The sequence below is a fragment of the Ruegeria sp. HKCCA4812 genome (genome assembly GCF_013034245.1).
Lineage (GTDB): Bacteria > Pseudomonadota > Alphaproteobacteria > Rhodobacterales > Rhodobacteraceae > Ruegeria.
This window is the reverse complement of sequence record NZ_WQFQ01000002.1, coordinates 57,672-115,342: the sequence shown is the minus strand read 5'-3', so window position 1 is coordinate 115,342 and position 57,671 is coordinate 57,672. Positions and strand designations below refer to the sequence as shown.

Genomic DNA, 57,671 nt, shown 5'->3' with positions numbered 1-57,671 from the left:
TATTTCGCGCTTATGGTCGTGGGCCTGTCGGCAATCGCAGCCTTCGCAGGCACTGGTCAAGTGGCCAAAGCCGTCATCATGACGCTACTTGGGTTGATCATGGCAACGGTCGGTGAAGGTGCATTGTTCAACCTGCCGCGTTTCACAATGGGTATCATGGATCTGCAATCGGGCTTTGGCTTCATCACGCTTGCCATGGCCATGTTCGCCCTGCCCGAAGCGCTGTTTCTGGTGCTCAAACCCAAAAACCTTCAGGGGGATGACGGCAAGATCAAGGACCTGCGCATCACAGGCAGTGAAGCCAAGGCCATCGCACCGGTGATCGGCCGCCAATCTGTACAGGGCTTCTTTATCGGGGTTCTGCCCGGTGCGGGGGCAACGATTGCCAGCTTCCTCGGCTACGCGGTCGAGCGCAACATTGCCCCGAAAGAGGAACAGGACGAATTCGGCAAAGGGTCAATAAAAGGTCTGGCTGCGCCCGAAACGGCGAACAACGCGGCATGCACCGGTTCTTTCGTGCCGCTGCTGACACTGGGCATTCCCGGGTCCGGCACCACCGCGATCCTGCTTGGCGCACTGATTGCCCTGAACGTGACACCCGGCCCACGGCTGATGCTGGACGAGCCGCAGATATTCTGGGCCGTCATCATGTCAATGTTCATTGGCAACCTTGTTCTGCTGATCCTGAACCTGCCGCTGATCCCATATATCGCAAAGGTTCTCTCGGTACCGCGCAATTACCTGATCCCCTTCATTTTGTTCTTCACTCTGATGGGGGCCTATATCGGGCAGAACAATGCGACCGAGCTTTTGATACTTGTTGGCTTCGGTGTTTGCGCCACGGCGTTGAAATTTGCCGACTACCCGCTTGCGCCGCTGCTGATTGGTTTCATCCTCGGGGGGATGATGGAGGATAACTTTGCCCGTTCGATGCAGCTCTATGACGGTATTGCTTTCATCTGGGAACGTCCGATGACGCTGGGTCTGCTTGTTGTCGCGGTGCTGCTGGTGCTGTTGCCCAGCTATCGCGCGCGCCGGGCGCGTGCTCGGGCCGCAGGGGTTGCCGACGGTGACTGAGCCATTGGCAGGAATACGGGTTCTCGATCTGACGAATGTCCTCGCGGGTCCGTATTGCTGCTATCAACTGGCGCTCATGGGCGCCGAAGTGATCAAGGTCGAACGCCCTGACGGTGGCGACCTTGCCCGCGTCTTGGGTGCTGATCCTGCCAGAAACAAGGCCGGTATGGGCGTCAGCTTTCTGGCGCAGAATGCTGAAAAAAAGTCCATTACGCTCAACATGAAATCAGAACGGGGCAAGGCGCTTCTGAAACGCCTTGTCCAGACAGCCGACGTGTTGGTAGAGAACTTTCGCCCCGGTGTGATGGATCGGCTTGGACTTGGGTATGGCGTCTTGCGCGATGTGAACCCCAGCCTGATTTACTGTGCCATAAGCGGGTTCGGTCAGGACGGTCCGCGCCGAGGCGATCCGGCCTATGACCAGATCGTGCAGGGTATCAGTGGCGTGATGTCTGTCACCGGCGGCCCTGACACCGCACCCTATCGCGTTGGCTATCCTTTGGCGGACACGATCGGTGGGATGACGGCCGCTTTTGCAGTGTCCGCCGCCCTGAACGCGGATCCTCGCGGGGCCTATCTGGATGTGGCAATGTCCGAAGCCGTGATCTCGACAATGGGTTGGGTCGTGTCGAACTATCTGATCGCCGGCGCCATTCCCGGGGCCCATGGCAACGAAAACACGACGTCAGCGCCGTCAGGAACATTTGCAACTGCTGACGCGCCCATCAACATTGCCGCAAACCGCGACGAACAATGGCAGGCACTGGCCCGGCATCTGGGCCGGCAAGACCTGCTGGCCCACCCGGACTATGAAACGCGCGAAGACCGCAAGCGCAATCGCCACGCCCTGCGCGCGGCGCTGGAGGAGACCTTGCGGACCAGAGCGGCATCAGACTGGGTCAGCGAACTCAACGCAATCGGAGTGCCGGCCGGGCAGGTGTTGACCGTACCCGAGGCGCTTGATGACGAACAGCTTGCCGGTCGCGGCCTGATCGGGTCTTTGCGGGTGCAGGGCGAAGACATGAAACTTGCAGGCAGCCCCATTGTCATGGACGGTGAACGGCAAATGCCCCAAGCCGCGCCGCCTGAACTTGGGGCAGACAATAACGCGATCTGGTCTGAAATTGGGTTGTCCGGCGCGGAAATTGACGCTTTGAGCAAGGAAGGCATCATATGAGCGATGTGTCCGATTGGTGGACGACTTCCATCATCGATATGGAACCGGGCCGGATCGACCTGCGCGGAGAGCCGATTCAGAATCTGATCGGGCATCTCGGTTTCAGCGAGATGATCTGGTTCATGGTTCGTGGCGACCGACCCTCTGGGGCGCAGGCCCGGTTGTTCGAGGCCGCGCTGGTTGCCGCCGTGGACCACGGACCTCAGGCGCCTTCGATCGCAACGGCGCGGATGGCCGTAACCTGCGGACTGCCGCTGAACAACGCGATGGCGAGCGCTGTGAACATGTTGGGGGATATTCACGGCGGGGCTGGCGAGCAAGCGGTTAGGCTGTACCATTTCGTGGCGCAACATCCTGGCCGGTTGGATCAAAGGCTGGACGAGTGGATCGAGCGTGAAGGAAAGATATTGCCGGGTTTTGGCCATCGTTTCCACACGCCGACGGATCCGCGCGCTCCACGTCTGATGGCGTTGGTCCGTGATGCTGTGACGGACGGGGCTTGTGATGGTCAGTTCCTACAGATCGGACAGGCGATCGAGGCAGAATTGGCCCGGCGCAAGGGAAAGCCCGTTCCAATGAACATAGATGGTGCCACCGCAGTGATCTATGCCGAGTTGGGCTTTGCGCCCCCACTGGCACGCGGTCTGTTTTGCCTGTCCAGATCTGTTGGCATTCTGGCCCATGCGTGGGAACAGATGCAGCAAGGCGGCCGGAACAAGGGACCGACCCCGCCTGCCTATCGCTGGACCTATGTCGAGACGTAGATCGCTAGGCAGTTCTGAGCCGTGGGCGTTTGGCCAGCAGGTCAGCCGCCGCACGGGCAATGACCAGTTCTTCATTGGTCGGGATTGCCATGACCACGACACGGGACAGATCGGTTGAAATGATCCGGTCATTGTCCGCATTTGCATCAGGATTGAGCTCGATGCCCAGCCATCCCATCCCAGAGCACACCCGGTCACGCACCAGACGTGAGTTTTCTCCGATCCCACCGGTAAACACCAAGGCGTCGATACCGCCGAGAATGGCCGCCATCGCGCCAAGTTCGCGCCGGATACGGAAGGTGAAATAGCTGATCGCCTGTCGGCTTTCGCGCGTGTCCGCCTTTTCCAGGGTACGCATATCGTTGGACAGCCCGGACAGGCCCAAAAGCCCCGACTTTCGGAACAACAGGTCCGAGATTTCGTCAGCGCTCAGCCCTTCCTGGTCCATCAGATACAGGACCACGCCGGGATCAAGTTGACCACAGCGTGACCCCATCGGCAGCCCGTCAAGGGCCGAAAACCCCATGGTCGATCCGACGGAGCGCCCTCCGATCATCGCACACATCGATGCACCATTGCCCAGATGGGCCACGACCACGCGCCCTTCGTGCAAAAGCGGCGCTGTCTTTGCCATGTGATCCGAAATGAATTCATAGCTGAGCCCGTGAAAGCCATAACGCCGAACACCTTTGTCGTAATACTCGCGCGGCAAGGCAAAAACGTCATTCTCCCACGGATGATTGCGGTGAAAGGCGGTGTCGAAACAGGCGATCTGAACCGCATTCGGAAAACGTTCCATCGCGGCCCTTGCTCCGGCCAGATTGTGCGGCTGATGCAAAGGCGCGAACGGGGACAGCTTGTCCAGCTCTTGAATAGACGCCTTGGTCAATGGCACCGGAGCGTCGATGTCAGGTCCACCATGGACAACACGATGCCCGACCGCAGTCACGTCGCTGTTTGGAAATGAGCGCGCAAGCAGGTTCAAAACCCAGTCCAGCGCTGTGGCGTGATCGCGTATTTCTCCGGCGGTGCCGCTGGCAAGGACACTTCCGTCGGAAGACTTTGCCTTGACAAGCGGCTCTGGCTCTCCAATCCGCTCCACAGCGCCGGTGCACACCATGATCGGATCGTCATCGGTCAGCTCGAACAGACCAAATTTCATGGAAGACGATCCAGCGTTCAGTGTCACGACATGTGTCATGCGGGTGCTCCGGTGCGCGGTAAGGAAAAGACTTCGTGCAGTGCCGCCACCGCACAGGATGCCAACCGGGCTTTGTCGTCATCGGCGCGGCTTGTCAAAATGATCGGAGCTTTGGCCCCCATGACCAGACCGGCCCCTTCTGCATTGGCGATATAGGTCAGTTGCTTGGCCATCATGTTCCCGGCATCCAGATTTGGCACCACCAGAATATCGGTTTTGCCCGCGACATCCGACACAATCCCTTTGGAACGCGCAGCCGCAAGGCTGACGGCATTGTCCATGGCAAGGGGGCCGTCAACAAGCCCGCCCGTGATCTGACCGCGTTCCGCCATTTTCGACAGCAAAGCCGCGTCAACCGAGGATCGGATCGCCGGATTGACGGTTTCGATGGCAGACAGAACACCCGCCCTGGGGTTTTCGATCCCCAGAGACAGGGCCAGGTCGATTGCGTTCTGGACAATATCAATCTTGGTTTCAAGGTCCGGCTCGATATTGATCGCCGCGTCCGTCACCAACAAAGGTCTGGGTTGTCCGGGCACGTCCATGACAAAGACATGGGTAAAGCGGCGGCCGGTGCGCAGGCCGTTTTCACGCCTGAGCGCAGCCTTCAGCAATTCATCCGTATGCAGATGCCCTTTCATCAGCGCTTTCGCTCGACCTTCTGCAACCAGATCGACCGCCGCATTGGCCGCACCGACGTGATCGCTCTGCGGAATGATTTCAATCCCATCCAACGACGCTCCGATTTCGGCGGCCGCGTGCGCGATTTTGTCCGAGTCACCGATCAGAATGGGTGTGATGATCGTCTCATGCGCGGCCAGCAGCGCCCCACCCAAGGCGTTGGGCTCTTCCGGGGCCACGACAGCGGTCGGCATGGGCGGCAGCGGGCGCACCTTTTCCAGCATGGCATCAAAGTGACGATGACGTTTCACCACCAGCCCGGGCAAATCCAACTCGGCGAACACCATCTCTTTCTCCGGCGCGATCACGACGGCCTGCCCGCTGACGATCACGGCACCGTCCGATGGGCGCGTAACGACCGTGTCAAAGACAACCTCCCGGTTTGGTCGCTTTTCCAGAACGGTGACTTTGGATACCAGCTCATCACCGGCATGCGCCCTTTCCACAAAATCAAATCGCTGCGATTTGTAGAGCGTCCCTGCCCCCGGCAGAACGTTCCCCAAAACGGCCGAGATCAGGGCCCCCACGAACATGGCAGGGGCAACCGCTTCGTTGATGTGGTCGCCGTCGCCGTCTTCGCTGGCCAGATGAAGCGGATTGTGGTTGCCGGAATTGTTGGCGAACACATAGAAATCATCGACCGAGCACGTGCGGGCCAGCTCGGCAGTATCACCGACCTGAAGCTTGTCGTAAGGCGTGTTGTGGTACTGCATGAACTGTCGTATCCATTTCGATCCGATTGGCGACGCTGAGAACTCTCTTGCTGATACCCAGTTCAGCGCGCAATGAAAACAACGCATGCCGGCTGCCCGTATCGGTCTGCACGCTATTTCCGGCGGGTAACGCCTTCATGTCGTTACGCCCGGATAATGTGCAGATTGCACATCAGGCGCGCCGCTTTCCGCCGCCGCCCTGTTTGCGCATCGAAAGCCCGATCCGTTTTCTGGGTACATCCACCTCGACAACGCGCACTTTCACGACTTGCCCGGCCTTGACGACCTCGTGCGGGTCCTTGACGAAGCGGTCGGCCAACTGGCTGACGTGAACCAGACCGTCCTGATGAACGCCCACATCCACAAAGGCCCCAAAGGCAGCCACGTTTGTCACGGTGCCTTCAAGAACCATTCCGGGCTTCAGATCGGTTATCTCTTCGATGCCATCCGCGAAAGTGGCCGTGACAAAGCTGGGCCGGGGGTCTCGTCCGGGTTTCTCAAGCTCGGCAAAGATATCCAGAACCGTGGGCAGGCCGAAATCTTCGGTTACGAATTGTTGTGCCCGCAACCCTTTCAAGGCCCCCTCATGGCCCATGATGTGCCTGATATCCCGCCCGCAGGCCGACACGACGCGGCGGGCGACTTCATAGGCTTCGGGGTGCACCGACGACGCATCAAGCGGTTCGGCGCCGTCCCTTACGCGAAGAAACCCGGCGCATTGTTCAAAGGCACGCGGCCCCAGCCCGGCAACGGACAACAGGTCCTTGCGTGATTGGAACGGCCCGTTCAGATCGCGATGGGCGACGATGGCTTCGGCTTGCGCGGGGCCCAGCCCCGACACGCGCGCAAGCAAAGGTGCAGAGGCCGTGTTCAGGTCAACCCCGACCGCGTTCACGACATCCTCGATCGCGGAATCCAGGGATTGCGACAGGCGGTGCTGGTCAACGTCATGCTGATATTGCCCGACGCCGATGGATTTCGGTTCGATTTTGACCAGTTCTGCCAAAGGGTCCTGCAATCGCCGGGCGATGGACACCGCCCCACGCAGCGAAACGTCCAGATCGGGAAACTCTCGTGCTGCCAGCTCCGACGCGGAATAGACCGAAGCCCCCGCTTCGGACACTACCACCTTGGTCGGTGCTTTTACCGCCTTGGGGAGCAGAGCCAGCGTATCCGCAACCAACCGTTCGGTTTCGCGGCTCGCTGTTCCGTTTCCGATTGCGATCAGTTCGATCTGATGGGCCGAGATCAGATTCAGGATGGCAGCCTGCGCGCCGCGCAAATCGTTTTTGGGTTGAAAGGGATACAGCGTGTCAGTGGCCACGACCTTGCCCGTTGCGTCAACCACCGCCGCTTTCACGCCGGTGCGGATGCCGGGATCAAGACCCAAAGTGGCCTTGGCACCCGCCGGAGCAGCAAACAGCAAGTCCTTGAGGTTGCGTGAAAAGACCTGAATTGCCTCATCCTGTGCCCGACTGCGCAGTTCGGCCATCAGTTCGACCATCATCGACAGCGAAAGCTTGACCCGCCATGTCCACCCGGCAACCTTGCGCAACCAAGCATCACCCGGTCCTTGGCCACGGGTCTGCAAATGCGCGGCCACGATGGATTCGGCCCGGGCTGCCCCGAACTCCGGTTCCGGCGCGATATCAAGTGAAACAATGTCCTCTTTTGACGCCCGCAGCATTGCCAATGCCCTATGCGACGGAACATCCGCCCATCGTTCGGAATGGTCAAAATAATCACTGAACTTGGCGCCTTCCTGTTCTTTCCCGTCGACAACCCGTGCACTGAGCAGCGCCTCGCGCTGCATGAAGGCCCGCAACTCACCCAGCAGAGTCGCGTTTTCCGTCAATCGTTCGGTCAGAATGTCCCGCGCGCCGTTCAGCGCGTCACGAGGGGTGGCAACGGCCTCGCTCAGGTATGCCCCGGCCAGTGTTTCCGGGTCCGCATCGCGATCGGCCAGAATGGCTTCGACCAGGGGTTCCAGCCCGTTTTCACGCGCGATCATCGCCTTGGTGCGCCGCTTGGGCTTGTAAGGCAGATAGATGTCTTCCAGCTGTGCCTTGGTTTCTGCCCGAGCTATCGATTTACTCAGATCTTCGGTCAGCTTCCCCTGTTCTTTTATTGACTTCAGGATGGTTTCCCGCCGTGCCTCAAGCTCACGCAGATAGGTCAAACGCTCGGACAGAAGGCGCAATTGAGTGTCGTCCAACCCACCGGTTGCTTCTTTCCGATAGCGGGCGACAAAGGGAACCGTCGCTCCGTCGTCCAATAGATTGATCGCAGCACCGACCTGATCGGGACGTGCATTGATCTCGGTGGCTATGGTGCGGGCGATACGGTCCAAAGGGGCCTCCTGAAACGGCAGTGAAAGGGCTTCTTAACCAGCCGTTTCAGCAAGGGAAAGTCCCTTGTATCGGTCCTTCGAAAGGCATCGGCAAACAGCGACTGTTTTCGCGGCTATTCGACATGTCTGAGCCATTGAATGAAAACACTAGCCTGCAAGGCCTCAGCCCCACGGCATCAGCCCGCAATACCCGGTGCGCGCGCTTACATTGTGCACCATTTGCGCCAGCGTCGTCAGGTCAAAGACCGGCAGTTTCAGGTCTTCTTGAATGCGCTTTGCATAAGGCGGAAGATCTGTGCATTCCAACACCACAGAGCGTATTTCGGGCGTTTCGCGCTTCAGCCTGCGTGCAGTGTCCAGCACTTCGGCCTCGATCAGATCTGTGTCCATTCGGTTGCGCGCGTTGCGCAGGATGACTTCGGCAAACTCACTGGTGTGTTCCAGACCCTGTACGGCCACCGGAACGCCCCCCGCTCCAACGCCTTCAAAATGGCGTTGCGTCAGCGCTGACGAATCCGCTGTAATCACCCCGACCGGTGCGCTGGCCCCGGTCATGTGAAAGGCCAACGGCACCTGTATCAGGCTCGAAGCGAAGACAGGCACCGATACGGCCGCGGTCAGCTCTTTTTGGAACAGGGCGAGAAACCCGCAACTTCCGGTGATGGCGCGCACGCCTTCAGCCTCAAGCCGTTGCGCGCCTTTTATGAATGGGTTCAGCAGATCAGGCGTCGGATTGTGCAGCAGCGTTGGCACCGTGACGCCATCTATCATCTCGTACAGCACCGGGAACGGCAGGCTGGAAGGGTTCTTGATATGACCGGGAGGTTTCGGAAAATAGCTTTCCAGACACAAAACCCCGATAGCGGCTCCGCAAATATTCTGTCCACCCTGGTAGATCGGCATGATGGGGTAATCCTTCTTCGAAACGGTGGTTGTTGCGCGTCAAAATCGCGACAAGGCGAATGAATCCAATGGGATGTTGAGGCGTTGCCCTGACACCAGGTCAGCCACCAGCTCACCTGTTTTGGGGGCCATCATCAAACCGTAATGGGAATGACCAAAGGCGGTGAACAGGCCCTTGTGTCCTTCAACCGGACCGATCGCAGGCAAACTGTCGGGAAAAGACGGGCGTCGGCCCATCCAGAACTGTGTATCCGAGGTGTTCAGATCCGGCATCATTGCGCGGGCCTGTGCGGTCAGAAGCGACTGTTTGCGTGGATCCGGCGGCGCGTCGATGCTGCCGAATTCGGCCGTGCCGGCCACACGCAGACCGTCCTGCATTGAACTGGCCACCACCTTGGCGTCCACGTCCATCACCGAGTTTTGCAGGCTGGCAGAGGGGGTCGGGAATTGGACATGGTATCCACGCTCGGCCACCAGTGGCACGGGCAAACCCAAAGGTTTCAGCAACCCGGCAGACCAAACCCCGGCGGCCAGCACGACAGTATCGGCGTGAAGCGCGCCGGCCGGTGACGTTAAGTGCCATTGTCCGTCTTCCATGCGCTTTAGTTCTTTGACTTCTGTCCGCACGAACTCGGCGCCTTGTTGACGGGCCTTGTCGGCCAAAACCGCACCGACCCGGCCAGGAGACGTGACCCGCGCCTGTCCCTTGATCAGGATCGCAGCCTTGAAATCTCGGGACAACGCAGGTTCGATCCGGCGCAATTCTGGTCCGTCGATCCGTTCTAGATGTCCGCCTTTTTCCAGCCGGATCAGATATCCCAGTTCTTTCAGGTCAGCCTGATCGGGGTTGCGAAACGCGTGGATATAGTTGGAATCAACAATAAGGTCTTCGTGCCCGGTATTTTGCAGATGTCTTCGGTACAGATCTATCGAAGGGCGGCACAGCACCTCCATTGCGTCCGAGATATTGCGTACGGATTTCACACTTGAATTCTTCAGGAACCTCAGGCCCCAGGGTATCATCCTGGGCCAGAACGCAAGTCTGACGGTCAACGCGCTTTTCGGGTCCAACAGCATCCCGGGGATCGTTTTCCAGATACCCGGCGTGGCCTGTGGAATGACCGACCAAGGCGAGACGACACCGGCATTGCCGAACGATGTCTCCTGCCCCGGTTCTCCACGGTCGATCAGACGCACGGCAATACCGCGCTCCTGCAACGAGAGCGCACAGCACAAACCGACGATCCCGGCGCCGATGATGGTCACTTGTTCAGGCATGTCAGGCCGTTGCTTGAATTCGGCTGCGGGCGATCACCTGTGTGACAATGACAGGAGACGCCACCGCCAATGCGATCAGGTCAGCCGTCAGCGTGGGCGCCACGAAGATAATCCCGGCAATGGCCATCAGGATGCGCGACACGAGGTTGAGTGGCTGCAACCAATACCCCACGACCGCTGCCGAAAGGGCGATGACGCCGGCAATACAGCTGGCGGCGGTATAGGTGAATTCCCAAAGATCGAACCCGGTGGAAGACACGAACAGCAAAACCGGCGCATAGACGAACGCCATTGGCGCGATGACCTTGCCCAGTCCCAGCGTAAAGGCGGACAGCCCGGTGCGGAACGGGTTGGAATTCGCAATCGCCGCCGCCGCATAGGCCGACGTACAGACCGGAGGTGTGATCTCGGAGACCACGCCGTAATACAACACGAACAGATGGCTGGCGATGGGTGGAACCCCCAACTGCGCCAGCGCCGGCTGCGCCACCGAGACGAGCATGATGTACAGCGCCGTGGTCGGGATGCCGGCACCCATCAGGATGCAAACGATGGCAATGAAGACCAGCGAGATAAACAATTGCAGGTCTTCCATCGCAAACAATTGCCAGCTGCCGAACGAAATCATGTTGTAAAGGTCCGCGGCGAGGTTTCCTGCGCCCTGAGTAACCATGAACCCGATGCGGAAACCGATACCGGTTGTGTTGATCACACCAACGACGATACCTACCGCAGCGGCTGCAGCGCCCACGGCCAGAGAGTATTTCACACCCAACTCAACCGCTTGCAGCATCTCGGGCACTTCGATCCGTTTCTGCGGGTTCAGCGTGGCGATTACCGACAATCCGCACAGAATCGCCGTCATGGACAGGTCGAACCCACCGTCGGAGAACTTCCAAAGCACGAACGCAAGAAACGCCGCTGCGTAGATCAGTGTTGGCGGTTGCTTGATCCGCGACATGCCCGCGATCACCGCCAGAGATATGCCGCAGAAGGCCGACATGAAGGGCGTGTATCCAGTGAACAGAACCACCAGCAGACCGATCAGCGGCACGATATTGGCCCAACCCTCGGCCCAGACGGCCTTGAGCTGCGGCAATTGCTCTTTCGCCAGACCTTGCAGGTTCAGCTTGCGTGCCATCAGATGCACCACGGCAAAGACGCCGACATAGTGCAGGATCGCCGGAAAGATCGCTGCGATCACGATTGTGGTATAGGGCACCTCGAGGAACTCGGCCATGATGAAGGCCGCAGCACCCATGATGGGCGGAGTGATCTGACCACCGGCCGAAGACGCGGCCTCGACCCCGCCTGCAAAGTGACCGGGGTATCCAAGGCGCTTCATGTTGGGAATTGTCAGCGCGCCGGTCGAAACGGTGTTAGCCACCGAAGAGCCCGAGATCGTGCCGAAGAAGGCCGAGGATACCACCGACACTTTGGCCGGACCGCCCGTATAGCGACCCGCCAAAATGGTTGCGTTATCAATGAACAATTGTCCAAGCCCCGTTCGCTGAGCGATCACACCGAACAGGACAAAGTGGAACACGATGGTCGAAACGACCCAAAGCGTCACGCCGTAGATTCCTTCCTGCGGAAAGTACATTGACGATACGAAGGTTTTGAAGTTCACGCCCGGATGTTGCAGCAATCCGGGAAAATAGGGGCCCATCAGCGCGTATGAGATGAATACGCAGATGATCAGCGGCAATACCCAACCAAGCGTGCGGCGCGCAATGTCCAATACCAGAAGGATGATGATGACGCCGAGGATCACATCATAGATGTTTGGGTTGCCCATGCGGAAGGTTTGTTCCTCGATCCCCAGGAACGGGATGCCGCGCCAGGCGAAACCCACGTAAAGTGCGGCGATGATACCAAGCGCCATGAACACCAGATCATAAAGAGGGACGTTGCCGATGCGGAAGCGACTGACTTTGAGAGCATAGAGGCTTTTGGCCCCGACAATCGGGATCGTGGCGTAGACCAGAATGAACAGCAGAGCCAGATAGATGCCCATATGCCAGTGGTCGGCAGGCAGACCGAACCCAGCCGTGAAGAATTCGTAGAATGCAAAGATCAGGGCGACGACACGCAACACCTTGCCTGCCGTGGGCGTGACCTGCCGGACAGCGGCGCCTTCGTCGAACTGTTCTTCGATGGCCGCCAGTTCCTCGGCCGTCAGTTCGTGGTCATCAAGTTTCTGGGTCTCGGACATGATGGCCCCCCGATTTCGCATAATTCCAGAGTGCGGTGCCCCAAGAAGGGGCACCGACGACAGGTTTCAGTCAGGTGTGGTTATTGAAGAAGACCGGCTTCTTTATAGAATTTCTCGGCACCCGGATGCAGCGGAACACCCAGCGCCTCGACGCCGTCGAGCGCAGTGTCAGGCGTGATCTGCTTGCCCTTTGCGTGGCCGTTGTCCAGCAGCTTGCGCGTGTTGTCGTTCCACAGGGCCTTGGTCAGCTGATAGACCAGATCTTCGGACAGATCCGATGAAACAACCAGCATCGCGCTTACCGCGGGGGTCTTGGTTTCGGAATCGATGCCCTCATATACACCGCCCGGGATAGCGGACGGGATATAGGCAGGAATGATCTCGTTGATCTTTGCCAAATCTTCATCGCTGAAGGAATGCAGGTTCATGCCCTTGGTCGAAGACAGCTGCACCATTGCGGCAACCGGCCATCCTGCTGCGTAGAAATAGGCGTCCAGTTGGCCATCGGCCAGACGTTCGGCACTCTGGCTGTTGTTCAACTCGGCCTCATCCATGTTGTCACGGTTGACGCCCCAGGCTTCCAGCATTTGCAACACGGCCACCTGCGTGCCGGAACCAGCCTGAGCAATACCAACGCGCTTGCCTTTGAGATCACTCAGATCGTTGATCGTCTGGCCTGCGGGAAGAACCAGGTGCAGGTCTTCCGGGAACAGGTTTGCGACGATGCGCAGTTTCGGGTGGGGCTTGCCTTCAAACTTGCCCTCACCCAGATACATCGAACGGGTTACATCTGCCGCGGCCAGGCCGGCCTCAAGCTCGCCGTTTTGCACGGCGGCATTGTTGAAGACTGACGCCGTTGTCGACTGTGCGATCGCGATCAACCCGGGCACGCCGCATTGGCCGCCCTCTTCGCAGGGGCGTGAGCCCGGAGGGGCCGAAATTCCGTTGGCGATGGTCCCGCCGATCGGAAAATAAGTGCCGCCTGCACCGCCGGTGCCGATGCGGAAAAAGGTTGGGTCCTGTGCAAGCGCCGGTGCAGCCAATGCACCCGCCAAAGCCAAACCCGTCAGGCATTTCATCAATCTCATCGTAAGCTCCCAGTTGTGGATCATTGGATTCGGTTTGTCCGAATTCTGATCCGTTCAGCCTATGGAGTTTTAGCATAAATACAAATTTGTTATATTTAACAAAACGAAAGTTTCGCTTATATATTAAACATGAACCTTGCTCAATTGACTGTTTTTCGTGAGGTGATGGAAACCGGGTCCATCTCTCAAACCGCAAAGAAGCTGAACAGGACACAACCTGCTATCAGCCTGGCAATCAAGAACCTGGAAAGAAGTCTTGGACTGACCCTTTTCGAACGAAAAGGCCGGCGTCTGATCCCAGTGCCAGAGGCGCACTACCTGCTGGCCGAGACCACCGGAATACTGGACAGATTATCTACGGTTTCCAGCACGATGCACGGGCTTCTTAAAGGAAGTTCGGGCAACCTGAATATTGCAGCAATGCCGGGACCGTCCATTTTTGCCTTCCCGAATTTCATCAGCCGTTCCGTTGGCGGGAATCCGGACATCCGGGTTACGCTGTCAACCCGCAGTTCGCCACAGATAATGGAACTTGCAGGCACTCAGAACATTGATTTCGGGTTTGCTGATTTCGAACACGCGGTCGGAAAGAAGCCGCAATTCACGGCAGAGATCATCAGCGGAGACTGCTTTTGCGCAATGGATCGGGACAACCCGTTGGCGAAAGAAAAGGCTGTGACCATTTCGGATCTCGATGATGTGCCAATGGGTGGACTGTACGACACCCACCCTTTTCAGAAGAAAGTGCAACGCGCTTTTCAGATGGTTGCCGCCACTTACAAACCAAGTGTGACGTGCCAGTATTTTCTTCCGCTCATTCCGTTTGTTGGATCGGGGCAGTGCTGCTCGATTGTCGATCCGTTAACCGTCGCGACGGAACGGAAACTGAACATCTCGCATGGCCGTGTGGTATTCCTGCCTTTCAAGGACCCCCTCAGATACGAATACGCCATCCTGTCGCCGGATCACCGCCCCCCGTCGCAATTGGCGCTGAAAATAAAAGCGGGGTGGAAGGCGGAAGTTGTATCGATGCTGGATCAGACCAACGCGAACCCGCGGACGGATGATTTCTGAAAGACACGCGACCGCACTGTGACGCAGGCGACAACCGGAAGAACTCAGATGCCGCGCGCAACAGAGGCCTCCAGCGTCGATTTGAGCTGTTGCGCATCTATCGGTTTGTAGAACAGCGGCAGCTTTGCTTGTTTGCACTGCTGGACAAGCTCTTGTGATCGATTGGCTGAAATAATGCAGCCGGGCAAATGCCCGAATTCATCCGTCAGGGCACGCATGGCGTCCGTACCTGTTTTCCCGTTGTTCAATTGATAGTCTGCGACAACAAAATCTGGCAGGATACCTATTTCGCGCAGAAGGCCAATCGCTTCGCTTTCGCTTTCGCATTCAAGAACTTCGACGCCCCAGGATTCGATGGTCATGGTCAAGGCGCCGCGCAGGTTTTCATCGTTTTCGATCAACAGGGCGACGGTGTTGCCCAGCACATTCGAGTTCGGTTTTTGTACCACTGAAGAGCAGAGAGAAACCTCTGGATTTGCCCGGGCCAAAGGTATTTCGACCGAAAACCCCGTTCCCTTTCCAACTTCGGAAAACAGGTGGATGGGGTGTTGAAGCAATCCGCAGGCCCGCTCGACAATCGCAAGACCCAACCCCATGCCTTCGGCGGCGCTGGCATCTGAATGCAAACGCTGAAATTCCTGAAACACGATATCTCTTTGATCTGATGCTATGCCGATGCCCGTGTCCCAGACTTCCAAAGCAATTGCGTTCTTGCGATGCCTGACACCAACAAGAACTTTCCCGGTCTCGGTATACCGGATCGCGTTTGACAGCAGATTCTGCAATATACGCCGAAGGTAACTGGCATCGCTTGTGACCAGAGCCTTTGTGTCAACAAAACGCAATTTCAGACCTTTGGCCTGGGCGACGGGATTGAATGCGTCTTCCATCTGCAAGAAAAGCTCGCCCACCGACACTGTGGACAGATGCGCCTTGGCCCGCCCGGAATCCAGCTTTGAGATGTCCAGCAGGGCTTCGAGAATGTGTTCGACACTGTTCAGGGCGCTTTCTGCTTTTGCTGCGACAGTTCGGGCGGTGTCAGTGTCCAAACCGCTGCCCAGTGACGCAACATAGAGCTTTGCAGCAGACAGAGGTTGCAACAGGTCATGGCTGGCGGCGGCCACAAAACGCGATTTTGACGCGTTCGCCCGTTCAGCCTCGTTCAGCGCGTCCGCAAGTTCCATTGTGCGTGACGCCACACGTTGTTCCAAAAGTTCCTTGGCTTCATACAAGGCCTGCGCAGACCTCCGTTCCGCAGTTACATCGGTAAAGGAAATCACAAAGCCCCGATCGGGCATTTCCTGGGCAAAGACCGACAGGATTTTCGATCGCCCCCGATGCATCTGGAACTGAAGAGGGCGGCGATAGGTTGGTCGGCTGACCCAATCCAGCAGATCCGCCTCGGTTATGCCTTTCTGAAAGCTGATGTTGTCGCCCAGGCGATTGGACAGGGTTTCAAACCGCGTGCCCATCTGAAACTGAGTGATCGGTATGGCCAAAAGCTCGCTTGCGCGGGTGTTCCACCCGATCATGCGGTGCTTGTTGTCAAAGATGCAGACGCCCTGATCGATATGTTCAAGCGTGGCGCGGATCAACCGCGCCTTATCGTCAAGAATGCGATCCCTTTCTTGCCGTTCGATCCGCATGATATCTGTCACGTCGGTTTGCAGGATCACGGTGCCCCCGTCTGGGGTGCGGTGTTCTGACACCTGCGTCCACCGATTGCCCGAAAGACGAACATTGAACACCACGTGGTCATCTGCGTGACGATCCAGACGGCTTTTGGCCCAGTCTTCTGGGGTCATTGTCTCTGGCAAGGACAGGAACCCGGATTGGCTGACCAGTTCCACGTAGTCGGCAAAGCGCAAGCCGGGGTTCAGCTGTTCCTGAATGTCGGGCATATGCATCCCGAACCGGCTGTTGCACAGCACCAGTTCTTCGTCACGATTGAACAGGGCAAAGCCTTCCTGCACCGTTTCGATCGCATTTGCCAAATCTGCGCGCGCCGCTTCGGTTTCCTTGTTGGCCTGCGCCAACCTGGCGTTGGAGTCATTCAGAAGCTCAAGCGCACGCTCAAGGTCATCCGTACGGGCGCGGACCTCTTGTTCAAGCACCGCCGCCCGTTGGAACTGAGCATAAGCCGCGCCAGAGGCATTGGTGGATTCTTCGACCCGCCGCATCAGGGCTTCGGCGATTTTCCTAAGCTTCTCGTTCTGACGATCAAGGGAGTCCGAGGGGTCTGTGAGATGCTCGATCATACCTTACTCTTTCTCGGGCGGGTATATCGCCACGCCGGTCAGGGTCTGGTTCACATGGATCGAATTGAATTGCTCTCCATAGGTCGAGAAACCGACCACGTGATGGCGGGACAGGATGTCCGAGATCGCGTGCGTCTTCTGCTTTTGCTGGGCCTCCAGCCGACGAAGGATGCAGTCACAACCCAAAATGGTGTCGGGTTGCTGCTTCTCGGTCAACAGGCTGATTTCTTCCTGTAGATGTTCAACCATGTCCCGAGGTTCTGCCAGCGTCAGGACCAAGCCTTCGTCAATCGCCGAAAAAAAGACGAGATCGCCATTTCCCGCCACCTGCTGGATCGCGCGGACATGGTGTTGCCCGCCTATTTGCACAACGACCGGATGGGCCGCGAATGTGAATGTGGTGAGCTGTTCGGGGTCTTTGCCGAGAATACGGGCGTATTCGCGGGCAGCGGGTTCGGCATTGATTTCCTGAACGATGCGTTTTGCCGGGTCTGCCTTGGTCACGACCATGCGATGGGCGGTGGGCAGAAGGTGATCGGTCTTGAACACCTTGATCGGACACCGCGTGCGAACCTGCGTGAGTACGGCTGCGTTGCTTCTTGCCTGTCCCTGATACAGAACATATGTGCGCCCGAATTTGGTTCCATCCCCCGCCGAACCGCCGAACAATGGTACCGGCCCCAACCCCACAGCCAATTCCGACGTCAGTTCATCTTCTTTTGTCGACAGCCCGTCGATCATCAGAAAAGTGAATTCATGGCTCCAGTCGGGTGCGTTCGCCATCATCGCATTTCTGTTGTGGATCATCTCTTTGATGATGCTGTCGGAATCGAATTCGTTGAGATCCGGAACAAGAACCGTGCGTATGTCGAAATGGGATTGCGGCAGGCCGATCGCGACGATCTGATCTTCGCAATACCCACTATCCGCCAGCTCTCCGGCGGTGGTGCAACCAACAATCGGGGTCGGCGCAAAGGCTCGTTCGGCATCCGCGATCACCACGGATGCATCGGCGTTCGGGCTGACAAAAAGAATGACAAGCGCAAGTGGGTCATCACCCAACTGGCGTTTGAGTGTCTCGATCGACTGCCCGGTGTCGTGGCGTGCAAAAGCCGTTTTGACGATGCCTGGCGTACGGGCCCGGGCTGTTGCCCACCCGACTGCTTGGTCCATCGTGCCTCCTCCCTAAAAGCGCGACGATGACGTGAGAGTATGACGCTTAGCCTTGGTCTTGCAAGACACTGGCAAAGGACGCTTTCTTGACGATCAGAACCGCCTGCGTGCGGCTTTGAACACCCAGTTTTCGCATTATTGCTGTCACGTGCGCTTTGACCGTCGTTTCCGCAATCGACAAGTCATAGGCGATTTGCTTGTTCAGTTTGCCTTCGCAGATCAGTTGCAGGATGCGCGCCTGCTGATTTGTCAGTGTCGCCAGTCGTTTTACGGCTTCGCCGTGTTCGTCCTCTTCCTCTGCGTCAATCAAAACACAGCCCTCCGGCACGAAAACGTCACCGGCATGCACTGTCTCGAATGCAGTGCGGAACACGTCGCGCTGACTGTGCTTGGGGACATAGCCTGATGCGCCGGCCTGTATCACCTGGCTGACAACGCGGTTATCCGTCAGAGACGACACCACGATCACCGGTGCGTCCGTGGAAGCCTTCAAGCGGATCAGACCTTCCAGACCGTCCACATCCGGCAAATTGAGATCCAGCATGACCGCATCGGGTTTCAGCCCACTTGCCAGCAGATCCAAGGCGTCCTCCAGTCGGTCTGCCGTATGTATTTCCCGGATCTGAGCCACACTTTGCAGGGTCATCGACAAGGCGTCGCAAAACAACGGATGGTCATCAACGATCAGAACGTTATCGAAATCATTGCGCGCGGCGGATTCAGCAAACATCTGGTATAGCCTTTTGCATTCAAATGGTCTCCAGCCTAACCAATCCTAGCAACGAATGAAAACCACGCATACTGGCGGAAGGTCGTATAACAACGCGCACCCCGGATCAGGGGTACGCGTCAGGGTTTTGTCGGATCCCGGATCAGTTCACCGAAGCCAGTTCCTTTGGCAGGCGGAAGATCCACAAGGTACCACCCTGGTTCAGATAGTTGACCTTCTTGACCACATCACGCCCCAGAACGAGATCACCAAGTTGCCGGCCTTCGGAGATCTGTTGGGCCAAAAGGCCGCCCGGGCCATTCGCACCTATATCGAAACACGCCCCGACGATGGTGCGCTGGACGATTATACGGATCGGCTGAAAGAAATCCGTGACCTGCTGGCATCCATGGCCGACGGTGGAGAAGGTGATGCCGCAGCGCTTCAGTCGGATCTCAGCCAGATTGCCAGCACCGTGGAAACAGGATCGGGCGCCCTGTCGATGACAGCGTGGCCTTCCGCGCAGCTGTTTTGATCTCAGCCGGCAGCCCTGATTTCTCATAGGCGGCGAAACAACTCACAATTGGATTGTCTGCCGCGTAACAGGAAGGCAGACTGAGGCACATGATCGGACGCACGTTTTCTTTCTCCCTGTTGGCTGCCGCTCTTTCATCCGGAATGGCGATGGCCCGATGCGAGGATCGTGTGTCTCAACCCAAACCACAAAACGCCAGCCGGGATATCCTTGGCGCTGATCTCGATACCATCGTCGCGCGCGGCTATATCAAATTTGCGGCTTATGACGACTTTGCCCCGTGGTCCTATGAGAAAGACGGCAAGATACAGGGCGTGGATATCGACACCGGAACATTGATCGCCGAAGAGCTGGGTGTTGACGCGCGTTTCAATCTGGTGGCTGCCGGCGAAAACCTTGAGGTCAGGCTGACGCCGGAGCTTGACTTCAATACCCCACCCCTTCCCGGTTTTGCCGTCAGTTCATGGACCGCTGGCGTGGACGTTCATTTCGCCTATAGCGGCCTCAGCTATGCTGTTGACGACGCCATTTATGCGGCGTTGCAGGACAGGCGCATCGCCGAAATCTCCAAACGTCGCGGCCTTACACATTCACCCCCTGCCCTACGGTGACTACACCCAAGGTCTTATAGGCAAGGCTGCGGACACCGCGTAGCGTAACAAAAATATACTTGGAGAAGTGAAATGGAACTCAGTGACAGCCGCGTCATCGCCGCGCCGCGATCCAAAGTCTGGGCCTCGCTCTTGTCGGCAGAAGTTCTGAAGGAATGCGTGCCGGGATGTCAGGAGATGACAGGCTCGATCGAAGACGGGTTCGAGGCCACCGTCGTGCAAAAAGTAGGCCCGGTCAAAGCGACGTTCAAAGGCTCTGTAACCCTTTCTGATCTCGTGGAGCTTGAAAGCGTGAAGTTATCGGGTGAAGGTAAGGGAGGAGCCGCCGGATTTGCCAAAGGCGTGGCCGACGTCACCTTGTCGGATGCCCCCGAAGGCACACTGCTGACCTACGCGGTCGATGCACGCGTCGGTGGCAAACTGGCTCAGTTGGGGGGGCGCGTGATCGATGGGGTTGCCAAAAAAATGGCCGACCAGTTCTTTGAGAACTTCCAGAATGCGGTCGAACCTCAGGATGCATCCGAGCCCGAAACCTCGGAAGAAGGCGAGACCGGGGAAGAAAAGAAAGGTTGGATCAAGCGCGTGTTAGGCGGTTGATCCTTTGGAATTCAGGGAGGAGAAAGTCATGAAAATTTCCATAACCGTGAACGGCAAAGCCGTAAGCGGAGACGTCGAGGGCCGGACATTGCTGTCCGGTTTTCTGCGCGATCATCTGTCTTTGACGGGCACGCATGTGGGGTGCGACACTGCGCAATGCGGCGCTTGCGTGGTGCATGTGAATGGCGAAGCGGTGAAATCGTGCAACATGCTGGCTGCCGAAGCAGATGGGGCTGATGTCGGCACGATCGAAGGCCAGGCAACAGCGGATGGGTCGTTGAACGTGATACAGCAGGCGTTTCAGGATCACCACGGTCTGCAATGCGGATTCTGCACTCCGGGCATGGTAATGAGCGCCGCCGCGCTGCTGAAAGAGAGCCCGCGCCCGACCGAGGCCGAAATCCGGAAGTATCTGGAGGGCAACCTGTGCCGCTGTACCGGATATCACAACATCGTCAAAGCGATCATGGCCGCATCCGGCCAGGACGTGGGCAGCATCGCTGCGGAATGATGCCGCTGCGGGCGTCGGAAGCACGCCCGTGGGATGAGTGAGGGATGCAACAGTATCCGTTTATGGGAGGAGAACAAGCAATGCCCAAAGACAGTGGCATCGGAGCCAGTTCCAAGCGGCGCGAGGACGTGCGCTTTCTGACCGGAGCAGGCAATTATACCGACGACATCAACGTACATGGCCAGGCCTATGTGCATTTTCTGCGGTCCGACATCGCGCATGGCCGGATCAAATCCGTGGACACTTCGGCGGCCGAAGGCATGCCGGGTGTGGTCAAGGTGTTTACCGGCAAGGATTTCGACGGCGTGGGCGGCATGCCCTGCGGCTGGGAAGTCACCGACAAGCACGGCGCGCCGATGCAAGAGCCGCCGCACCCCATTCTGGCGCAAGGCAAAGTGCGTCATGTGGGCGACCCGATCGCAGCCGTTGTGGCCGACAGCCTTGAGCAGGCCCGCGACGCGGCTGAGGCCATCGAAGTGGATATCGAGGAACTGCCCGCGGTGATCGACATGAAGGCAGCCGCGCAGGATGGCGCGACGCTGGTCCATGACGATCTGAAGAACAACATCTGCTATGACTGGCAGCTGGGTGAGGCGGACGATGCCAAGGTGAACGAGGTGTTTGCCAACGCCGCTCATGTCACCACGCTGGAGCTTGTGAACAACCGTCTGGTCGCCAACCCGATGGAACCGCGCGTGGCCGTGGCGGAATACAGCCGGGGCACGGATGAGTATACGCTTTATACCACGTCGCAGAACCCGCATGTGATCCGGCTGCTGATGTGCGCCTTCGTGCTCGGCCTGCCCGAGCACAAGGTCCGCGTCGTGGCGCCGGATGTGGGCGGCGGTTTCGGCACCAAGATTTTCCACTATGCGGAAGAGGCATTCTGTACCTTTGCCGCCAAGGCCTGCAACCGCCCGGTCAAGTGGACGGCCAGCCGGTCCGAGGCGTTCATGTCGGATGCACAGGGCCGCGACCATGTCAGCAAGATCGAGCTGGCGCTGGATGCCGACAACAATTTCGTCGGCCTGCGCACCAACACATACGCCAATCTGGGCGCGTATCTGTCGACCTTTTCCAGCTCGGTCCCGACCTGGCTGCACGGGACGCTGATGGCGGGCAACTACAAGACGCCGGTCATTCAGGTGAACGTGAAGGCGATGTTCACCAACACGGTGCCGGTGGACGCCTATCGCGGCGCAGGCCGCCCCGAGGCGACGTACCAGCTGGAACGTGTAATCGACAAAGCCGCGCGCGAACTGGGTGCCGATCCGATCGCCCTGCGTCGACAGAACTTCATCACGCAGTTCCCCTACGACACGCCGGTGGCGCTGACCTATGACACGGGGGATTACAACGGAACGATGGACAAGCTTGAGGCCGCCGCCGATCTGGCAGGTTTTGCAGCGCGGCGCGCGCAAAGTGAAGCCAACGGCAAGCTTCGGGGTTTGGGCATCAACTGCTATATTGAGGCCTGCGGCATCGCGCCTTCCAACATTGTCGGCATGCTCGGCGCCCGAGCGGGTCTTTATGATGCGGCAACGGTTCGGGTAAATGCGACAGGCTCCATCAGCGTCATGGTCGGCGCGCACAGCCATGGGCAAGGGCACGAGACGGCCTTTCCGCAGGTGGTGGCCGACATGATCGGTATCGACGAGTCGATGGTCGAGATCGTGCATGGCGATACCTCGAAAATCCCGTTTGGTATGGGCACATACGGTTCGCGTTCGCTGGCGGTCTGTGGCTCGGCCATGGTCAAGGCGACCGAAAAGGTGATCGAAAAGGCCAAGAAGATCGCGGCGCATCTGCTGGAGGCGTCCGAGGCCGATATCGAGCTCAAGGACGGTCAGTTCAGCGTCGCGGGTACTGATAAGTCAGTGGCCTGGGGCGATGTGACCCTGACGGCCTATGTCCCGCACAACTATCCGCTGGAAGTGGAACCCGGATTGGAGGAAACCGCTTTCTATGATCCGGCCAACTTTACCTTCCCGGCAGGCGCCTATGCCTGCGAGGTCGAGGTCGATCCGGAAACCGGTCAGGTCAGCATCGAGAAATTCACTGCGGCGGATGATTTCGGCAACATCATCAATCCGATGATCGTGGATGGTCAGGTCCATGGCGGTATCGGTCAGGGCATCGGGCAGGCGCTGCTTGAGAACTGTGCCTATGACGAAAACGGCCAGCTGCTGAGTGCGTCCTTCATGGACTATGCGATGCCGCGTGCGGATGACGTGCCATTCTACGGCGTAGATCATTCCAGCCAGACGCCGTGTACGCACAATCCTTTGGGCGTAAAGGGCTGTGGCGAAGCCGGTGCGATCGGGTCGCCGCCTGCGGTCGTCAACGCGGTTCTTGACGCGCTGAATTCGGGCGGCAAGGCGGTGGACCATATCGACATGCCGGTCAGCCCCTCGCGCGTTTGGGCGGCGATGAACGGTTGAGTGGAGAGAGCGGACCGGGGGCCGGCCCGTCGCCATTGGTTTCTCGGACCAATGACGCAACCAATAACGACCCCCGGGATATTTACAGCCAGATGAAGGGCGGATCCGCGCCTTTCGGAAAGGAAAGACGAAATGTACAGTTTCGAGTTTGAGAAACCCTCGACCATTGCTGATGCGGTTGCTGCACTGGCCGCCGAGGATGCGCAGGCGTTGGGGGGCGGACAGACGCTGATCCCAACATTGAAGCAACGGTTGGCGGCCCCGTCCAAGTTGGTGTCGGTCAGCGGAATTCCCGAGATGCAAGGCGTTTGCATCGAGGATGACGGATCGGTGTCGATCGGTGGCGCGACGCCCCACGCTGTCGTCGCCCGCGAGGCCGCAGGGTCGTATCCAGCGCTTGCAGCGCTGGCCGGTCAGATTGGCGATCCGGCAGTCCGCAACCGCGGGACGATTGGCGGCTCGGTTGCCAACAATGACCCTGCGGCCTGCTATCCGGCAGGCGTATTGGGATCAGGGGCGACTATCGTGACCAATACGCGCCAGATTGCCGCCGATGACTTTTTCCAGGGAATGTTCACGACAGCTCTGGATGAGGGTGAAATCATCACATCAATCCGTTTCCCGGTACCGCAAGCCGCGAGCTACCGGAAATTCCTTCAGCCAGCGTCGCGTTTTGCGCTTGTTGGGGTCTACCTGGCTCGCTTTGCGGACGGCGTACGCGTCGCGGTTACCGGCGCGAGCGAGGACGGCGTTTTCCGGTGGTCCGAGGCTGAACAGGCGCTGAACAAGGAATTTCGCCCTGATGCCCTTATGGACCTGCGTGTAAATCCGGCGAACATGATTGCGGATCTGCATGGGAGCAAGGCGTATCGAGCCCATCTTGTTTCCGTCATGACCAAACGCGCAGTTGAAGACTGCTTGTAAAGAATTGGTCGGTAAAATCGAAAAGTCCCGGTGTGATCCGGGGCTTTTTATCCTTGCAGTGTCACCACTTTTCCATTGGGGCGGACACAGATCGCGATGCACTCGCCGGCTGCCCGCGCAAGGGTCGCGGCTATTTCTGCCTCGGAAGCATGACAGAATGCCGTTGAAAGCGCGTCTGGCGTCGTAGCGTCCGGTGCCGGGACTGGACGTAGCAATGGCGCTGTCTTTCAAATGCGTGACTTCGACAAGTCCGTGCACTGGATCCGAGACGCCCAGCAGCCTCTGATGGCCGCTTGCATAACACTTTCCGATATTGACCAGAACCTTGTCCCACCCGGCTTTGCGCAAGGCGCAAACAACCAGATCGGTGGCGAAACCTTGAGCGATGCCGTTCAGGGTAAGCGCTAGTCCCTGCCCATAGCACTAAGGCGGCCCTGCAACCAAAGTTGCAACCGCAAGGACATCGACCTTGGCGGGTGATGCGGCCCTCGCCGGTCCGGTGTGCAAAATGTCACCACGTCAGCCAAGGGCGGCGGACGTACGGGGTATTCGGCCGGTCGACAAGGGGCAGGTTGGTTCGCCGATCAGTGCGGCTTTGGCCTCGGGGTGATATTGGGGTTTTTCACGTCAAAGGCGACACTTTGCCCAATAAGAACAGGCCGCCCAGATGGGGGCGGCCTGACCAGGTTTTTCTTGTGCCTACGCCTTACTCGGCTGCCTGCGTGCTGCTGGCAGAGTGCTTGTCACGCTGACTGTCGCGGAACAGCGCCTTGGCCAGCGATACGCACATCAAGCCCATCACCATGGTGAACGGAAGCGCGCCGATGATCATGGCATTGCGCAGCGCGTCCATAGGGTTGTTTTCACCCGCCGCCAGGATCAGCGCACCGATCACTGCCGTCAGGATCACACCCCAGATGATGCGGTGCTTGATACCGGTTTCCTGACTACCACCTGACATGATGGTGTTCATCACGAGAATGCCCGAGTCCGCCGAGGTCACCAGGAAGGTCATGATCAGGATCACGCACATAACGTTCAGCATGGACAGTAGACCACCGTCGATCATGTAAGACAGTGTTGTGAACAGCTTGTTGGTATTCGATGCACCGATGATCGCACCTTCTGCCGCGCCTGCCAGTTCCAGATCGATCGCTGTACCGCCCAGAACGGTCATCCAGGCAAAACACACCAGCGCAGGTGCGAACACGCAGCCCAAGATGAACTCGCGGACGGTGCGACCTTTGGAGATGCGCGCCAGGAACAGACCCACGAAGGGCGAGAACGCGATCCACCATGCCCAGTAGAAGGTGGTCCAGCCTGCCTGCCAGCCGAATTGACGACCTTGCTCACCCGCAGCATAAGCCGCGGCCAAGGTTGCTTCGTCCAACTCGGCTGCTGCACCTTCCAGACCGCTTTTGAAGCCGTCGAAGCTACCCCAGGCGTTGGTCGCCCCACCCATCAGGTCTGCGGCATATGCTTGCGCCTCGGCCGGCAGGGCCGCTGCGAATGCTTCGGCCGACAGCGGGCCATAGGCGTTGAAGCTGAGCGACAGGAAGTGCAGGACATAATCGACCATGGCAGTACCATAAGTGGTCATGGCAAAGACAAACGAGCCGAAGACCACGAAAGTGCCCAGCAAGATGATCGACAGCACCAGATTCAGGTTGGACAGGTACTTAACACCCCGGCCAACACCGGATACCGCCGAAATGATCGACAGGCCCATGATGACGACCAAGCCTGAAATCAGACCAACCTTGCTGGGGGTCGGCACCTCGCCGCCCAAATCCATGATCCACTGCATGCCGGTGATCGCATAAAGTCCGTCGATGAACTGGCTGACGCCATAACCGATGGTTACGGACACACCGAGGATCGTCGCGACAACGCCCAAAACGTCGACCACGTGGCCGAAAAAGCCGTTGACGAAACGGCCAAACAGCGGAGTCAGCGCCGAGCGGATCGTCAAAGGCATGTCGCGTGTGTAAGCGTAGTAAGCCAACGACAGACCGGTCACAACGTAGATCGCCCAGGCGTGGAAGCCATAGTGCAGGAAAGTGAAGCGGTAAGCCGATTGCAATGCCTCAGGTGTGTTACCTTCGACCGCGCCGGAAACGACAACCGGGTTCGATCCCCAAAGACCCAGCGGTTCTGCTGTGGCGAAAACCATGAGCCCCACACCAAGACCGGCACCGAACATCATGGAGAACCATGAGAAGTTCGAAAACTCGGGCTTTTCCCCCGGCGTTCCCATGATCCGACGACCCGTGGACGGGATGATCGCAACAACGGCAAGGAAAAAGAAGAAAAAACCGACAATGACGATGTAGAAGCTGTTGAAGACCTCCAGCAACTGGCTGTTCAGGCTGCCCAATGTGCTGTTTGCATTCGCTGGGAAAACCAGGGCCCACAGGACCAGCCCGACCATGATGGCCTTGCTGATCAGGGCAATTGGGACGCTGTAGTTTTCATAGAATCCGGAATCAGCCGTTTCTATTTCAACGTCCGTGAAAGGTTCGGGTATCGACATATCGCGCGTTCCTCCTCGAGTGTGTCGTTTTTGTTCTTCTGAAAAAGTGCTGGAAAACATCGCGTTGCACGACGTGGACAATCATGCACGTTGCACAAACCGATGTTGAGTTGTGTTCAGCCCAAACTTGGGCTTGCAGTAATAACGCGTGCTCCCATTACGTCTCTTACTGCAAATTTCCTCCGATTACTTGCTGCCTGCTGTCATCACCGGTCCTGGTGGTAAGTCAGCCTGTGGTTGAATATCGTCGCAGCATCCAAAGTGGTTGTTGGGTTTCCAGTTTCGAAAAACCTATAGCAAGGGTGAGATGTTCTAACTTGAGAATCCGACACTTCGATCACATGAAGCGACCACCGAATTCACTCGATTGCGATGTTAGCGAGAACACTACGGCGACATGATTTGTTGTGACCACTGCGTCCTTCACAGCTTCAGGACCAGTTTATCGGACTTGGCCCGCGAAACGCAGGTGCACAGGAATTCGTGGCTTTCCTGCTCTTGCGGTGTGAGTATTCCGTCGCGGTGATCGACCTGCCCTGACACTACGTCAACAATGCATGACCCGCACAACCCTTCAGAGCAGCCGAAATCGACATGCACGCCGTTGCTTTGCAATACTTCGAGAATGGTTTCCTCCTTTCCAACCGGGTAGACCGCGCCGGTTGACTGGATTTCGATCTGAAATTCCGCGTTTGGGTCGTGGTCGATGTCAGAGGCGGGTGCAAATCGTTCAAAATGGATTGCCCCGCCACGCAAGGATGCACCTGCTTCCAGAACAGCATTCAGCATCGGTTCAGGTCCGCAGGTATACACATCCGCACCGACCGGCATCGATTGCATGACCGATGCCAGATCAAACATGCCGTCTGTGTCATCGCAATGCAAATGATACCATTCATCCAGCCCAAGGGCCCTGAACTGCGCGTCCATCGCTGCAAATTCTTTCGATCTTACAAGGTAGTAGACCTGAAAATCCTGCCCGCGGTTCATCAGTTCCCGCGCCATTGCAACCAGCGGAGTCGCCCCGATGCCGCCTGCGATCAACGTGACATGCCGATCGTGGTTTTCGAGTTTGAAGTGATTCCGCGGCCCGCCAATTTCGACCATCGCCCCTTCTTGAAGCGCGTGCATGGCCACCGAGCCGCCACGCCCTTCATCTTCGCGTTTGACGGCGACATTGATTACACGGCCGTCCTGACTCCAGCTCCACAGTGAATACTGCCGCACCAGATCGTCGGCCAGATGGATATCGACATGTGCACCGGGTTGAAGGCTTGTGAAGCGGCCGTTTTCGATTTCAAAGCAAAAATCGGACGTGTCCGGGCTCAGCCGTGTTTTGCGCACGAGGCGGGCAACTTGTGTATCCATTACACATCCTGTTCGTTCTCGGTCGACCTTGGTTCTGTACCCGATCGCAAACAGCAGGAAAAAACATAGATTTCAATTGCAAAATTTCTCACATTCGGATGAATGTAGCTCACCTCTACCTTTTGAGCAACGCAGCACCCATGTCACGACGCCACTATAATCTTCCACCACTCACGACTTTGTCGGCCTTCGAGGCCGCCGCGCGGCATCTCAGCTTCAAAGAAGCGGCCGGCGAACTGTCGGTTACGCCAGGCGCTGTCAGCCATCAGATAAAAGCGCTGGAAAGTGAACTGGGTTCGGCGCTGTTCGTCAGAAAGCACAGGGGCGTAGAGCTGACCGAGGATGGCCAGGACCTGTTTGAAGTGCTCGGTTCGTCGTTCCGGCAGATATCGAAGGTGCTTGAAAAGATTCGCAGCGGCGATTCAGAAAATCCGGTGACGGTCGGGTCCACTACCGCAGTGGCGGCGTTGTGGCTTTCTCCGTCGGTCATCCGGTTCTGGCAAGACTACCCGCACGTAAAAGTGAACCAGATGGCGCAAGACAAGCCATTCTCGGACAGACCGGATATCGACTTTTTCATCCGTTACGGTCGTGACGTGAACTCGCAGCTGAACCATACTAAACTGTACCGTGATACTCTGACGCCGGTCTGTAGCCCCGAGATGGCCATGGAACTGAAGGGGGCAAGCCTTGAAGACCTGGTCGAACGTCGCCTGATCCACCTTGAAACGCAGGACAACACCTGGACCACTTGGCCGTCTTGGTTTCACGACCTCGGATATACCGGAGTTGTACCGGTGCAGTCGCGCGTAAACAGCTATGCGTTGGCGTTGCAGTTGGCCCGGAAAGGGGCCGGGCTTGCATTGGGGTGGAAACGCTTGATCCAGCCCATGCTGACATCAGGAAAACTTGTTGCGCTGGAAGAATTCAGCCTCCCTGCCCCGAACAATTTTTACCTCGTCGGTCGCCCGGACGACCAACTGACAGAAGGTGCCCTGGCGCTGAAAAACTGGTTGCTGGATGAATTGTCCGGGGGTTCGGTTTAGTCTGCCTCAATCGGCCATGAGGTTTTTTGATATTGAATGAAGCCGGCTCGACCGGCCAATGGGAGTAACGTTCAACACATTCCGAATTACTCAGGAGCAACCGATGAACAAGCATTCAGCGCTTTCGTCTGTTCTGACCCCGGTAAACACCGCCAAGGGCCTGCCGAACGAGCATTATATCGATCCCGATGTCTTCGCCGAGGAACGGGAGGCGGTCCTGTTCGCGAACTGGTCGGGCATAGGTTTTGGCAAAGACATTCCCGAAGCGGGAGATGCCTTTCCGATCGACTTCCTCGGGGTGCCGCTTCTGATGGTGCGCGACCGTGACGGGCAGATCGGCGTTTTCCAGAACACCTGCCGCCATCGCGGAATGATTTTGGTCGACAAGCCGCAGAAAATCCGCGGCGCGATCCGATGCCCCTATCACAGCTGGTGTTACGGCCTGAATGGCGAACTGCGCACTGCGCCGCATGTAGGTGGCCCCGGACAGAACACGCATGAAGATCTGGACTTTGCTGAACTGGGCCTGATCCGCATACGTTCCTATGTCTGGCGCGACGTTGTCTTCGTGAATGTGGATGGCAACGCCCCGGAGTTCGAAGAGGTCCATCGCGAATTGATGGAACGCTGGAAAGATTTCGAACAGCCCATGTATCATGGCGGTGCCGGCGCGTCTGTCCGGCTCGAGCTGGAGTCGAACTGGAAACTGGCGGTCGAAAATTTCTGCGAAAGCTATCACCTGCCCTGGGTTCACCCGGGTCTCAACAGCTATTCGCGTCTGGAAGACCACTACAACATCAATGAACTGGGCAAGTATTCGGGTCAGGGCACCTACGTCTATCGCCAGTTTGAAGGTCAAAACGGCGAAAAACTGGATGACTTCCAGAATCTGAGCGAAAAGTGGAACGAAGGGGCGGAATACATCGTCGTGTACCCGAACACCTTGCTGGGTGTTCAACGCGACCATGGATTTGCCTTCATCATCGATCCGATCACGCATGAGCGGTCGAACGAAAGGATCGAGCTGTACTACGCCAAAAAACCGGAAGACGCACCCGAGCACGAAGCGTTGCGCGCAAAGAACGCGCAGCTTTGGAAAACCGTTTTCGAAGAGGATGTGTTCGTGGTCGAGGGCATGCAGAAAGGCCGTCATGGCGTCAAATTCGACGGCGGCCGTTTCTCGCCCGCGATGGATGGCCCAACGCATTGTTTCCACCACTGGGTGGCCACTCAGATCGAAAAAGCCCGTGCCGAGGCATAAACGGCTTTCCGGCCGGATCATGGGCTGAGGGCGCCACGGATGTATCCTGCTCGGTCATTTGCAATCAGGAACATCGCAGGTGCAGGCGATGTTCCACGATTGCGCAAAGACGCGTGCGGATGCGTGTGATGGGTTCATCAAGGGCCGGTCCGCATCGTTAACGGCGCTGGGAAATCAGAACTCAGGCGCAAAAAGGTAGAAAGCGTATGATTGCGTACAGGCCAACACACTTCGCGTTTCCGGTAAGAGGCTGACCTTGGATCTGCAAGAACTCGACAAGCACCTGTTGCAGGCTCATGCGGATAATGATGTGCCTGCGCTGATCCGGCTGTACCACGAGGCAGCCGACCGGGCCGAGCAAAACCAGGATCTCGACGCTGCTTGTTTTTACCTTACACATGCGTTTGTGTTCGCGCTGGAATACGGCGCGCCCGAAGCGGATGAGTTGAACCGAAAACTATACGAGCGCGGCCGCGCCCATCGTTTGGTGTTCTGACGAAATCGGTGTAGTTGGGGTATCGTGCTGGCAAAGAGACAAAGCATGACCCATTTTACCTTTCTGTGCCTCGAAGATTTCCCGCTTGCTGCCTTGTCCATGGCCATCGACCCGCTGCGCGTGGCCAATGAGATCAGCCGCAGCGATGGTCTTGGCTGGACTGTCGTTTCGGAAGATGGACAACAGATCATGTCCAGCTCACGCCTCAGCATCAACCCTGACAAGGCATTGTCCGAGGTGGAGGAAACCGACGTCGTGCTGGTCTTTGCCGGGGCATCAGCCCGGTTGAAGGATCGCAAGGCTTCGGGCGGAGCGCTGCGACGGCTTTTGTCCCGTGGCGCGCGGATCGGTTCGGTCAGCGGCTCACTTTTTGCGCTGGCGGAAGAAAAGTTCTTCGATGGTTACAGATGTAGCGCGCATTTCTGCTATACCGCTGCTTTGAAGGAACAATTCGACAGGGTGAACCTGTGCGACACGCTCTATACGATAGATCGCAACCGAATGTCCTTTGCCGGGACTTCAGCGGTTTTTGAATTCATGCTGGGCCTGATTTCGGATGAGGTGTCCGATGCGGTTGCCGTAGAAACGGCCTGCTGGTTCCAATACGCGACTTTGCGTGATGCCGATACGTTGCAGGTTTTGCCGGGCTACAGCAAAAATCAGACCCGCAATGCCCTGCCGCGCCCGGTTCGGCGGGCCATCGAGTTGTTTGCAAACAACATCGAAAACAAGATCTCGATCGAGCAGGTTTCGCAACGCGTTGGCATGTCCATCCGGCAATTGGAGCGGCATTTCAAGAAGGAAACGGGGATCAGCCCCGGAGGTTACTATCGCAGGCTGCGACTGGATGCGGCGCGGCAAAAACTGCTTTATACCGACCAGCCTTTGCAGGAAATCGCGCTTTCGGTCGGGTATGACAGCGCCAGTTCGTTTTCAAGCAACTATCGGCGCGAATTCGGTCTGCCACCGACTCAGGAGCGCAAGGACCGAAGCCGCGGCGCCAGACACGCGGCTTTGTCCTTTGGGCACCGTCCTTCACAGAGCCCTGGCCACCTCGATCAGCATGTGGTGAACTGAAATCGCATAGCTGCGTGGCGCGTAGACCGAGAAATCCGTTCTCGCCTCATTGCAGCGCAGCAGGCATCCCACATGGTGGATTGCGGTACGGTTGAAGGCTCCGGCCTGCATCTGTTCGACATCCAGAACGGTCAGGCGTTGCAGCAAGCCTGTGGCACCCTGCCCGGTCATGTCGATGCGTGTGAACGCGTCCGACTGATCGGTCACCGACGCTATGCCGGCCAGTTCGGTTTCCATACGCCTGGCCAGCTCCAACGGGCCTGCAAAAGCTTCTTCGCACAGGTACTGATCCGAGCCCAGCCAGTGCAAGCTGCTGGTTTCGCCCTTTTCCCACCGCCCCGCGTCAGGCGCCGGGATTCCGCAAACGGTTTGAAGTTTGGCTTTGACGGTTTCCTCCTGCCCCAACCGGGCCGAGACGGATGCCAGCGCCACATCCTCCCGTTCCTGAAAGGTCAGAGTTCCGACCACGTCCCGTTTGGGTTCACTGCCGCCAATGGCGGTCTTGGCAACAAAATCACGCACGGAGCCGTTCTCCTTCGGGGTCAACGAAATGCGCGCTGACAAGCGTCGCTTTGATGTTGGTGTCATCCACCGGGCTGACAATCTGCACGGTGTCGCCCAATCGCTGCGCCCCGCGTTTTACAAAGGCCAGGCCGATGCTGCTGGACAGGTGCGGCGAATAGGCAGCCGATGTGACATAGCCCAGATCGTTTTCCGGCAGGTGTGGCGCATCCTCGTCGAACACATGGCCACCGGCCAGCACGGTATCGGCGTTGTTGACCGGCTGAATGCCGACCAAAGCCAGGCCATCCGGATCGGTCAGTGCTTCGCGTGCGCTGAGCGTCGCACCGATACTGTCTTTCTGGGTTGAGACCATGCGCCCCATGCCCAGATTGTGGGCGCTGGTGGTTCCGTTCAGTTCGTTTCCGGTGGCATGGCCCTTTTCAATCCGCAGAACGCCAAGCGCTTCGGTGCCATACGGCGTTACGCCAAAGGGCTCTCCAAGCGCCATCAAATGTCGGATCAGCGCGTCACCGTACCGGGTAGGCACAGCCAGCTCGTAGGCCAACTCGCCCGAGAACGAGATGCGGAACAGCCGCGCCGGGATCCCCTCGGCAATTGTCACCTCGCCACACGCCATAAAGGGAAAACCTTCGTTGCTGATGTCATGGCAGTCATCAACGACCTTTTGCAGCAACTCGCGGGATTTCGGGCCCGCTATGGCATATTGTGCCCAAGCGTCGGTGGTCGAGATCATCTGCACATCCATGTCCGGAAACAGGCATTGATGCACGAACTCCATGTGGCGATAGACTCCAACCGCGTTTGCGGTTGTGGTGGTGACCACAAAGTGATCCTCGGCCAGGCGGGCGGCGGTGCCGTCATCCATGGCTATGCCGTCTTCGCGCAGCATCAGGCCATAGCGGGTTCTGCCCACCGGCAGTTTGGCAAAGCCGTTGCAATAGATCTTGTTGAGGAATTCCGCGGCATCCGCGCCCTGGACGTCGATTTTGCCCAGCGTGGTCACGTCGCAGACGCCGACACCGCTGCGTACAGCCAGAACCTCGCGATCCACGGATTCGCGCCAATGGGTCTCTCCAGCCTTGGGGAACCATTGCGCACGCAGCCAGGGGCCCACCTCGACGAATACCGCGCCCTGTTCTTGGGCCCATTGGTGGCTGGGCGTCAGTCGCGTAGGTTTGAATTCTTTTCCGACCGAGCGCCCGGCCCAGGCCCCCATCGCCACGGGCGTGTACGGTGGCCGGAAGATGGTCGTGCCGGTTTCGGGAATGCTCTTGCCGGTGATCTCGGCCATCACGGCCAGCGCGCCGACATTCGCGGTTTTACCCTGATCCGTCGCCATACCAAGGGTGGTATAGCGTTTCAGATGCTCGACACTGCGGAAGCCTTCCTGTTCGGCCAGTTTGACATCCTTGACGGTCACGTCATTCTGGAAATCCAGCCACGCGCGGCCTTTGCCGGGCACATGCCACAACGGGGTGATACGGATCTCATCATCCTCGGCTTTCGGCAGGTCGACCGGACAGGCCCTGATCCCCAGCCCGTCAAGCGCCGCAAGTGCCGCATTGGTGCCCGAGGCGATCGCCCCGTGGCTGGTCAGGTTGCCAGCGGCGGCACCGGCAACACTCATACCCTTGGGCAGTTCGGCAGGTGGGGTGAAAGCTGCAAGCGGTTCGAACCATTGCGGGCGGCCGCGCTGATGGCATGTCAGTTGCACATTCGGATTCCACCCACCCGAAACGCCCAGACCGCTTACTTCGATGGGGCGGGTCTGACCATCGGCCATCTGCACGGTGATCGATTTCAGCCCCAAACGGCCCTGCGTGTTCGTGACCTGCGCCCCGGCCAGCAATTCACATTCGGCAATGCGCGGTGCATCGTTGCGCGGGTCGATCACGGCAACAACTTTGATCCCGGCTTTGATCAAATCCTGTGCGGCGCGGTGTCCTTCGTCATTGTTGGTGAAGATCGCCACGCGCTGGCCCGGTGTCGCAGCCCAGCGGTTTGCATAGGCCCGCATCGCGCCCGCCAGCATTATGCCCGGTCGGTCGTTGTTTTCGAAAGCAATCGGACGTTCGGTAGAGCCGGCACAAAGCACCGAGTGCTTCGCGTAGATGCGCCACAGAATCTGGCGCGGTTTCCCCGCCTCGGGCACCGCAAGGTGATCCGAGACCCGCTCAAGCGCGCCGTGAATGCCGTGATCATAGGCGCCGAACACGGTGGTGCGCGTCAGAAGGCGCACATTGTCCATCGACGCCAGCTCTCCCAGTGTCTGCGCGACCCAATCGGCATTCGATATGCCCTCGAACCGATCACAGTCAGACAACAGACGCCCGCCCATCCGGCTGTCTTCGTCCGCCAGAATGACCCGCGCGCCAGACCGCGCCGCCGTCAACGCCGCGATCAGGCCGGAAGGACCGGCGCCGATAACCAGGACATCGCAATGCAAATAGCCCTTGTCGTAGATATCCGGGTCGGCCTCCTGCGTCAGGCTGCCCAGACCGGCCGCCTTGCGGATCATCGGTTCATAGAGCTTTTCCCAGAACGCCTTGGGCCACATGAAGGTCTTGTAATAGAAACCCGCCGTCAAAAAGGGCGAGAGCCGATCATTGATCGACAGCGCATCGAAGGCGAGCGAGGGCCAGCGGTTCTGTGATGTCGCCTCGAGCCCGTCGAACAGTTCGACCGTGGTCGCGCGTGTGTTGGGCTCCTGCCGGTTGCCCGTGCGCAGCTCGACCAGCGCGTTGGGCTCTTCCGAGCCCGAGGCCAGCACACCGCGTGGACGGTGGTATTTGAACGAACGGCCAACCAACCGCACGTCATTGGCCAGCAGCGCCGAGGCCAGCGTATCGCCCTGATAGCCTTCGTAGGATTTGCCATCGAAGGTAAAGCGCAGCTTTTTGGACCGGTCGATCAGACCGCCCTGCAAACGATTGTTCTGGGTCATTTTCCCCGTCCCGTCGTGCGGGCTACATCCCGCGCCAGTTCCGTTGCCAGAATTTCATGGGTCAGCGTGTCGCGTGTCACAACCAGCCACGAGCGGTCGCCCTGCTCGTGAAACCACAGCTCTCGGTGGGTTCCTGCCGGGTTGTCGCGCAGGTAGACATAGTCGTGAAACTCGGCGGCGGCCGTGTCGGATTGCCAGTCGGGCCGATTGATCAGGCTCGCGTCGCCCAGATAGGTGAATTCCGACGCGTCACGCGGGCCAAGCAGTGGATGATTGATGATCATGTCCGGGCCTCCTCAATGCAGGTTGGGCTGTGCGCCCACGCCTTTTTCGTCAATCATCCGCCCGGTTCTGAACCGGTCCAGACGATAGGCAGTTGCAACGTCATGCGGTCGGTCGGTGGCCATCAGATGCGCGAAACAAAAACCAGATGCTGGGGTTGCCTTGAACCCGCCATAGCACCAGCCACCATTGAAATAGAGCCCTTCAATTCCGGTGTGATCTATGAACGGCGAGCCATCCATCGACATATCCATCACGCCGCCCCACATCCGCAGCAGGCGCGCGCGACCGATCATCGGCATCAGGGACATGCCGCCTTCGGCCACGTCCTCGACCACGGGCAGGTTGCCACGTTGCGCATAGGTGTTGTAGCCATCGATATCGCCGCCAAAGACCAGACCGCCCTTGTCCGATTGGCTGACATAGAAATGTCCGGCGCCATAAGTGATCACTCCGTCAAGCACCGGTTTCAGCCCTTCGGTCACAAAGGCCTGTAGCACGTGGCTTTCGATCGGCAGGCGCATCCCCGCCTGTGCCATCACGCGCCCGGAAGACCCGGCAACCGCCACGCCCACCTTCTTGGCGCCGATGTAACCCCGTGTGGTTTCAACGCCCAGCAGTTTTCCGTTTTCGATGCGGAACCCGGTGACTTCGCAATTCTGGATGATGTCGACCCCCCGTTGATCCGCGGCACGGGCATAGCCCCAAGCGACACCGTCATGACGCGCCGTACCACCGCGGCGATGCAACAGACCGCCCTTGATCGGAAAGCGCGCATCGTCAAAGTTCAGGAACGGATACATCGCACGAACGCCCTCTGCATCCAGCAGTTCCGCCCCAGATCCGGTGAACATCATCGCGTTGCCACGACGGCGATACGCGTCACGCTGCGCGTCCGTATGACAGAGGTTCAGAATACCGCGCTGACTGACCATCGCATTGTAGTTCAGGTCCTGTTCAAGATTTTCCCACAGTTTCAGCGACAGCTCATAGAATGGCTGGTTGCCATCCAACAGGTAATTGGCACGAATGATCGTTGTGTTTCGCCCCACGTTGCCGCCACCGATCCAGCCTTTTTCCAGAACCGCCACCTTGGCGGCGTTGTGTTCCTTGGCCAGATAGTATGCCGTCGCAAGGCCGTGACCGCCGCCGCCGATCACGATGAAATCATAGCTTGATTGAGGCTCGGGATCGCGCCAAGCCGGTGTCCAGCCCCGGTGCCCGTTCAAAACCTGCCGCATGATCGCGAGTGCCGAATACCGCATGAATTTGTGTCCTTAACCTCAGTGCGCCGTAGCATCATGTGCCGCCGGGAAAGCCCCAGTCACGACGTAATCCGTCACGGAGTTTATCGGTTGCGACAATTTTCAGGCCGGTATTCGGATTGATTGGCGCGCGATCGGGCAGTTTTCCAGGTGCCCACCATGACCGCGGCGTTGCAGTTGCTAGATAAATCGCATCGCACCTGTTGCAGGGATCAGAACCTCAACAATTCAATCGAATGCCCAGCGGGCAGGTCTTCGATCTCGGCCGGTATGATCGCCAACCCGTCTGCCTGCGCCAGCAAGGCGACACGGCCACTGTAGGAGGGCGCCATCAGACGTACATTGGGAAGGCCACGCGGCGAAGTGCCGTCAATCTGGACCGGACGATACTCCTGACGACCCGCGCGACGCTGCACGGGTTCAGCCAGCACGGCCTGAACAGTTATCTGAGGTCTGTGGCACAAGCCTGCGCGCCGCGCCATCATCTGCGACCCGATTATCTGCCATGTCACATAGGCTGACACCGGGTTGCCGGGCAGACCAACGTAAAGAGCGCGCCCGCGCCGCCCGAACATGACCGGTTTACCGGGCTTCATCGCCACTTTCATGACATCGGTTTCACCGCCAATCGCGCTGAACAGCCGGGGCATGTGATCTTCATCCCCGACTGACACGCCCCCAGTCGTGACGATGAGGTCCGAGGCATCGCATGCCTCGCGCAGAACTTGTTCCAGACGGGTCGGGTCATCCTCGACCGGTCCCAGGTCGGTCAGTTCGATCCAGGGTTTTTGCAACAGCGCCAGCAGCATATAACGGTTCGAGTTGTAGATTTGGCCGGGGCCGAGGGGTTCGCCCGGTTGACGCAGTTCGCTGCCTGTCGAAAAGATCGTGACCTTCAGTTTTCGAAACACCAGGACCTCACCATACCCTGCGGATGCCAGGGCGGCCATCTCGCGCGGTCCAATTTGACAGCCCCGTCGCAGGACCGGACTCCCGGCACAAAGATCTTCCCCCGCACGCCGGATATGCTGGCCGGGTTTCGGGCGGCGGCTGAATCGAATCCTGTCGATCAGAAGATCGCAATCTTCCTGCATCAGCACGGCATCGAATTCAGGCGGCACCGGAGCGCCCGTAAAAATGCGCAAAGCGCTGCCTTCGGGGGCATCATGGTCGCCGCAGTCACCCGCGGCCACGCGCCCGGCGATGGGCAGCTCAAACACCGGCCCATCACCCAGATCACCAGTGCGGACGGCATAGCCATCCATGGCCGAGTTGTCGAAGGCAGGCATATCGACCTTGCTGGCGCAATCCTCGGCCAGAACCCGGCCTATTGCTTGTTCCAGCGGCAAAATCTCGGTTTCAGTGACAGGATCGGCGACGGAAAGACCGCGCTCAAGGGCGTCCTCGACAGTCAGATACATGTGGGCGTGGCGGTCACAGGCACATCCATCAGCCATTTTGAGTCTCCGAAAATATTAAGCGTCCTGCAAATCCCGGCTGTTCGGCCGGATCGGGATTGGCAGGCCGGCCTTGAATTCTTCCAAATCCGAGCTGGGATCAGCAACGAACGGCAGCGTATCCATGCCATACCGACCATGCGCGGCGCGACCTATGCCGTCACCGCCTTCTTGCTCGGACGACAAATCCGGCTCGGGTTGGCCGCAAAGCTCAAACACGCGCGCGCAGTCAGAGTTCATGCCAAGGGTGGGCGTTACGGAGGGCAGCCCCGCCAACCTCTCGAAGCCCACGGTATCCCCGGCAGGGGTTGGTGCAGATAGCGTCAGCCAAGTGTTCATCCGTCCCTCCGGAGCTCAGGCCGCCCGGCGGGACCCCCCCGCAGGTCAGCCGAAACGCTGATCATCACCGGCAAAAGGACGCGATGGTTTTGTCGCACAGTCCGACCAGAAATTCCCGGCCAATGGACAGCAAGGCGGGTTTACTGTCATTGACATAGGTCATGATCCGCGTTCGGGCGCCCCATCAGAAAGGGCGCATTGCCGCCTCTGTCGATTCCGCAGGTATTGAAATCGCAACCGCAGCGCTGCACTGGCCCTTTGGTCGGTTTCGAAAGGAAAAAGGCCGGCTTGGTCGCGAAAAAGTCGACAAGTGCAGGTGTCGGGGTCTTTTTCAGCAGATCTCGGCCGATTGCCAGACGTTTTTGACCGTCATGTAATTCTCAAGGCCTTCGGTTCCGCCTTCCCGACCATAGCCACTGGATTTCACGCCCCCAAAGGGCGTTTCCGGCATCGATGCTTCAAGCGTATTGATCGACAAATTACCGACCTCGACCTCGTCAATCAGACGGTCGATGTAATCCGCCCGATTGGTGAAAGCGTACCCCGCCAGCCCGTAGGGAACTGAATTCGCCAGATCGACCGCCTCATCCAGCGAAGCCACCGGGTTGATCACCGCTACCGGTCCAAACGGCTCTTCGCGCATGATCCGCGCCGCTTCAGGAACGTTCAATAACACCGTGGGTTCAAAGAAATATCCCCGCTCACCAAGCCGCGATCCGCCTGTGGCAAGCGTTGCCCCTTGTGCCACTGCGTCTTCAACCAGCTCTGACAAGGCTGGCACGCGCCGGTCGTTGGCCGTTGGGCCCATTTCAACGGTTGCGTCAAGCCCATTGCCGACGACTGTGGCTTTGGCCCTTGCAACAAACCCGGCCGCATAGGCGTCAAAAATACTCTCATGCGCGAAGAAACGGGTTGGCGAAGTGCAGACCTGACCGGCATTGCGCATTTTGCGAACCGCGCCTGAAACGGCTGCCGATTGCACATCCGTATCTTCGCAAACGATGACCGGCGCGTGGCCACCCAGCTCCATGAGCACTCGGGTGTCGTGTTGGGCCGCCAAAGTGGTCAAATGACGCCCGACGGTTGTCGAGCCGGTGAAGGCCACCAGGCGAACGGGGTCCTGCGGGATCAGATGGCCGGATATCTCGGATGGTTCACCGAACACCAAATTCAGAACCCCTTCTGGCAGACCGGCATCTTCGAACGCTTTTGCTATGTGCAAAGCGCCGGCAGGCGTTTCTTCTGCCGCTTTCAGGATCACCGAACAGCCCGAGGCCAAAGCACCGGCGATTTTCCGGGCAGGTTGGCTCATGGGGAAGTTCCACGGCGAAAATGCCGCGACAACGCCGACAGGCTGGTGATGTACTGCGAATTTGTGACCCTGCGCCGCCGGAATGATCCTGCCATAGGTCCGCATCGCCTCGCCCGCATCCCATTCAAAGAACTCGGCGCCGCGAATGACCTCCAGCCGGGCCTGCTTCAGAGGCTTGCCATGTTCCAGAGTAATGGAATGCGCGATTTCTTCCTGCCGCTGACGCATGAGGGCTGCCGCCCGCAGGATCGTATCCGCGCGTTCCCGCGGCGATGTGCGGCGCCACAGTCTAAATCCTTCGACGGCCGCTTGCAGCGCGTCGTCCAGGTCTTTCACCGATGCGCAAGGCAACCGACCGAGTTCTTCCTCGGTTGCCGGATTGACAACCGGGATATCGCGCCCGGTTTTTCGCCACGTGCCGCCAATGAAAAGCCTGAGCTCTGGATACATGAAACCGGCGCCTCCATTTGCCTTGATTTGTGATCGCGCGATGCCTCGCATGAGTTCAAGCGCATTGCGCGAATACGGATATCAAATTGGCGAATATCTGGTCTGTCTGCTCTGCGCCGCCCGATGCAGAGCCGTTTTGAAAACGCGCCCCGCAGGCGACAGATCGTCGTCGGCACGGAAGGACACTCCAATCGGCCCCTGTCCGAACGGAACCTCCCAGGCGAGCTGGGCAAGATGGTTGTTTTCGATATCTTGGACGACGACCTCGGCAGGCATAAGGCCGATCAGGTCGCGGGATTGCAGCAGCGCTCGGTTCGTCAGGTAGGACACGGATTCTATGGCGACCGGTGGCACATATTGCTGCTGGCCGACGAAAAAATGATCCGCCTGACGTCGCAACGTGGTCTCTTGCGGGGGAAGAATCCAGCCAAACGGCTTGGTTTGCGCAAAGGTCACGGCGTCCCGCCCAGCAAGTGGGTGTTGAGGGCCGACAATGGCCAATATCCGATCCTCGAACAGTTTTTCCTGTCGAATCTTGTCGCGATGCCGGTGCGACGGCAGGCGTCCTACAACCATGTCGATCTCGCCCGACAGCAGCCGGGGCATGAGCACCTCGTTGGTCCCTTCGCTGATCTTGACTGCAACGTTCGGGCGGTCTTTCAGCAGCAGTTCGATGGCGGCGGGTAGCAGGCTGGTTGACGCCGCAAGCAGTGTTCCCACCACGACACGTCCGGAATTTCCTTCGTTCAAATCGTCCAGTTCCTGCGCGGCATTGGAAACCTGAGCAAATATCAGCTTCCCGTGACGTATGAGAGTTTCGCCAAAAACCGTTGGCACAACGCCTCGGTTGGTGCGCGTGAACAACTTGACTTCGAAGTCCAGTTCAAGATCCTGAATCATCTTGGTTGCCGCTGGCTGAGATATTCCCAGCTCACGCGCGGCATTCTGAATGTTTCCATGCGCGCCAACTGCAACCAGAAGCCGCAGCTGACGCAGCTTCAGGCGGGTCAAGGCGCGGTCAACGATGCGAGAGTGGCGTCCAACCATGGCTACAGAACAATCGGCTTGCAAAGCTGATCCAGCTTGGACAGCACACTCATGGCCGCAAGCGCCGAGCTTCGCGGGTTGTCGGGCAGCGCGGTGCCGCTGATCCGGAACTGAAACGTGCCGAAATCACCTTCGGCCTCGACCTCGTGAATGTTCTTGTGGATCGTCGGATCGGCGATCAGACGAACCTGTGTGTTATCGAACCCCACACCCGCCAAGGCGACGGCGGCGGCGACATTTGCGTTCTTTGGGTAAGCCAGCGCCGCCTCTCGTGCGGAACCCTGAAAATGTGTTTCAGCCGCGGCGATAATGCCGAGGTCAAGACTGTGTTCGGCAAGTGACCCCTTCCACCCCGCCGGCGGCTTGCGCCCCACATATGTGACGGATTTGAGCGGCCCGACCGCTGCGGCGCCGAGACAGTCCAGCCCGCCTATGGCACCGCTTGCCAGATGCAGCCGCGCCCCGCCCTTTCGCGCGGCCCTGTCCAGCCGGTCACTGACCTGCTGATCCGCAAGTGCGCCGGCAGAGACACTGATGATATCCAGCCCTCGTGCCAGAATGTCCGGACCCAAACCGGCCAATGCCTCGTGCCCCGCGCAATCCAGAACCGTTTCGATTCCGGCCGGCAGGTCATCAACCGAACCAATTGACTTGGGCGATTTTGGATCAACGCGGTGTGGTCTGACCAGAATGGCTGCCAATTCATGCCCATGTTCTGGCAACATGCGCTGCACAAACTGCGCGATTGCGCCGGTTCCGATGACTGCGATCTTCATGTCTGGACCCTAGACCAGCATTGAAAAAATCTGAATTGGTAAGTTGGTGGTATATTTTTTTCAGATATCCATTTCCCTGAAATGGCACTGGACCGACCCGCCTGGTGTGTTTTGTTCCTGTTGAAGCCACGGGGACCACGTTGGAAATGAAATACTCAAAACACGACGCGAAGGCCTATGCACGCGAACATATGACTGGGATATGGGCAGCGGCACTGAACCCGTTCAATGATGACCTGTCTCTGGATGAATCGGGACTGCGTGCAAACATCCGCCATTGGATCGACGATCTGGACATCCAGGGTCTTTTCGTCGCCGGCAAACAGGGCGAGTTCTTTTCGATGAGCATCGAAGAGCGCAAGCGCAACTTCGAAATTGCCGTTGACGAATGCGCAGGCAAAGCCGGTGTAATCGTCTCGGTCTCGGACCAGAACATGAATACGGCCTTGGACCTGGCGCATCACGCCCAGAACTGCGGTGCGGATTACATCGTACTGCACGCGCCGGTTCTGAGCTTTGTGCAGGATCGCGGAGAGGTTTTGTACCAGTACTACAAGCGTTTTTGTGACGAACTGGATATCGGCATCGCCATGTGGAGCCATCCAGACAGCGGCTATTTGATGCAACCCGAAGAATGCGCTCGCATTGCGGACTTACCCAATATCGTTGCGATAAAATACTCGGTCCCGCGCGAGATGTACGTGAAGCTGACCCATATGGTGGGCGACAGGATCCATGTCTCGACCTCGGCTGAACATGAGTGGCTGGACAACATATTGGAACTGGACTGGAAGCTCTATCTCTGCTCGTCCCCGCCCTATCAGCTGCAAAGCAAGGTCGATCAGCGGATGAACGAATACACGCGTCTGGCCTTTGCAGGAAAGGCCGATGAAGCGCGACGTGTCTTTGACAGTCTGAACCCTGTCCGCAATGCGATGAAACGCGCGCGTCCTGCGGGCAAACCCACCGCATTCGGAAAGTACTGGCAAGAGTTGCTAGGTCAGGTCGGTGGCCGTGTACGCCCGCCGATGCTGGAACTGACCGACGCCGAAAAAGCGATCATTCGCAAAGCATTTGATGAAAGCGGGCTGCGCGTCTGAGCTGAGTAAGGCCCGGCAGTATAAGGAAATCGGATAGCGAGATGCTGATAATTTCTTTGCGGTCATGAAAAAACGCGCCAAACTTTCCGGGATAGGGAGTGGGACATGTCAAAACTGAAAGCGTTCAACTTTAAGGCCTGGATCGACGAACACCGCCATCTGCTCAAACCGCCCGTAGGGAATCGTCAGGTTTGGGAAGACGCCGATCTGATGGTCACTGTTGTGGGTGGTCCGAACAAGCGAACCGATTACCACGATGACCCGGTGGAAGAATTCTTCTACCAGCTTGAAGGCGACATGGTGCTGAAAATCTATGACGGAGAGGAGTTCTATGATGTTCCGATCCGAGAAGGCGAGGTTTTTCTGCTGCCTCCGCATGTACGCCATTCGCCACAGCGCCCTCAGGAAGGTTCGATCGGGCTTGTGATTGAACCCAAGCGCCAGACCGGAGAGCTGGACGCCATCGAATGGTATTGCTTTGAATGCGGATCACTGGTGCATCGAGCGGAAATGCAGCTAAAGTCCATCGTTGATGACCTGCCTCCGGTTTATCAGAAGTTCTATGCCTCGGAACAAGACCGCACCTGCCCCAATTGTCAGGCTGTGCACCCGGGAAAGGAACCGCCCGAGGGCTGGGTCACGTTGTAAAACAAGATTAAACAGGGGAAGTAATGAGACATTTTGCAAAAATCGCCGCCTCTGCGGCTGTGTTGGCACTGGCGTCCGTGGCCGCACACGCCGAAGAGTTTCGGTTGGGTCTGATCACGCCGCCACCGCATATCTGGACCAAAGCCGCCGAAGCGTTTGGGGCCGAGTTGAATGAGGCCAGTGGTGGCGCTCATTCGGTATCGGTCTTCCCGGCCCGCCAGTTGGGGAACGAGGCCGAAATGCTGCAACAATTGCAGACCGGCGCGCTGGACATGGCTTTCATGACCGTGGCTGAAGTTTCGAACCGCGCGCCCGAGTTGGGGGCATTCTATGCGCCCTATCTGGCAGATGACATTGGGCACGCGGGGCGCATCCTGCGATCTGATACGGCCAAATCCATGCTGGAACCCTTGCCGGGGCAGGTTGGTGTCGTTGGACTGGGATATGGGATGGCAGGATTGCGCCAGATCGTCAGCCGGGGCGAGGTTTCCTCCGCCGAAGATCTATCGGGCCTGAAACTGCGGATCACGCCCTTCACACCGATCCTGGATTTCTACAACGCGGTAGGCGCAGCACCCACGCCCATGCCCTTGCCTGCCGTCTATGATGCGCTGGCCAATGGTCAGGTCGACGCCATCGACATGGACGCCGAGCTGATCTGGGTTCTGAAATATTATGAACACGCCGACACGATCGTGCAGTCGGATCACATGATGTTCCCGATGGTCGGGCTGGTATCGGCCAAGGTCTGGGCTGGTTTGTCTGAAGAAGACCGCGCGATGATCGCGGAACTCATGGCTAAGCATGTCGACAGCACCATTGATGCCTACGTTGAAAACGATGCCAAATGGCTGGAGCAGATCGAGGGCACTGGCAAAGCCTACAAAAAGGTCGATGCCTCGTTCTTTGGCGACGCGATCGAAGAGTGGAACGGGATCTGGTCCCAGAAGACCTCTTCCCTTGACGCTTTGCGGCAGACTGCGGCAGAAACAAAATAACGAAAACGGCATGACGAAAGGGGCGCAGCTCGATCCTGCGCCCTTTTTCACGGGAGAGCAGCGATGTTGTATCGGCTGTCGGCAGGCTTGGCGCGGGTCGAGTTGTGGTGCGCTGCCTTTCTGGCAGTCTGCATAACGGCTCTGATTTTGTTGAATGTCGTGACGCGAACGGCGGGCAACGCCCTGTTCTGGGTTGATGAGCTGGCGATCTACGCGATGGTCTGGATGACTTTTCTGGGCGCGTCTTCCGCATTGCACCATCGCAGCTCGGTGTCGATCTCCATCGTTTCCGACAACGTGCCCGAACGCGCGAAACCATTGATCCGCAAGGGTGTGGACGTGGTCGTGTTTGCTTTTTCCCTTGCGATGCTGTGGTTCTGCTGGCGCTGGTTCCTTCCGCTGGACATCGCCAGCAGCGGATTTGACGTGGCGGCGTTTCAAGGTCAGACATTCAATTTCATCTACGCCGAGCCAACGCTGACCCTGGGCCTGCCAAAGTATCTGTTCTGGTTGGTGATGTGGCTTTTCGCACTGGGCGCGACGCTGCATTCCACCATGCATCTGCTGAGCCCCCCGGGCAAAGGGGCACAGCCATGAGCCCCATCGTCTTTCTGGCCACTCTACTTCTGTCCGTGCCCGTGGCGATCGTGCTGGCGATCACGGCCATATGGTACATCTGGGAAAGCGGCAACACGGTTCTTTATGACAGCTTCGCGCAGAAAATGTTCGGCGGTCTTGAGAATTACGGCCTGCTGGCAATTCCTCTGTTCATGTTGACCGGAGAATTGATGAACGAAGGCGGCATGACCCGGCGCCTTGTCGCGCTGGCCCGGGTATTTGTCGGCGGGTTTCGCGGCGGGCTGGCCTATATCAACTTGCTGGCAAACATGTTCATGGCGGCCATCATCGGGTCTGCGACGGCGCAGATCGCGGTAATGTCGCGCGCCATGGTCCCCGCGATGGAGGAGGAGGGCTATGACAAGGGTTTCGCCGCTGCCACGACGGCCGCGGGCGGGCTGCTGGCTCCGGTCATCCCGCCGTCGATGATGTTTGTCATCTTCGGTGTTCTGGCTCAGATCCCGATTGGTGACATGTTCATTGCAGGAATCCTGCCCGGTTTGATCCTTGCCGGGGCGTTTGCATCGGTCATCACCCTGATCGGGTGGTTGCAGAGCTTTCCGAAAGGGCATTGGATGAAGCGTGCCGAAGCCGTCCAGGCCTTGATCAGCGCGGCCCCCGCCCTGCTGATCCCGATGTCGATCATAGGCGGCATTCTGTTCGGGATCGCCACACCGACCGAATCCGCCGCAATCGCGTCCCTGATCGCGTTTCTGGTGGGCTGGTTGGTCTACGGGGACCTGAAGCCGAGCAACCTGGCACAGATGTTCAAACGCACGGCGGCCAACGCGTCGATGATCCTGTTCATGATCGCGGCCGCCAGCGTGTTCGGCTGGGTCATCATCTATGAGGAAATACCACAGCAACTGGCTGGGTTGATCACCTCGATCACTTCGGACCCGTTCGTGTTCCTGCTGATCGTGAACCTTGCGCTTTTGCTGGTTGGAATGGTGATCGATGGCATCGCCGCGATCATCCTGATCACTCCGATCCTGCTGCCGATTGCAACCGGTTCATATGATATCAGCCCTTATCAGTTCGGCATTGTTGCTTGCCTGAACCTTGTGCTTGGGCTGCTGACGCCCCCGGTCGGGATTGGATTGTACATCGCCTCGTCCATGAGCGGCACATCGCCCGGTTCAATCCTGAAATCGCTTTGGCCTTTCCTGATCGCAGTAACTTTGGTGTTGCTTCTGCTCAGCTATTACCCAAGCCTGTCAACGCTGCTGATCTGAACCAGATACGTTTGCAGGCGCATTCCGTCGCAGACATGGCGCCGGAAATCTCGCTCTACTTAACGGCGCCCGTCAGCTAAGCTGGCCTGAACATGCCAATTGGTCACAAAAAGGACAATCATGCTGCTCGACACTCCGATCTGCGATTTCGGTTGGAACGCCCCGGACTTCACGCTCAAAGACCCGAACGGTCGGGCCTTCAAGATGTCCGATCACCTGCAAAACGGGTTGCTGATCGCCTTCATCTGCAATCATTGCCCCTATGTCAAAACGATAACGGGCCGGCTTGCCCAGGACACGGACCTGCTGATGTCCAAGGGGATCGGCGTGTTGGCGGTCATGTCGAACGACTATCGCGATTACGCCGAAGATTCGCCGCAGAACATGTTGGAATTTGCACGGCAGAACGGCTTCAACTTTCCATATCTCGTGGACGAGGATCAATCCGTAGGAAAGGCTTATGGTGCTGTCTGCACTCCGGATTTCTTCGGTTTGAATGCGGATGGAAAGTTGCAGTACCGGGGCCGTCTGGACAATCTGGGTCGCGGCAAGACAGGCAAGCGTGAACCAGAATTGGTCAATGCGATGCTGCAAATTGCCGAGACCGGGCAAGGCCCCCAAGATCAGACACCATCAATGGGATGTTCGATCAAATGGACCCGAGGCTAGGCCATGGGGATCACGTCACTGGATCATGTCAATCTGCGCACCACACGTTTGGACGAGATGATCGAATGGTACTGCAACGTGCTGGGGATGCGGGTAGGGCCACGCCCACCCTTCCCCTTTCCCGGAGCCTGGCTTTATGTCGAAGAAAACGCCTTCGTGCATCTGGTCGGTGTCCAGGCCGAGGCCACGGGTTCGGACGCAGACCTGAAGCTTGAGCATTTCGCTTTTTCGGCGACAGGGTTGGATCGGTTCGAAGCGCATCTCAAAACAAATGGCGTCTCCTATCGCCGTGTGGAACTGACGGCGATCGACACCGTTCAGTTGAACGTCTGGGATCCGGACGGCAATCACATTCACATCGATTTTCGGACCGGCGAATAGAGATGGCAGGCTCCGATACCGTTTCGCGCAATGAAATTTCCTCACCCTTAAATTGAACACTTGACCGGAATTCGCGGGTCGTCCTTGATAGGGTGGTGTTTTCCCGGACTGCGCCCGGGGCTGGTCCTTTCAACCAGAGGGAAATGGGGAATGCTTGGATCGGCCTGGTCGCGGCCATGCATGGTGGTCAAATGGCTGACATAGATGAATGGCTGATCCGAAACGGCTTGTCCAAATATGTCGATGCCTTTTCCCGGCACGAGGTCGAATTGGGTGATCTGCCGGAACTGAGCGACGATGACCTTGTCACGATCGGCCTGCCCCTTGGACCCAGGCGCCGCTTTCTGAAAGCAATACGGGATGAAATCGGGCGGCCTGCGGGATCACATCGCGCGCGTCAGGAACCCAACATCATAGCAGAGCGCAGACAGCTGACGGTCATGTTCATCGATCTTGTTGGATCGACGGCGATATCGCAAAAGCTGGATCCTGAAGATCTGGCCGAGGTTCTGAGGCTGTTCAAAGAGACCTGCGCCGCTGCGGTCGCCGCTTTTGACGGGCATATCGCCAGTTACTACGGCGACGGCATCATGGTGTTTTTTGGCTTTCCGCATGCGCATGAAGACGACCCGGAACGCGCCATTCATGCAGGTCTTAGGATCGTTCGCGAAATTCCGGAAATCCGCACGCATGCACATCTTGAAGTCCGCATAGGGATCGCGACCGGCCTGGTTGTCGTCGGTGACCTGCGGGGAGAGAAGATGTTCGAGGATGGAACCGCCATGGGCGAGACCCCGAACCTTGCCGCACGGCTTCAATCGATGGCTGATCCGGGGACAATGATCGTCGCGCCGACGACACGGGAATTGGCGGGTGATGCGTTCGAATATGTGCGCCGTGGCACGTTTCAATTGAAAGGCTTTGCCAAAGAGGTCGAAGCCTGGCAGGTCACCGGCACGCGCCAGACTCTCAGCCGTTTTCTTGCGGCAGACGACGCCCGGATGAGTTCATTGGTCGGGCGCGCGCAGGAGCATGAAACCCTTCAAAGCAAGTGGAAGCTGGCCCGTCAGGGTCAAGGTCAGGTGGTGCTGGTCTCGGGCGAGGCGGGCATAGGAAAATCCAGGCTGATCGAAGAGCTTCGCCGCACGATCCCGGACGCAAAACACCGACAGCTTCGATTTCAGTGTTCGCCCTTTCATGACGCAAGCGCGTTGTACCCGATCATTCGCCAGCTTGAAAACGCGGCCGAACTGCGGGCCGGTGACAGTGCGGACGAAAAATTGAACAAGATCCACGGCGTTCTGGGCGATCCTTCTGAAGGGTCTCTGAAACTGGCTGCGGCACTGTTGTCGGTCCCGTTTGAAGACAGGCTTGGCCTGCTGGACTTGACCCCTGAGCAGATCATGAAGCAGACGCTGGACATGCTGGTCAATCATGTGATCGGCTTGGCGCAGGAAACCCCGACCCTGTTGCTGTTTGAAGATGCACATTGGATCGATCCAACGACAAAGACTCTGCTTGATCAGCTTGTAACCCGGATAGAGGACGCGCGCCTGCTGATGGTCATGAGCTATCGGACAGGCTTTGATCCGGGTTGGCCACAATCGCACAACCTGATGCACGTCGCGCTTCAACAACTGGATTTCGCGCAGGTCAAAGAGATCGTGAACGATGTTGCCAAGGGCAAGACCGTCCCGGACGAAGTTCACCGTCTGATTGCCGCCAGATCCAACGGTGTCCCGCTGTTCGTAGAAGAGGTGACGAAGGATCTGCTGGAATCCGATCTTCTGACCGAACGCGCGGACGCCTATACGATCGACCGGTCCACGCCATCACCCACTGTGCCGAAAACACTGCATGACGCGTTGATGGCTCGTCTTGATCGACTGAGCTCGGCCAAGGAAGTGGCACAGATCGGCGCTGTCATTGGCCCGCAATTCTCTTATCCGATGATTGCAAGCGTGTCCCGCTTTGATGAACGGGCGTTACGTTCCGGTCTGGATTTGCTGGTGGATGCCGGGATCGTGATTGTTTCAGAGTCAGAGCCCGAGGAAACGTTCAGTTACCGTCACGCTCTCATTCGCGACACCGCTTACAACAGCCTGCTGAAACGCGAGAGGCGAACGCTGCATGCGCGTGTGGTCCAAGCACTGAACTCTGCCTCGTTGCACGAAAACTCTGCCGGTCCGGAAATTCTGGCTCATCACTACACGATGGCAGATATGCCGGACCAAGCGATAGAACACTGGTATCTGGCCGGACAACGTGCCGTGGAACGCTCGGCCGGGATTGAAGCAGCCACTCAGCTGGGGCGTGCGTTGGCGTTGCTTGAACAGCAGGAAGACTCGGTTGACCGCGACCGCATGGAAACCAAGATCCAGACATTGCGGGCCGGCGTTCTGCGCTCGACCGCTGGCATCGCGGCCGATGAAACGGGGGCAGTGTATGCCCGGATCCGCGACCTGTGCAATCGGCTGGGTGAAACCGAACAATTGTTCCCAGTGCTCAATGGTCTCTATGCGTATCATCTGGTCCGCGGCGAATACGACCTTGCCAAGGACGTCGCGGCGCAGTTGCTGGACCTGTCCAAGCTGACCGACGAAACGCATCACATAATGATTGCCCACCGGGCCATGGGTGCCGTCTTGTTGCATATCGGACAGCAGGACGCCGCCTATGCACATCTGCGACAAGCGTTGCACTTGTATGATCCTCAGCAGCACAGCCGTCTTGCCTATGTCTACGGCACGGATCATGCCGCCATTACATCCTGCTTCCTGAGCATGACGGTCTGGTTGCGCGGAGAACCGGACCGCGCGCTCGAGATTCAGCATCAGGCGATCTCGGCGGCGCAGAAACTCAATCACGCTCATAGCCTGGCACAGACGCTGACATATCTGTGTATGCTGCACCTGTTGCGGCGTGAACCTGAACAGGTTTACGACGTTGCCGCGCGCCTCGAGGAACTGGCGACCAAACACACCTTCCCCTTCATGACACTGACGGCGAATGTCTGGCGGTGTTGGGCGGACGCGCAGATCAAGCCAGGCCCGGAAACGATCCGAGCAATGCGCGACGCGTCCGAAGCCTGGTGGGCCAGCGGGGCCGGAAACTACAAGCCGGTGTTCCTGACGGCCCTTGCCGAAGCGTCATTGAAGGCGAACGACCCGAAGGCGGCTCAGCGCCTGCTGGATGAAGCCCGTGAACAGCAGGTTCTGACCAATGAAGCCTGGGCTCAGCCCGAGACGGATCGGATACAGGCATTGGTGCGGTCCATGGACAGTTTCGCAGATGATCTGTTCACGGAGGCTCTGGAAACCGCACGCAAACAGCAGGCAAGAATGTTCGAACTGCGCACAGCGGTGGATTATGTGCAAACCTGCGACCGCTTTGGCTGCTCACCGGCCTCGCCGCCTGATCTTGGGAAGATTATGGCCACGATCGTTGGCGGCGCGCAGACCCGCGATGTCGCGCGTGCCATATCTTTGCTCAATCAATCGAAAGTGTCGTAGGGTACTTACCCGGCCAGTTCGGCGGGCAACACCTTTGCGTTCATCCTGTCGCCCTGTAGGACCACAGGCGCAATGCTTCGCTGCGTCAACTTGGTTGCAACTCGTCCTGATATCCGAACAACGCAGGTTGACCGCCCGTGTGCAGCAGAACAACTTTCTGGCCTTTTTCGATGGCGCCTTGTTCAAGCAGCCCAAGAAGCCCTGCAAAGGTTTTGGCGGAATAAACAGGGTCAAGAAAGATGCCCTCGGAGCGCGCCATCAGGGTCAACGCCTCGCGGGTTGCGCGACCGATCCGCCCATATCCGGGTGCCAAGGCGCCGTCCCAGGTACAGATGTCTTCCATGACCAAAGCAGGGTCGAAACCTATCATGGTCGCCAATCTCCCCAGGACCTTTTGCAGACGCGTGTGCTGCTGGTTCTGATCGCGACGCACGCATATGCCGTAGACAGGCGCAGTCTGTCCGACCAAACGCAATCCGGCCAGGAACCCGCCATGGGTTGCCCCGCTTCCCGACGGCACCACTGCGGCGTCGAAATCGCTGATCTGAGTATGCAACTCGGCCGCCCCCGCCACATAGCCCACTGCCCCCAGCGGAGGGTGATCGATGCCCAGATGGATCACGTATGGCTTCCGACCCATGGCAACCAGTTCGTCGGCGCGTTCGTGAAGAGCGCCGTCAGCGCCCGCCTCGTCCTCACCCTTGGGATAGCCAATATGTTCCGCCCCCAGAAGCTGTGCCAGAAGAACATTCCCGGATCGATGGTAGTATTCGCCCATATTCGTCACGCGGTCTTCCAATTGAAGAACGGATGACATTCCCAGCTTTGCCGCCGCAGCCGCCGCAGTGCGCACGAAATTGGATTGCACGGCACCTGTGATCAGGATGGTGTCCGCCCGCTGCCTCAGCGCCTCGCCCATATAAAATTCCAGCTGGCGGGTCTTGTTTCCGCCGAAGCTGAGCCCGGTCAGATCGTCGCGCTTGATCCACAGATCCAGCCCCAGTTGGTCAGAAAGACGCTCAAGCCGTTCGACCGGTGTGACCGATGTCATCAACCTTGCACGGGGATAGTTTGAAAGCGCTGCGTCTATCATGGACCAGGTGCCCTTCATTTTCATGCAAAAGACTCGTGCCGATGGATGGCACTGCTGATCAGGATAATGAGGTTTTGGAAAGCGTGGAAGTCAGCCGGTCACGCGCAAAAGCGCCCGACTGAAGCCCCCGTTGGAGCTGGCCAGTTTCGGATCATGGGTTTTTTGCGAACTGCAACGCCGAAGGGTTCGGCCGACGGTGATCAATCACCTCTCGCTGGTGTCGCTTTCGGCGTAGTTGCGCAAATCGTCCATGTCAGCGATATCCGCGTGGTTCCTGTTGATCTTGACGCCAACGGGTTTCAACCGCGAAAACGCGCGGCTCAGGCTTTCGGGCTTCATCCCAAGACGTCCCGCGATCAGCATCTTGTCGTAAGGCAGTTCCACCTCGCAGCGACCGGACTCGCGATCGCACAGGTTCAACAGAAACTCTGCAACGCGTTGCGCCCCGGTTTGCGCCTTCAATTGCTCCAGCTGCGCCACCAGAGCATGCAGATGCGTGAACGTCGCAGCCAGAATTGAAACGCCGATTTCCGGGTCTTCCTTCATCAGGGACAGCAGCACCGGACTGGGAATGTGCATCACTTCACAGGCTGAGACGGCTTCGGCGGACACGGGATACGGCACGTTGCGCAGCGCAACGGCCTCACCAAAGCTTTCTCCGCGGGTGAAAACGCTCACCACGGCTTCCGCCCCGGTCGGAGAGATACGGAACAGCTTGACCCAACCCGCCAGCACGACGTGCACGGCCTTGGCTTCTTCCTCTTGCAGAAAGATCGTCTCGCCACGGTCATATTGACGCCAAATCGCTTGCCGCAGCAAAGTATCCACATGCTGATCCGGCAGGCTGCGCAGAAGCAGAGACTGCCGCGCAATCGCCTTTTGTGCCTCGTGTGACATGAAGGCACTCCCTTCCTCATCCAGTCCGGGCGATGGCCCGGGATATCATCCCCAATGCCCTGCTATGCCAAAGCCGGCGTGGCAGTGCCAGTCTTTTTCTTGACGATCAACTTGACAATTGTCATGTCACGGGGCCCGTCGCTGCCCTAGGGTCGGTTCACAGCCAGTTATCCGGGGAGCATGTCAGATGGATTTCGAGCGATTTTTCAGCCAGAGCCTCGACGCTTTGAAAGATGAAGGGAACTATCGGGTTTTCATCGACTTGCAGCGACGTTGCGGAGCCTTCCCGAACGCACGTCAGACCGATGGTTCGATCCGGCGGGATGTGCGTATCTGGTGCTCGAATGACTACCTTGGTATGGGGCAACACCCTGCGGTCATCAACGCCATGCACGACGCGCTGGAGCGTTGTGGCGCCGGTGCGGGCGGAACGCGCAACATTTCGGGCACGACGCATGACCACGTGCTGCTTGAGGCAGAGTTGGCAGATCTGCATGGCAAAGAGGCCGCTTTGCTGTTCACCTCGGGCTATGTGTCAAACTGGGCCGCTCTGGGAACGCTGGCTGCGAAGATCCCCGGTCTGATCGTTTTCTCTGATGCGCTGAACCATGCCTCGATGATCGAAGGCATCCGCCACTCACGGGCGCAGAAGGTGATATGGAAACATAATGACCTTGCGGATCTGGAGGCCAAACTGGCCGCCGCCGACCCTGACGCGCCCAAGATGATCGCCTTTGAATCCGTCTATTCCATGGATGGTGATATCGCGCCGATCAAGGAAATCTGCGACCTGGCCGATAGATACGGCGCGATGACCTATCTGGACGAAGTTCACGCCGTCGGCCTCTATGGCCCGCGCGGCGGTGGCATTGCCGAGCGTGAGGGCCTGATGGATCGCCTGACCGTGATCGAAGGCACGCTGGGCAAGGCCTTCGGCGTGGTCGGCGGCTACATCGCAGCCTCGGCCGCGCTGTGCGATTTCGTTCGCAGCTTTGCCAGCGGCTTCATCTTCACCACGGCCCTGCCGCCTTCGATCGCGGCCGGTGCTGCCGCATCTATCCGGCATCTGAAGCAGTCAAGCGCCGAGCGTGATCTGCAAAAAGCCCGTGTGGATCAGGTGCGCGCCCGTCTGGATGCGGAAGGGATACCGCATCTGCCGAACCCCAGCCATATCATCCCGGTGATGGTGGGCGACCCGGTGAAGTGCAAGTTCATCTCGGATACGCTTCTTGAAGAATTCGGCATCTACATCCAGCCGATCAACTATCCCACTGTCCCCAAGGGCACCGAACGTTTGCGGATAACGCCGTCCCCGGTCCACACAGATGAGGATATCGATCATCTGGTGGGTGCCTTGTCGGCGCTCTGGCAGCGTTGTCAGATCGCGCGGATCCCACAGGCCGCTCAGTAATCAGGGCCCCCCTTTGATTGATCTATGCCGCCTCTCGGGGCGGCATTTTTTTGCCTCAGACCAGATAGAGCGCAAAAATCACAACGGAAAATCCCGTCAACACCATGGTGAACCCACGCAGCCAGCTTTGGCTGCTCTCCAAATCCAGGTAGTGTTTCAGGATCACGCGGGCCTTGATCAGCGCCAACAACAGGATACCGCCAGCAATGATCGCGGTTGGTGCCCCAATCAAGGTCAGCAGCGCGGATCCCACGCTGAGGGCCAAGAGCGCAAGCCAAGCCTGGGTCAGAGGGTTCGGCGGCCCTTGGCGAGGTTTTTCTTTGGTCAAAGATGAAGGTTGGGCCATCTGACTATCCCAACAGATAGATCACTGGAAACAGCATGATCCAGACCAGGTCCACCATGTGCCAAAACTGTGCGCCCGCTTCGACGCTAGTGGGGTCGTCGCGCCAGGCCACCAGCAACAGAATTCCAACCCCGGCGAGGACATGCGCGGCATGAAAGCCGGTCAACATATAGTAAAACAGAAAGAATGGATGCGTTTCGTATCCTATCCCCTGAGACGCCTTGTCGGCGTATTCCGCACCCTTGATGATCAGGAACACGACACCCAGAAGCGCGGCAAGGATCAGTGCCAAACGGGCCCGCAAACGTTGCATGTTCCGCCGCCAATGCAGCGCCTGTGCGGCCAGATAGCCGGATGTCACCAATACCGCCGTGTTCAAGGCCGCACCCGTGCGATGCAGATGCGACTGCGCCTCGGCAAAGCCCGCCGGATCGGTCAGACGCACCCCCATGAAGGCGATCATCCCCGCGCCAAAAACCAGCAGTTCCGAAATGATCAGAACCCACATCAGGAACTCGCCCGGCAGCTCGTCGATCAGAGAGGCATCACTCATGCGCCGACCAACTGGCGATAGATCTGCGGCAGGGCCATGGTCAGGCGATGCGGATCTGGGATGACGGCGAAACCGCCCTGCCCGAACATGCGCGGAAACCAGCTTTTGCCGGTTTTATCGATGGTAACACCGAACACCGACTGTCCGGCCCGGCGCGCCTCGCGTATGGCCATGCAGGTATCTTCGATGCCGTGACGCCCCTCGTAATGGTCCAGGTCGTTTGGCTTGCCGTCGGTGATGACCAGCAGCAATCGGCGCTTGCGGGACTGGCTGGCCAGATCTGAGGAACAGTGCCGGATTGCCGCGCCCAACCTTGTATAATGTCCGGGGCGCAGCGACGCGATGCGCTGTTCAACTTTGGTTCCCATCGGTTCGTCAAACCGTTTGCAACGCTGCATATAGACGCGCTGACGCTTGAGGGAGCTGAACGCATGAATGGCGAAATCGTCACCGCAAGCGTTCAGGCCCCAGGCCAAGGCCGCCAGCGCCTCGCGTTCGATATCGATCACGGCACGCCCCGTGACCGCGCTTTCGGTGGATCGGCTGACATCCAGCAGGATCGACACCGCCAGATCGCGGGCCTCGGGGCGGGATTGCATCCAGACGCGTTCCGTCCCTTCACCATTTGCGCAGCGGTCAACCTGCGCCCGAACGGCGGCTTCCATATCCAGCTGGTCACCGTCCAGATGGCCCCGGGTCATCACGCGCCCCGGGCGCAGCGCCTCGAATTGGCGCTTGACGGCGCGAATGCGGCGCGCAGTGGCCGGATCCTTGCTGAACTCGGCGGCATCGTCGCGGATATCGGCTTCCGAAAGCAGAACGTTCACATGATCCGGCAGGTATTGACCCGTCCGCACGTCCCATTCGGGATATAGAATACGGCCTGACAGGCGTTCGCGGTTGACGTCTTCGGGCGCCAGATCAAGGTGAAGCTTCAACTTGGTAGGCGGCGCCTTGGAAATCTGGCCAAGACCGATCTCTTCCTGATCGTCAGCCGCCTTCTTGGCGTTGTCGGGATCGTCGTCATCGATGCGACGGTTGATATTCAGAAACTCGGCCCAACTGAGGATGGCTTCGAACTTGTGCAGAATGAAACTGTCGCTGCGCTCGGCCTGATCCGATTTGCGGCGCCGGGCACGGTGTGTCTTTTCGCCGGATTCCTCTGGCGGGCCTTCGGTATCGGGGTTTTCAACCTCGTTGTGTTCCGAGAACCCAACTGCCCGCAACTCCGGCCACAGGGGAACCGGACGCATCGGCTGATAGCCGCGCGGTGCGATCGGGTCGTCGTCAAGTGCCAGAAGGTGCTCGGCCTGATCCGACAGGGGCTTGGGATCGCCCAGCATATGACGGATCAGTTCTTCAACCGCGGCCTCGGCAGGCGGCAGGCTGGGGATGTCGCGCTGATACAGCACGCCCTTGCACAGCTCGGTATACAGCGGACGCAAGCCAGGCGCATCGTCCAGAGTCGCCTCGACCATGTGCCGGGCGGCGATCAAGGCACGCAGGTCGGCACGCAGTGGATCATCTTCGTCAATTCGGGTTCCGGCATGGGCCGCGGCGGCGGCCAACCAGACATAGAGCGCGCCGTTTGCCTCGCGTGCGGGGAATACTGCCAGACGGTCGGGCAGACGCAAAACCTCTCCGTCGAACGAGGCGCGCGGCATCAATTCCACTTCGGTTGCAAGTTTGCGGCGCCAACTCAGGCGGTGGCGCGAAACCTCGGGTGAGACCGGGCGCAATTCAACGCCCGGA

Annotated in this window: 50 protein-coding genes and 1 pseudogene (2 of these 51 cut by a window edge); 23 read left to right on the top strand and 28 right to left on the bottom strand. The window is 58.4% G+C overall.

The genetic code is table 11. The features are described from left to right. The 3 genes in view from GOW04_RS07890 to GOW04_RS07880 are tightly spaced (each overlapping or abutting the next) and all read left to right on the top strand, a layout consistent with a single transcriptional unit that may run on beyond the window. A protein-coding gene (locus GOW04_RS07890) for a tripartite tricarboxylate transporter permease (protein ID WP_171232122.1) crosses the window boundary here: on the top strand, positions 1-1,077 show its 3' portion. Its footprint begins 435 nt before the window's first position; only the last 1,077 of its 1,512 coding nucleotides appear in the window; its start codon lies off the left edge, out of view; the stop codon is at positions 1,075-1,077. After that, positions 1,070-2,254: a CoA transferase gene (locus tag GOW04_RS07885; RefSeq protein WP_171232121.1), complete on the top strand. Its 1,185-nt coding sequence runs from the start codon at positions 1,070-1,072 to the stop codon at positions 2,252-2,254. The genes GOW04_RS07890 and GOW04_RS07885 overlap by 8 nt, the downstream gene beginning before the upstream one ends. After that, complete coding sequence (locus tag GOW04_RS07880; RefSeq protein WP_171232120.1) at positions 2,251-3,018, top strand: citryl-CoA lyase; 768 nt, start codon at positions 2,251-2,253, stop codon at positions 3,016-3,018. Before GOW04_RS07885 ends, GOW04_RS07880 begins: the two co-directional genes overlap by 4 nt. A gap of 4 nt (positions 3,019-3,022) precedes the next feature. Here GOW04_RS07880 and GOW04_RS07875 read toward each other — a convergent pair whose 3' ends face one another. The 7 genes from GOW04_RS07875 to GOW04_RS07845 form a co-directional block, all read right to left on the bottom strand. After that, on the bottom strand, positions 3,023-4,219 hold the full coding sequence (locus GOW04_RS07875; protein ID WP_171232119.1) for an acetate/propionate family kinase: 1,197 nt from the start codon (positions 4,217-4,219) through the stop codon (positions 3,023-3,025). Further along, on the bottom strand, positions 4,216-5,613 hold the full coding sequence (locus tag GOW04_RS07870; protein WP_171232118.1) for a bifunctional enoyl-CoA hydratase/phosphate acetyltransferase: 1,398 nt from the start codon (positions 5,611-5,613) through the stop codon (positions 4,216-4,218). The genes GOW04_RS07875 and GOW04_RS07870 overlap by 4 nt, the downstream gene beginning before the upstream one ends. A 172-nt stretch (positions 5,614-5,785) precedes the next feature. Further along, entirely contained in the window at positions 5,786-7,963 is a 2,178-nt protein-coding gene (locus tag GOW04_RS07865; protein WP_171232117.1) for a Tex family protein, read from the bottom strand. A 162-nt stretch (positions 7,964-8,125) separates the two neighbouring features. Continuing rightward, positions 8,126-8,866 carry an aspartate/glutamate racemase family protein gene (locus GOW04_RS07860; RefSeq protein ID WP_171232116.1) on the bottom strand — a complete coding sequence of 247 codons (741 nt, stop codon included), beginning with the start codon at positions 8,864-8,866 and terminating at the stop codon, positions 8,126-8,128. Positions 8,867-8,905: 39 nt separating this feature from the next. Then, complete coding sequence (locus GOW04_RS07855; RefSeq protein WP_171232115.1) at positions 8,906-10,144, bottom strand: FAD-binding oxidoreductase; 1,239 nt, start codon at positions 10,142-10,144, stop codon at positions 8,906-8,908. Between the two features lies 1 nt (position 10,145). Further along, positions 10,146-12,359 (bottom strand): TRAP transporter fused permease subunit, encoded by a 2,214-nt coding sequence (locus tag GOW04_RS07850; protein ID WP_171232114.1) that lies wholly within the window; start codon positions 12,357-12,359, stop codon positions 10,146-10,148. 80 nt (positions 12,360-12,439) lie between these two features. After that, positions 12,440-13,447: a TAXI family TRAP transporter solute-binding subunit gene (locus GOW04_RS07845; protein ID WP_171119318.1), complete on the bottom strand. Its 1,008-nt coding sequence runs from the start codon at positions 13,445-13,447 to the stop codon at positions 12,440-12,442. Positions 13,448-13,576: 129 nt separating this feature from the next. Between GOW04_RS07845 and GOW04_RS07840 the strand changes: the two genes are divergently transcribed. Continuing rightward, complete coding sequence (locus GOW04_RS07840) at positions 13,577-14,521, top strand: LysR family transcriptional regulator (protein WP_171232113.1); 945 nt, start codon at positions 13,577-13,579, stop codon at positions 14,519-14,521. Positions 14,522-14,565: 44 nt separating this feature from the next. Here the strand turns inward: GOW04_RS07840 and GOW04_RS07835 are convergent, their stop codons facing one another. The 4 genes from GOW04_RS07835 to GOW04_RS07820 all read right to left on the bottom strand — a co-directional run bounded on the left by GOW04_RS07835 (position 14,566) and on the right by GOW04_RS07820 (position 18,965). Next, positions 14,566-16,779, bottom strand: a complete 2,214-nt coding sequence (locus GOW04_RS07835; RefSeq protein ID WP_171232112.1) for a PAS-domain containing protein — start codon at positions 16,777-16,779, stop codon at positions 14,566-14,568. A 3-nt stretch (positions 16,780-16,782) separates the two neighbouring features. Beyond that, complete coding sequence (locus tag GOW04_RS07830; RefSeq protein WP_171232111.1) at positions 16,783-17,952, bottom strand: FIST N-terminal domain-containing protein; 1,170 nt, start codon at positions 17,950-17,952, stop codon at positions 16,783-16,785. Between the two features lie 46 nt (positions 17,953-17,998). Further along, positions 17,999-18,682 carry a response regulator transcription factor gene (locus GOW04_RS07825; RefSeq protein ID WP_152460325.1) on the bottom strand — a complete coding sequence of 228 codons (684 nt, stop codon included), beginning with the start codon at positions 18,680-18,682 and terminating at the stop codon, positions 17,999-18,001. Positions 18,683-18,824: 142 nt separating this feature from the next. Then, the gene (locus GOW04_RS07820) at positions 18,825-18,965 is read right to left on the bottom strand and encodes a hypothetical protein (RefSeq protein WP_171232055.1); all 141 of its coding nucleotides are present in this window, start codon (positions 18,963-18,965) and stop codon (positions 18,825-18,827) included. Here GOW04_RS07820 and GOW04_RS07815 point away from each other — a divergent pair. From GOW04_RS07815 to GOW04_RS07790, 6 genes are all read left to right on the top strand, one after another. Next, the gene (locus GOW04_RS07815) at positions 18,957-19,196 is read left to right on the top strand and encodes a hypothetical protein (protein ID WP_174830304.1); all 240 of its coding nucleotides are present in this window, start codon (positions 18,957-18,959) and stop codon (positions 19,194-19,196) included. The two genes, GOW04_RS07820 and GOW04_RS07815, sit on opposite strands and share 9 nt — an antisense overlap. A gap of 89 nt (positions 19,197-19,285) precedes the next feature. After that, complete coding sequence (locus GOW04_RS07810; protein WP_171232110.1) at positions 19,286-19,807, top strand: transporter substrate-binding domain-containing protein; 522 nt, start codon at positions 19,286-19,288, stop codon at positions 19,805-19,807. Positions 19,808-19,879: 72 nt separating this feature from the next. Then, complete coding sequence (locus GOW04_RS07805; protein ID WP_171232109.1) at positions 19,880-20,404, top strand: CoxG family protein; 525 nt, start codon at positions 19,880-19,882, stop codon at positions 20,402-20,404. A gap of 28 nt (positions 20,405-20,432) precedes the next feature. Continuing rightward, on the top strand, positions 20,433-20,915 hold the full coding sequence (locus tag GOW04_RS07800; RefSeq protein ID WP_171232108.1) for a (2Fe-2S)-binding protein: 483 nt from the start codon (positions 20,433-20,435) through the stop codon (positions 20,913-20,915). Between the two features lie 80 nt (positions 20,916-20,995). Beyond that, positions 20,996-23,356 carry a xanthine dehydrogenase family protein molybdopterin-binding subunit gene (locus GOW04_RS07795; RefSeq protein ID WP_171232107.1) on the top strand — a complete coding sequence of 787 codons (2,361 nt, stop codon included), beginning with the start codon at positions 20,996-20,998 and terminating at the stop codon, positions 23,354-23,356. Positions 23,357-23,488: 132 nt separating this feature from the next. Beyond that, complete coding sequence (locus tag GOW04_RS07790; protein WP_171119327.1) at positions 23,489-24,280, top strand: xanthine dehydrogenase family protein subunit M; 792 nt, start codon at positions 23,489-23,491, stop codon at positions 24,278-24,280. A 258-nt stretch (positions 24,281-24,538) separates the two neighbouring features. Here GOW04_RS07790 and GOW04_RS22205 read toward each other — a convergent pair. The 3 genes and pseudogenes from GOW04_RS22205 to GOW04_RS07775 form a co-directional block, all read right to left on the bottom strand. Continuing rightward, positions 24,539-24,643 (bottom strand): annotated as a pseudogene (locus GOW04_RS22205) (hypothetical protein); the annotation flags it as partial. A 343-nt stretch (positions 24,644-24,986) separates the two neighbouring features. Further along, on the bottom strand, positions 24,987-26,813 hold the full coding sequence (locus tag GOW04_RS07780) for a BCCT family transporter (protein WP_171232106.1): 1,827 nt from the start codon (positions 26,811-26,813) through the stop codon (positions 24,987-24,989). Positions 26,814-27,236: 423 nt separating this feature from the next. Then, positions 27,237-28,181, bottom strand: coding sequence for a PDR/VanB family oxidoreductase (locus GOW04_RS07775; RefSeq protein WP_171232105.1), 945 nt, complete (start codon positions 28,179-28,181; stop codon positions 27,237-27,239). 140 nt (positions 28,182-28,321) lie between these two features. On the opposite strand from GOW04_RS07775, the gene GOW04_RS07770 reads away from it, so the two are divergent. The 4 genes from GOW04_RS07770 to GOW04_RS07755 all read left to right on the top strand — a co-directional run bounded on the left by GOW04_RS07770 (position 28,322) and on the right by GOW04_RS07755 (position 32,061). Next, positions 28,322-29,227: a LysR substrate-binding domain-containing protein gene (locus GOW04_RS07770; protein ID WP_171205174.1), complete on the top strand. Its 906-nt coding sequence runs from the start codon at positions 28,322-28,324 to the stop codon at positions 29,225-29,227. A 103-nt stretch (positions 29,228-29,330) separates the two neighbouring features. Continuing rightward, positions 29,331-30,488: an aromatic ring-hydroxylating dioxygenase subunit alpha gene (locus GOW04_RS07765; RefSeq protein WP_152460334.1), complete on the top strand. Its 1,158-nt coding sequence runs from the start codon at positions 29,331-29,333 to the stop codon at positions 30,486-30,488. Between the two features lie 256 nt (positions 30,489-30,744). Continuing rightward, complete coding sequence (locus GOW04_RS07760; protein ID WP_171119331.1) at positions 30,745-30,984, top strand: hypothetical protein; 240 nt, start codon at positions 30,745-30,747, stop codon at positions 30,982-30,984. Between the two features lie 45 nt (positions 30,985-31,029). Continuing rightward, complete coding sequence (locus GOW04_RS07755) at positions 31,030-32,061, top strand: GlxA family transcriptional regulator (RefSeq protein WP_171232104.1); 1,032 nt, start codon at positions 31,030-31,032, stop codon at positions 32,059-32,061. On the opposite strand, the gene GOW04_RS07750 is transcribed toward GOW04_RS07755, so the two are convergent. From GOW04_RS07750 to GOW04_RS07710, 9 genes are all read right to left on the bottom strand, one after another. Beyond that, the gene (locus GOW04_RS07750) at positions 32,020-32,583 is read right to left on the bottom strand and encodes a sarcosine oxidase subunit gamma (protein WP_171232103.1); all 564 of its coding nucleotides are present in this window, start codon (positions 32,581-32,583) and stop codon (positions 32,020-32,022) included. The genes GOW04_RS07755 and GOW04_RS07750 overlap by 42 nt on opposite strands. Beyond that, complete coding sequence (locus GOW04_RS07745; RefSeq protein WP_171232102.1) at positions 32,576-35,530, bottom strand: sarcosine oxidase subunit alpha family protein; 2,955 nt, start codon at positions 35,528-35,530, stop codon at positions 32,576-32,578. Before GOW04_RS07745 ends, GOW04_RS07750 begins: the two co-directional genes overlap by 8 nt. Next, positions 35,527-35,814 (bottom strand): sarcosine oxidase subunit delta, encoded by a 288-nt coding sequence (locus GOW04_RS07740; RefSeq protein ID WP_171232101.1) that lies wholly within the window; start codon positions 35,812-35,814, stop codon positions 35,527-35,529. The genes GOW04_RS07745 and GOW04_RS07740 overlap by 4 nt, the downstream gene beginning before the upstream one ends. A 12-nt stretch (positions 35,815-35,826) precedes the next feature. Then, complete coding sequence (locus GOW04_RS07735; protein ID WP_171232100.1) at positions 35,827-37,077, bottom strand: sarcosine oxidase subunit beta family protein; 1,251 nt, start codon at positions 37,075-37,077, stop codon at positions 35,827-35,829. 212 nt (positions 37,078-37,289) lie between these two features. After that, complete coding sequence (gene glp / locus GOW04_RS07730; RefSeq protein ID WP_171232099.1) at positions 37,290-38,534, bottom strand: gephyrin-like molybdotransferase Glp; 1,245 nt, start codon at positions 38,532-38,534, stop codon at positions 37,290-37,292. 18 nt (positions 38,535-38,552) lie between these two features. Further along, positions 38,553-38,873 carry a hypothetical protein gene (locus GOW04_RS07725; RefSeq protein ID WP_171232098.1) on the bottom strand — a complete coding sequence of 107 codons (321 nt, stop codon included), beginning with the start codon at positions 38,871-38,873 and terminating at the stop codon, positions 38,553-38,555. A gap of 331 nt (positions 38,874-39,204) precedes the next feature. After that, positions 39,205-40,635 carry an NAD-dependent succinate-semialdehyde dehydrogenase gene (locus GOW04_RS07720; RefSeq protein WP_171232097.1) on the bottom strand — a complete coding sequence of 477 codons (1,431 nt, stop codon included), beginning with the start codon at positions 40,633-40,635 and terminating at the stop codon, positions 39,205-39,207. An 81-nt stretch (positions 40,636-40,716) separates the two neighbouring features. Beyond that, positions 40,717-41,682 carry a LysR substrate-binding domain-containing protein gene (locus tag GOW04_RS07715; protein WP_171228821.1) on the bottom strand — a complete coding sequence of 322 codons (966 nt, stop codon included), beginning with the start codon at positions 41,680-41,682 and terminating at the stop codon, positions 40,717-40,719. Between the two features lie 2 nt (positions 41,683-41,684). After that, positions 41,685-42,458 (bottom strand): aspartate dehydrogenase, encoded by a 774-nt coding sequence (locus tag GOW04_RS07710; protein ID WP_171232096.1) that lies wholly within the window; start codon positions 42,456-42,458, stop codon positions 41,685-41,687. Positions 42,459-42,604: 146 nt separating this feature from the next. On the opposite strand from GOW04_RS07710, the gene GOW04_RS07705 reads away from it, so the two are divergent. The 8 genes from GOW04_RS07705 to GOW04_RS07670 all read left to right on the top strand — a co-directional run bounded on the left by GOW04_RS07705 (position 42,605) and on the right by GOW04_RS07670 (position 51,619). Beyond that, on the top strand, positions 42,605-43,558 hold the full coding sequence (locus tag GOW04_RS07705) for a dihydrodipicolinate synthase family protein (protein ID WP_171232095.1): 954 nt from the start codon (positions 42,605-42,607) through the stop codon (positions 43,556-43,558). A gap of 105 nt (positions 43,559-43,663) precedes the next feature. Next, a complete protein-coding gene (locus GOW04_RS07700; protein ID WP_152460347.1) occupies positions 43,664-44,206 on the top strand; it encodes a 3-hydroxyanthranilate 3,4-dioxygenase in 543 nt (180 codons plus the stop codon). A gap of 23 nt (positions 44,207-44,229) precedes the next feature. Further along, positions 44,230-45,204, top strand: coding sequence for a TRAP transporter substrate-binding protein (locus GOW04_RS07695; protein WP_171232094.1), 975 nt, complete (start codon positions 44,230-44,232; stop codon positions 45,202-45,204). Between the two features lie 63 nt (positions 45,205-45,267). Then, positions 45,268-45,801, top strand: coding sequence for a TRAP transporter small permease (locus GOW04_RS07690; RefSeq protein WP_171205185.1), 534 nt, complete (start codon positions 45,268-45,270; stop codon positions 45,799-45,801). Further along, positions 45,798-47,057 (top strand): TRAP transporter large permease, encoded by a 1,260-nt coding sequence (locus GOW04_RS07685; RefSeq protein WP_171232093.1) that lies wholly within the window; start codon positions 45,798-45,800, stop codon positions 47,055-47,057. The genes GOW04_RS07690 and GOW04_RS07685 overlap by 4 nt, the downstream gene beginning before the upstream one ends. Before the next feature lie 120 nt (positions 47,058-47,177). Next, positions 47,178-47,726, top strand: a complete 549-nt coding sequence (locus GOW04_RS07680) for a thioredoxin family protein (RefSeq protein ID WP_171232092.1) — start codon at positions 47,178-47,180, stop codon at positions 47,724-47,726. 3 nt (positions 47,727-47,729) lie between these two features. Further along, positions 47,730-48,107, top strand: a complete 378-nt coding sequence (locus GOW04_RS07675; protein ID WP_171232091.1) for a VOC family protein — start codon at positions 47,730-47,732, stop codon at positions 48,105-48,107. Positions 48,108-48,250: 143 nt separating this feature from the next. Next, positions 48,251-51,619: an AAA family ATPase gene (locus tag GOW04_RS07670; RefSeq protein WP_171232090.1), complete on the top strand. Its 3,369-nt coding sequence runs from the start codon at positions 48,251-48,253 to the stop codon at positions 51,617-51,619. A gap of 85 nt (positions 51,620-51,704) precedes the next feature. Here GOW04_RS07670 and GOW04_RS07665 read toward each other — a convergent pair whose 3' ends face one another. Both GOW04_RS07665 and GOW04_RS07660 read right to left on the bottom strand, forming a co-directional pair. Further along, positions 51,705-52,730 carry a D-cysteine desulfhydrase family protein gene (locus tag GOW04_RS07665; RefSeq protein WP_254430096.1) on the bottom strand — a complete coding sequence of 342 codons (1,026 nt, stop codon included), beginning with the start codon at positions 52,728-52,730 and terminating at the stop codon, positions 51,705-51,707. A 186-nt stretch (positions 52,731-52,916) separates the two neighbouring features. Then, entirely contained in the window at positions 52,917-53,609 is a 693-nt protein-coding gene (locus GOW04_RS07660; RefSeq protein WP_171228829.1) for a Crp/Fnr family transcriptional regulator, read from the bottom strand. A gap of 187 nt (positions 53,610-53,796) precedes the next feature. Between GOW04_RS07660 and hemA the strand changes: the two genes are divergently transcribed. Further along, the gene (gene hemA / locus GOW04_RS07655; RefSeq protein WP_171232089.1) at positions 53,797-55,020 is read left to right on the top strand and encodes a 5-aminolevulinate synthase; all 1,224 of its coding nucleotides are present in this window, start codon (positions 53,797-53,799) and stop codon (positions 55,018-55,020) included. Between the two features lie 55 nt (positions 55,021-55,075). Here hemA and GOW04_RS07650 read toward each other — a convergent pair whose 3' ends face one another. The 3 genes in view from GOW04_RS07650 to GOW04_RS07640 are tightly spaced (at most 4 nt apart) and all read right to left on the bottom strand, a layout consistent with a single transcriptional unit that may run on beyond the window. Beyond that, entirely contained in the window at positions 55,076-55,366 is a 291-nt protein-coding gene (locus GOW04_RS07650) for a cytochrome C oxidase subunit IV family protein (protein ID WP_171232088.1), read from the bottom strand. Positions 55,367-55,370: 4 nt separating this feature from the next. Next, the gene (locus tag GOW04_RS07645; protein WP_171119350.1) at positions 55,371-55,919 is read right to left on the bottom strand and encodes a cytochrome c oxidase subunit 3; all 549 of its coding nucleotides are present in this window, start codon (positions 55,917-55,919) and stop codon (positions 55,371-55,373) included. Continuing rightward, positions 55,916-57,671, bottom strand: partial view of a nitric oxide reductase activation protein NorD gene (locus GOW04_RS07640; protein WP_171232087.1) — the 3' portion only. Its footprint extends 167 nt past the window's final position; 1,756 of the gene's 1,923 nt are visible here — the last part of the coding sequence; its start codon lies off the right edge, out of view; it ends in the stop codon at positions 55,916-55,918. Before GOW04_RS07640 ends, GOW04_RS07645 begins: the two co-directional genes overlap by 4 nt.

Coding starts and splice junctions, on each gene's coding strand:
- GOW04_RS07830 (WP_171232111.1), bottom strand. CDS start 17,952: ATGGACCAAGCAGTCGGGTGGGCAACAGCCCGGGCCCGTACGCCAGGC.
- GOW04_RS07770 (WP_171205174.1), top strand. CDS start 28,322: ATGTCACGACGCCACTATAATCTTCCACCACTCACGACTTTGTCGGCC.
- GOW04_RS07810 (WP_171232110.1), top strand. CDS start 19,286: ATGATCGGACGCACGTTTTCTTTCTCCCTGTTGGCTGCCGCTCTTTCA.
- GOW04_RS07685 (WP_171232093.1), top strand. CDS start 45,798: ATGAGCCCCATCGTCTTTCTGGCCACTCTACTTCTGTCCGTGCCCGTG.
- GOW04_RS07790 (WP_171119327.1), top strand. CDS start 23,489: ATGTACAGTTTCGAGTTTGAGAAACCCTCGACCATTGCTGATGCGGTT.
- GOW04_RS07740 (WP_171232101.1), bottom strand. CDS start 35,814: ATGATCATCAATCATCCACTGCTTGGCCCGCGTGACGCGTCGGAATTC.
- GOW04_RS07805 (WP_171232109.1), top strand. CDS start 19,880: ATGGAACTCAGTGACAGCCGCGTCATCGCCGCGCCGCGATCCAAAGTC.
- glp (WP_171232099.1), bottom strand. CDS start 38,534: ATGGCTGATGGATGTGCCTGTGACCGCCACGCCCACATGTATCTGACT.
- GOW04_RS07860 (WP_171232116.1), bottom strand. CDS start 8,866: ATGCCGATCTACCAGGGTGGACAGAATATTTGCGGAGCCGCTATCGGG.
- GOW04_RS07755 (WP_171232104.1), top strand. CDS start 31,030: ATGACCCATTTTACCTTTCTGTGCCTCGAAGATTTCCCGCTTGCTGCC.
- GOW04_RS07700 (WP_152460347.1), top strand. CDS start 43,664: ATGTCAAAACTGAAAGCGTTCAACTTTAAGGCCTGGATCGACGAACAC.
- GOW04_RS07880 (WP_171232120.1), top strand. CDS start 2,251: ATGAGCGATGTGTCCGATTGGTGGACGACTTCCATCATCGATATGGAA.
- GOW04_RS07680 (WP_171232092.1), top strand. CDS start 47,178: ATGCTGCTCGACACTCCGATCTGCGATTTCGGTTGGAACGCCCCGGAC.
- GOW04_RS07875 (WP_171232119.1), bottom strand. CDS start 4,219: ATGACACATGTCGTGACACTGAACGCTGGATCGTCTTCCATGAAATTT.
- GOW04_RS07825 (WP_152460325.1), bottom strand. CDS start 18,682: ATGTTTGCTGAATCCGCCGCGCGCAATGATTTCGATAACGTTCTGATC.
- GOW04_RS07695 (WP_171232094.1), top strand. CDS start 44,230: ATGAGACATTTTGCAAAAATCGCCGCCTCTGCGGCTGTGTTGGCACTG.
- GOW04_RS07795 (WP_171232107.1), top strand. CDS start 20,996: ATGCCCAAAGACAGTGGCATCGGAGCCAGTTCCAAGCGGCGCGAGGAC.
- GOW04_RS07800 (WP_171232108.1), top strand. CDS start 20,433: ATGAAAATTTCCATAACCGTGAACGGCAAAGCCGTAAGCGGAGACGTC.
- GOW04_RS07665 (WP_254430096.1), bottom strand. CDS start 52,730: ATGAAGGGCACCTGGTCCATGATAGACGCAGCGCTTTCAAACTATCCC.
- GOW04_RS07735 (WP_171232100.1), bottom strand. CDS start 37,077: ATGCGGTATTCGGCACTCGCGATCATGCGGCAGGTTTTGAACGGGCAC.
- GOW04_RS07840 (WP_171232113.1), top strand. CDS start 13,577: ATGAACCTTGCTCAATTGACTGTTTTTCGTGAGGTGATGGAAACCGGG.
- GOW04_RS07855 (WP_171232115.1), bottom strand. CDS start 10,144: ATGCCTGAACAAGTGACCATCATCGGCGCCGGGATCGTCGGTTTGTGC.
- GOW04_RS07745 (WP_171232102.1), bottom strand. CDS start 35,530: ATGACCCAGAACAATCGTTTGCAGGGCGGTCTGATCGACCGGTCCAAA.
- GOW04_RS07765 (WP_152460334.1), top strand. CDS start 29,331: ATGAACAAGCATTCAGCGCTTTCGTCTGTTCTGACCCCGGTAAACACC.
- GOW04_RS07870 (WP_171232118.1), bottom strand. CDS start 5,613: ATGCAGTACCACAACACGCCTTACGACAAGCTTCAGGTCGGTGATACT.
- GOW04_RS07780 (WP_171232106.1), bottom strand. CDS start 26,813: ATGTCGATACCCGAACCTTTCACGGACGTTGAAATAGAAACGGCTGAT.
- GOW04_RS07670 (WP_171232090.1), top strand. CDS start 48,251: ATGGGGAATGCTTGGATCGGCCTGGTCGCGGCCATGCATGGTGGTCAA.
- GOW04_RS07660 (WP_171228829.1), bottom strand. CDS start 53,609: ATGTCACACGAGGCACAAAAGGCGATTGCGCGGCAGTCTCTGCTTCTG.
- GOW04_RS07650 (WP_171232088.1), bottom strand. CDS start 55,366: ATGGCCCAACCTTCATCTTTGACCAAAGAAAAACCTCGCCAAGGGCCG.
- hemA (WP_171232089.1), top strand. CDS start 53,797: ATGGATTTCGAGCGATTTTTCAGCCAGAGCCTCGACGCTTTGAAAGAT.
- GOW04_RS07645 (WP_171119350.1), bottom strand. CDS start 55,919: ATGAGTGATGCCTCTCTGATCGACGAGCTGCCGGGCGAGTTCCTGATG.
- GOW04_RS07690 (WP_171205185.1), top strand. CDS start 45,268: ATGTTGTATCGGCTGTCGGCAGGCTTGGCGCGGGTCGAGTTGTGGTGC.
- GOW04_RS07835 (WP_171232112.1), bottom strand. CDS start 16,779: ATGATCGAGCATCTCACAGACCCCTCGGACTCCCTTGATCGTCAGAAC.
- GOW04_RS07715 (WP_171228821.1), bottom strand. CDS start 41,682: ATGGTTGGACGCCACTCTCGCATCGTTGACCGCGCCTTGACCCGCCTG.
- GOW04_RS07705 (WP_171232095.1), top strand. CDS start 42,605: ATGAAATACTCAAAACACGACGCGAAGGCCTATGCACGCGAACATATG.
- GOW04_RS07710 (WP_171232096.1), bottom strand. CDS start 42,458: ATGAAGATCGCAGTCATCGGAACCGGCGCAATCGCGCAGTTTGTGCAG.
- GOW04_RS07850 (WP_171232114.1), bottom strand. CDS start 12,359: ATGTCCGAGACCCAGAAACTTGATGACCACGAACTGACGGCCGAGGAA.
- GOW04_RS07725 (WP_171232098.1), bottom strand. CDS start 38,873: ATGAACACTTGGCTGACGCTATCTGCACCAACCCCTGCCGGGGATACC.
- GOW04_RS07775 (WP_171232105.1), bottom strand. CDS start 28,181: ATGGATACACAAGTTGCCCGCCTCGTGCGCAAAACACGGCTGAGCCCG.
- GOW04_RS07720 (WP_171232097.1), bottom strand. CDS start 40,635: ATGTATCCAGAGCTCAGGCTTTTCATTGGCGGCACGTGGCGAAAAACC.
- GOW04_RS07845 (WP_171119318.1), bottom strand. CDS start 13,447: ATGAGATTGATGAAATGCCTGACGGGTTTGGCTTTGGCGGGTGCATTG.
- GOW04_RS07675 (WP_171232091.1), top strand. CDS start 47,730: ATGGGGATCACGTCACTGGATCATGTCAATCTGCGCACCACACGTTTG.